The sequence below is a fragment of the Vibrio sp. S234-5 genome (assembly GCF_000960595.1).
Classification (GTDB): domain Bacteria; phylum Pseudomonadota; class Gammaproteobacteria; order Enterobacterales; family Vibrionaceae; genus Vibrio.
Genome location: NZ_JZAM01000126.1, coordinates 1 through 45,037, shown reverse-complemented (window position 1 = coordinate 45,037; position 45,037 = coordinate 1). Strand labels below are relative to the sequence as shown.

General features: G+C 46.3%; 40 protein-coding genes and 3 pseudogenes. 20 read left to right on the top strand and 23 right to left on the bottom strand.

The genetic code is table 11. From position 1 onward, the window contains the following. Positions 1-447 (bottom strand): transposase (locus UF06_RS28160; RefSeq protein ID WP_277914539.1); only part of this gene is annotated, 447 nt, incomplete at its 3' end. On the opposite strand from UF06_RS28160, the gene UF06_RS04770 reads away from it, so the two are divergent. Further along, positions 383-1,789 (top strand): IS66 family transposase, encoded by a 1,407-nt coding sequence (locus UF06_RS04770; RefSeq protein ID WP_045569422.1) that lies wholly within the window; start codon positions 383-385, stop codon positions 1,787-1,789. The genes UF06_RS28160 and UF06_RS04770 overlap by 65 nt on opposite strands. Positions 1,790-1,821: 32 nt before the next feature. On the opposite strand, the pseudogene UF06_RS23715 reads toward UF06_RS04770, so the two are convergent. Continuing rightward, positions 1,822-2,480, bottom strand: a pseudogene (locus UF06_RS23715) (DUF6444 domain-containing protein); the annotation flags it as partial. A 651-nt stretch (positions 2,481-3,131) separates the two neighbouring features. Here UF06_RS23715 and UF06_RS04755 point away from each other — a divergent pair. Further along, positions 3,132-4,238: a DNA-binding protein gene (locus tag UF06_RS04755; protein WP_045569419.1), complete on the top strand. Its 1,107-nt coding sequence runs from the start codon at positions 3,132-3,134 to the stop codon at positions 4,236-4,238. A 127-nt stretch (positions 4,239-4,365) separates the two neighbouring features. Continuing rightward, on the top strand, positions 4,366-4,668 hold the full coding sequence (locus UF06_RS04750; RefSeq protein ID WP_045569418.1) for a hypothetical protein: 303 nt from the start codon (positions 4,366-4,368) through the stop codon (positions 4,666-4,668). Between the two features lie 176 nt (positions 4,669-4,844). Here UF06_RS04750 and UF06_RS04745 read toward each other — a convergent pair whose 3' ends face one another. Next, positions 4,845-5,987: a GIY-YIG nuclease family protein gene (locus tag UF06_RS04745; protein WP_045569417.1), complete on the bottom strand. Its 1,143-nt coding sequence runs from the start codon at positions 5,985-5,987 to the stop codon at positions 4,845-4,847. A gap of 186 nt (positions 5,988-6,173) precedes the next feature. On the opposite strand from UF06_RS04745, the gene UF06_RS04740 reads away from it, so the two are divergent. From UF06_RS04740 to UF06_RS04670, 14 genes are all read left to right on the top strand, one after another. Then, positions 6,174-6,845 carry a site-specific integrase gene (locus tag UF06_RS04740; protein ID WP_045569416.1) on the top strand — a complete coding sequence of 224 codons (672 nt, stop codon included), beginning with the start codon at positions 6,174-6,176 and terminating at the stop codon, positions 6,843-6,845. 100 nt (positions 6,846-6,945) lie between these two features. Further along, the gene (locus UF06_RS04735) at positions 6,946-7,245 is read left to right on the top strand and encodes a type II toxin-antitoxin system HigB family toxin (RefSeq protein ID WP_006073957.1); all 300 of its coding nucleotides are present in this window, start codon (positions 6,946-6,948) and stop codon (positions 7,243-7,245) included. 12 nt (positions 7,246-7,257) lie between these two features. Next, entirely contained in the window at positions 7,258-7,626 is a 369-nt protein-coding gene (locus tag UF06_RS04730) for a hypothetical protein (RefSeq protein ID WP_006073958.1), read from the top strand. Between the two features lie 8 nt (positions 7,627-7,634). After that, positions 7,635-7,985, top strand: coding sequence for a hypothetical protein (locus tag UF06_RS04725; protein ID WP_045569415.1), 351 nt, complete (start codon positions 7,635-7,637; stop codon positions 7,983-7,985). Positions 7,986-8,314: 329 nt separating this feature from the next. Then, entirely contained in the window at positions 8,315-8,707 is a 393-nt protein-coding gene (locus UF06_RS04715; RefSeq protein WP_139046268.1) for a hypothetical protein, read from the top strand. A gap of 8 nt (positions 8,708-8,715) precedes the next feature. Beyond that, the gene (locus tag UF06_RS25680; protein ID WP_139046267.1) at positions 8,716-8,913 is read left to right on the top strand and encodes a hypothetical protein; all 198 of its coding nucleotides are present in this window, start codon (positions 8,716-8,718) and stop codon (positions 8,911-8,913) included. A gap of 207 nt (positions 8,914-9,120) precedes the next feature. Continuing rightward, positions 9,121-9,465, top strand: coding sequence for a hypothetical protein (locus UF06_RS04705; RefSeq protein ID WP_045569411.1), 345 nt, complete (start codon positions 9,121-9,123; stop codon positions 9,463-9,465). Between the two features lie 968 nt (positions 9,466-10,433). Next, entirely contained in the window at positions 10,434-10,937 is a 504-nt protein-coding gene (locus UF06_RS04695) for a hypothetical protein (RefSeq protein WP_045569409.1), read from the top strand. Positions 10,938-10,939: 2 nt separating this feature from the next. Then, entirely contained in the window at positions 10,940-11,248 is a 309-nt protein-coding gene (locus UF06_RS04690; RefSeq protein WP_045569408.1) for an ArdC family protein, read from the top strand. Positions 11,249-11,314: 66 nt separating this feature from the next. Then, on the top strand, positions 11,315-11,638 hold the full coding sequence (locus UF06_RS04685; protein WP_045569407.1) for a hypothetical protein: 324 nt from the start codon (positions 11,315-11,317) through the stop codon (positions 11,636-11,638). A gap of 233 nt (positions 11,639-11,871) precedes the next feature. Continuing rightward, positions 11,872-12,123, top strand: coding sequence for an addiction module antidote protein (locus UF06_RS23710; RefSeq protein WP_082069573.1), 252 nt, complete (start codon positions 11,872-11,874; stop codon positions 12,121-12,123). A 519-nt stretch (positions 12,124-12,642) separates the two neighbouring features. Then, a complete protein-coding gene (locus tag UF06_RS04680; RefSeq protein ID WP_052702520.1) occupies positions 12,643-14,025 on the top strand; it encodes a DUF3560 domain-containing protein in 1,383 nt (460 codons plus the stop codon). Positions 14,026-14,110: 85 nt separating this feature from the next. Continuing rightward, positions 14,111-14,557, top strand: coding sequence for a lytic transglycosylase domain-containing protein (locus UF06_RS04675; RefSeq protein ID WP_045569406.1), 447 nt, complete (start codon positions 14,111-14,113; stop codon positions 14,555-14,557). Positions 14,558-15,112: 555 nt separating this feature from the next. After that, complete coding sequence (locus tag UF06_RS04670; RefSeq protein ID WP_045569405.1) at positions 15,113-15,472, top strand: hypothetical protein; 360 nt, start codon at positions 15,113-15,115, stop codon at positions 15,470-15,472. Positions 15,473-15,489: 17 nt separating this feature from the next. Here UF06_RS04670 and traI read toward each other — a convergent pair whose 3' ends face one another. From traI to UF06_RS04570, 20 genes are all read right to left on the bottom strand, one after another. Beyond that, a complete protein-coding gene (gene traI, locus UF06_RS04665; protein WP_045569404.1) occupies positions 15,490-21,264 on the bottom strand; it encodes a conjugative transfer relaxase/helicase TraI in 5,775 nt (1,924 codons plus the stop codon). A gap of 119 nt (positions 21,265-21,383) precedes the next feature. Beyond that, entirely contained in the window at positions 21,384-23,483 is a 2,100-nt protein-coding gene (gene traD, locus UF06_RS04660) for a type IV conjugative transfer system coupling protein TraD (RefSeq protein ID WP_045569403.1), read from the bottom strand. 301 nt (positions 23,484-23,784) lie between these two features. Further along, entirely contained in the window at positions 23,785-24,318 is a 534-nt protein-coding gene (locus UF06_RS04655; RefSeq protein WP_045569402.1) for a hypothetical protein, read from the bottom strand. 82 nt (positions 24,319-24,400) lie between these two features. Beyond that, a complete protein-coding gene (gene traG / locus UF06_RS04650; protein WP_045569401.1) occupies positions 24,401-27,208 on the bottom strand; it encodes a conjugal transfer mating-pair stabilization protein TraG in 2,808 nt (935 codons plus the stop codon). Between the two features lie 3 nt (positions 27,209-27,211). Then, positions 27,212-28,618, bottom strand: a complete 1,407-nt coding sequence (locus UF06_RS04645; RefSeq protein ID WP_045569400.1) for a conjugal transfer protein TraH — start codon at positions 28,616-28,618, stop codon at positions 27,212-27,214. Continuing rightward, complete coding sequence (gene trbB, locus UF06_RS04640) at positions 28,615-29,028, bottom strand: type-F conjugative transfer system pilin assembly thiol-disulfide isomerase TrbB (protein ID WP_045569399.1); 414 nt, start codon at positions 29,026-29,028, stop codon at positions 28,615-28,617. Before trbB ends, UF06_RS04645 begins: the two co-directional genes overlap by 4 nt. 16 nt (positions 29,029-29,044) lie before the next feature. Then, positions 29,045-29,827, bottom strand: a complete 783-nt coding sequence (gene traF / locus UF06_RS04635; protein WP_171816697.1) for a type-F conjugative transfer system pilin assembly protein TraF — start codon at positions 29,825-29,827, stop codon at positions 29,045-29,047. Positions 29,828-29,868: 41 nt separating this feature from the next. Further along, positions 29,869-31,647, bottom strand: a complete 1,779-nt coding sequence (traN, locus tag UF06_RS04630; RefSeq protein ID WP_045569398.1) for a type-F conjugative transfer system mating-pair stabilization protein TraN — start codon at positions 31,645-31,647, stop codon at positions 29,869-29,871. A gap of 35 nt (positions 31,648-31,682) precedes the next feature. Beyond that, positions 31,683-32,396 carry a type-F conjugative transfer system pilin assembly protein TrbC gene (trbC, locus tag UF06_RS04625; RefSeq protein WP_045569397.1) on the bottom strand — a complete coding sequence of 238 codons (714 nt, stop codon included), beginning with the start codon at positions 32,394-32,396 and terminating at the stop codon, positions 31,683-31,685. Positions 32,397-32,653: 257 nt separating this feature from the next. Then, complete coding sequence (gene traU, locus UF06_RS04620; protein WP_045569396.1) at positions 32,654-33,664, bottom strand: conjugal transfer pilus assembly protein TraU; 1,011 nt, start codon at positions 33,662-33,664, stop codon at positions 32,654-32,656. Next, the gene (gene traW / locus UF06_RS04615) at positions 33,661-34,359 is read right to left on the bottom strand and encodes a type-F conjugative transfer system protein TraW (protein ID WP_045569425.1); all 699 of its coding nucleotides are present in this window, start codon (positions 34,357-34,359) and stop codon (positions 33,661-33,663) included. The genes traU and traW overlap by 4 nt, the downstream gene beginning before the upstream one ends. After that, positions 34,343-36,892 (bottom strand): type IV secretion system protein TraC, encoded by a 2,550-nt coding sequence (gene traC / locus UF06_RS04610; protein WP_045569395.1) that lies wholly within the window; start codon positions 36,890-36,892, stop codon positions 34,343-34,345. The genes traW and traC overlap by 17 nt, the downstream gene beginning before the upstream one ends. A 103-nt stretch (positions 36,893-36,995) precedes the next feature. Beyond that, complete coding sequence (traV, locus tag UF06_RS04605; protein ID WP_045569394.1) at positions 36,996-37,385, bottom strand: type IV conjugative transfer system lipoprotein TraV; 390 nt, start codon at positions 37,383-37,385, stop codon at positions 36,996-36,998. Between the two features lie 2 nt (positions 37,386-37,387). Continuing rightward, on the bottom strand, positions 37,388-38,920 hold the full coding sequence (locus tag UF06_RS04600) for a TrbI/VirB10 family protein (protein ID WP_045569393.1): 1,533 nt from the start codon (positions 38,918-38,920) through the stop codon (positions 37,388-37,390). Further along, complete coding sequence (gene traK / locus UF06_RS04595) at positions 38,910-39,695, bottom strand: type-F conjugative transfer system secretin TraK (protein WP_045569392.1); 786 nt, start codon at positions 39,693-39,695, stop codon at positions 38,910-38,912. The genes UF06_RS04600 and traK overlap by 11 nt, the downstream gene beginning before the upstream one ends. Then, positions 39,682-40,257, bottom strand: coding sequence for a type IV conjugative transfer system protein TraE (gene traE / locus UF06_RS04590; RefSeq protein ID WP_045569391.1), 576 nt, complete (start codon positions 40,255-40,257; stop codon positions 39,682-39,684). Before traE ends, traK begins: the two co-directional genes overlap by 14 nt. 14 nt (positions 40,258-40,271) lie before the next feature. After that, positions 40,272-40,574, bottom strand: a complete 303-nt coding sequence (gene traL / locus UF06_RS04585; RefSeq protein WP_045569390.1) for a type IV conjugative transfer system protein TraL — start codon at positions 40,572-40,574, stop codon at positions 40,272-40,274. A gap of 9 nt (positions 40,575-40,583) precedes the next feature. Beyond that, positions 40,584-40,871 carry a type IV conjugative transfer system pilin TraA gene (gene traA / locus UF06_RS04580; protein ID WP_045569389.1) on the bottom strand — a complete coding sequence of 96 codons (288 nt, stop codon included), beginning with the start codon at positions 40,869-40,871 and terminating at the stop codon, positions 40,584-40,586. 362 nt (positions 40,872-41,233) lie between these two features. Next, a complete protein-coding gene (locus tag UF06_RS04575) occupies positions 41,234-41,410 on the bottom strand; it encodes a TraY domain-containing protein (protein ID WP_045569424.1) in 177 nt (58 codons plus the stop codon). After that, on the bottom strand, positions 41,389-41,916 hold the full coding sequence (locus tag UF06_RS04570) for a hypothetical protein (protein ID WP_045569388.1): 528 nt from the start codon (positions 41,914-41,916) through the stop codon (positions 41,389-41,391). The genes UF06_RS04575 and UF06_RS04570 overlap by 22 nt, the downstream gene beginning before the upstream one ends. Before the next feature lie 384 nt (positions 41,917-42,300). Here UF06_RS04570 and UF06_RS04565 point away from each other — a divergent pair, with 384 nt between their 5' ends. The 3 genes and pseudogenes from UF06_RS04565 to UF06_RS04555 form a co-directional block, all read left to right on the top strand. Beyond that, positions 42,301-42,927 carry a LexA family transcriptional regulator gene (locus UF06_RS04565; protein ID WP_045569387.1) on the top strand — a complete coding sequence of 209 codons (627 nt, stop codon included), beginning with the start codon at positions 42,301-42,303 and terminating at the stop codon, positions 42,925-42,927. 633 nt (positions 42,928-43,560) lie between these two features. Next, positions 43,561-44,115, top strand: a pseudogene (locus UF06_RS04560) (hypothetical protein); the annotation flags it as partial. A 226-nt stretch (positions 44,116-44,341) separates the two neighbouring features. Then, a pseudogene (locus UF06_RS04555) lies at positions 44,342-44,576 on the top strand (transposase domain-containing protein); the annotation flags it as partial. Between the last annotated feature and the right edge of the window lie 461 nt (positions 44,577-45,037).

The following is a 45,037-nucleotide window of genomic DNA, read 5'->3' as shown; positions in this document are numbered from 1 at the left end:
TAGATTGCGAATGACATGCGCCCAACAGAGTTGGTGTCTGTCCGGAGAAAGCCAGTTGTAACCGCTATATTGGTCACTGACCACAATGCCACAATAGTCTGAGTCCAATACCGTTTTTGCTGAATGCGTTGAACGAGAGTAAAGGATTTTTTCATAGACTAAATCCTCGCTTGCCACTAGCCAGCACCAACGCAAACGCTTCTCATCATTTCTAGAGTGCGACGTTTCATCTACATGGACCAGTGGCGTAGATTGTATGTTGGTTTTGATAGCTTGATGGTAACTCTTCACCCGCGAGGCCTTGACAGCAAAGTTATGTGATGAGGTTAACTTGATCCCATATTCGACTTGAGTGATCTTTCTGGGCTGGTAATTTGGAGGTATGAATAAGAAAACATTACCTCCACCGCCAGATTTCGATTCGCCTGAAGAGGCGAAAGATATCATCCATTTTTTATGGAATAAGCTGGCCGAACTTGAAGACCGACTAAACCAAAATAGCCGTAACTCTTCTGTCCCCTCATCCCAACAGTCTTTGCATAATAAAGCCAAGAACACTTCGCCGAATCGGAAGAAATCCGGAAAAAAGCAAGGAGCTCAACCAGGTCATAAAGGCCATCGCCGACTGCTTCACCCCATTGAAGATAGTGCCTCGGTTGAGCAATACTTACCAAATAAAACATGCCACTGCGGTGGCTATGTTATTCCAAATAGAAAACCCTATAAACGACACCAAATCTTTGATTTGCCTGATATCTCTTACACTCTTGTAGAGCATCAGGTCTTCAAAGGTGAGTGCTCATGGTGTGGTGATAAGCATCAAGCAGAGCTTCCTGAGTATGTACCTGATGTTCAGATGGGGCCAAATCTACATAGCTTTATCGCAATCCAAGCGACACAACACCATCAAAGCATAGGCAAAATACAATCTATGCTGAAAGATGTGTTTCAGCTTAACTTCTCTACAGGTGCGATATCGGCCGCGCAAGGGCGAGTAACTGAATACTTAGCTGATACTCACACGCAACTCCATGAAACAGTCAAAGCCTCTCAACTGATTATGGCCGATGAAACCTCACATCAACGCAATAATGAGAAACGTTGGATGTGGGCAGCACTGAGTAATGATGTTGCCTTTTTCCAAATCAACAGTGGTCGAAACCAACATGCCGCTAAGCGATTGCTTGGCGAAGCGGTTTCACACCTTTTAGTGACTGACCAATACTCAGCCTACAAATACATTGATGAATCAAAACGCCAGTTGTGCTGGGCGCACATTTTAAGGAACGTCATCGCCATCGAGGAGAGCGTTTGCCCTGAAAATCAAAAAATCGGAGAAAAGCTTGCTTTGATCGCTCACAGTGTATTCAGGTGCCACCATCGATATATCGAAGAGAAGATCACCAAAACCCAATACTATCGTCGGCTCAGGCGGTTAAGAAAGAGCTGGCTTCATTGGCTTAAACTGGGCAGTTATCAATGTTCCAAACGTTATCGAGGCCGATGCCGAAATCTCATATCTGATGACGCTATGGTCTGGCGTTTTATGGATGATACCGAGTGCCCGTTAACAAACAATGCCGCAGAGCGGATCCTGCGCAACTATATATTGATGAGAAAGTGCTGCTACGTGACTCGCTCATATCGAGGAGATCTGTTTCGTGAGCGCATGTTCTCACTCATAGAGACCGCAAAGCTCCAGCAGCTCTCAGCCTATAGATGGTTACGTGAAATCGTCGAGCATCATATGCTAAGAGTAAATTATCAGGTTCCTGCATTCCTAGCGTAAACCGCCGTCAATAGCTCGCGGGTGAATAGTTACGCTTGATGCAGTGGCGTCAGCATAGAAGCAATACGGCTTTGCGCTTCACTTATGGCACCCACTGAGAAAGTGGTACAAAACTGCTCTTGCAGTAGTGAGCGTATTTTTCGAACACTGAGATGATATTGACCAGCCAGTATGGCGATTTGGCTCATTAGGTTTGGCCTCATTATCCCTTGAGGGATATCGCTAGGTTTCTGGGCTTTCACGGCCTCCCCACATTGCACGCATTTACCTGAATAGAGCCGATATTCGGTAATGTCGATATGTGGCGCTGGGATTTCATGAACTTGGTGGCGATAAAATGGTTTGTCACTCATTTTGAGGTCAGCGTCACCGCAGCAAGGGTATGTGCTTTCGGGGTAACAATCAACAACCGTATCGGATCCTTTTAGTTCTGAGAGTTGTCGTTTATGCCCTTCGTGACCCTGTTTAGCTCCTCTCGGATTGCGACCACTAGAGCTTTGAGCTTTTTTCGTTCAGCCCGCTCTTTGGGTCCATCGGATGATGGTGATTTAGAGGAATTAGCGCTGCTGGTTTTTAGCCTATCTTCGTAATGGCGCAACTGTTCCCATAACTCGGATATCAACGCATTCGCTTCGTTAATGTCCGAGGCAATAGGTGGTGAGGATGAGAATTTTGATTTTTTCTTAGTCATGCAGTCAGCATGAACGCTAGGAATGATCACTCAATAGGCAAAATGGGATCCAGTGCTAATGATGACACTTTTTTTGCTGTCAATGCGGTGCTGGTAAACGTTTACGCGGAATCTCGGGTAACTATTCAGCCGCGAGCTATTACGGCCTTTTACGCTAAGAATGAGGGCTCCTCAAGTGAGGGCAACATCGAGCCATTTTTTTTGTGATGATTAGATACAATATGTTAAATAGATAAATTTGCCCTTACTTTTGCCGCTTAGGGACTAGACCCAGCTTCAAAGTGGCGAAAGTAGGGGGTTTCCTCTCCAGTAATCCTCAAAATCATTCTGAAAGTTAATTACTGTTTTTGGCTAAATGTTAAACGATTGTGATGCATATTCATTTCACCTCGATCTCGTCCTCTAATCTCCAAAATGATCACCTCCCCCAAAATATTTATATTCCATCTTAAATCAATCGGTAGTCCATCAACTACCTTCGCTTCGCTCTGCCAACCTCACTCGGGCTCTATATGCAGGTATATAGCAACCAGTATAAATCTATGGTTGATTGTTTTTTACACTATTTGTTTGTGTGTTTGTTGGTTTGTTTGTATAATAACAAACATACAAACATACAAACAAACTTTAGAAGTGACTGGGGAATGGAACATGGCAAGAGAAAGAGCTTTTACAGATCAACAAGTCATTGAGGCTGCAAATGCACTCTTGGTTGAAGGCAAAAACATCAATGGCACCTCATTGCGTAATAAAGTGGGGAGCGGACGCCCCAGCGCGTTGATGCTCGCGTATACTGACTTGCAAGAGCGGGGAGAGATCAACGCCCCGACGCCCCCCAGTGTGAGTGAGCTCCCTCTCGCTCCCCAAGCGCTCCCGCCCGAGGTCAACGACATGTTGTCCATCCTGCAAGCGGATCTAGAACAGATGATACGGCGCATCAATGACCACGCTCATCACACGGTCGAACAACGGTTAAATCAGGCGATCACCGAAGCCAATCAACGTGCGAAGGACGCCGCATTACGTGAAGCCGAGTCGGTAGCAGAGCAAGAGCGTGCCTTTGAGCAGGTGGAAGACGCGCTAGAAGAAATCGCCGGATTGCACGACGAACGCGCCGAGCTCCAAAACGAACTGGCCTCGCTGACGGCATCCCTCAAAGTGGCCCAAAGTGAAACCCGATCGGCGTTAGAGCAGATCGCAGAGCGAGACCAAAGGCTTGTTGCGGCGGCGGCGCAGCTCACGCAGAGCCAAGCGGCACTCGGTGAAGCACAGACAGAGCGCGCCAAAGCTCAGGGACAAGCCGATGCCCTGTCTAAGCAACTCAGCAAAGAAGAAACGGCGCATGACGCTCTGCAAGAACGCTATCGAGAGCTCGATACGACACACAGCCAAACCCAATCTGAACTGACGTCCTTGCAGCAAACCCTAACGCAGAGCCAAGCCGAACTGATGCGGATGAAGGCGACTTTAAATGAGCGTGAAGAGGTGCTTAACTCGGCCAAAGAAAGCGTACTCAAACTCACGGAGCGAAACGCAACCCTCGCGGCAAAACTGGACGCACTGACCGCGGCAAAAGGGGAAGTGGATGAACGGGTGAGCGAACTCAAAAAGGCCAACACACGGCTGGAAACGCTGCGGGAGCGACAAGAGGACAAGTTAGCGGATCAAGATACCCTACTCACTCAACTGCAAGCCCAACTGCATGAAGCCCAAACGCAATTGGCCAGGTACGAAGAACGGACCACATCGAAAGGCTGAGGTGACGATCGGCCACCAAACCAAGCAAAATGTTGAATTTTAAAATCCATATCACACTCTTTGTGCTAGCTGTCGCAGTGAAATTGTCGGTAAGGTTGCTGAAACACATAACTCCATGAGAACCAACATGAAAAAGATTTTACTTACCTTAGTGTGTGCATTTATCGGAGCCCCTGCGATGGCGGCGAATACGAATGTTGAATACCAAAAAACCTATGATTGCGCCGTGGGGGGATGTCTCCTAATGTGTAAAAGCCTAGCGCAAACTGACCATACCGTTCGGGCGCGGGACATAGGCAAAGCCGATCTGCGGTTGCTCAAGTCAGGAACCATGCTGTTCACATTGAGCTTTCCTGGCAAAAACGCGAAAACAGAAGTGATTATCCCGTCAGGGACAGAATCGTGTGAGCTGCGAAATAGCACTCAGTAAGCCCAGTTGACCCGTCATAGACGGGTCTTTTTTGGTTCGCCTACCCGCTGGACACAGATCATCGGTAAACTTTTGGCAAAAACTTACCACCTATTAAGCGATAGTTTACCACCACAACATCTAGTGTTGTTTAAGCTGCTGTAGGGTACTACATATTGTGTAAAACCCGTTTCCCCTCATTTGTTCATGGCTGCTTTTACGCGCTTAACGGTTGAACGCCCTTTACCTGTAAACTCTGCGGTTTGGTTGATAGAGCGTCCACGTTCTAGACTGGTGACAATATCAGAGTGCTTTATCAGGAAGTCGTCAGTGCTGACCGTAGAGCCTTTTGGCCGACCAAACTTACCGCTTTCGCGTTGGGTTAGCTTGATGCCACGTTTGGAGGCTGCGAGGCGTTTTTCTTCATATTTCCAACGGCCTGTAACAATGAATCGCTCCGCTTTGTTGAAGGGTTCTAGGTTGTTGGTCAGCTTGGTAAATTCCGCTTTCAATCGCTTCAATGATTTGTCATCAAGTACCAGGTATTCTGTGTGCGACCCAATACTAGCTAAATGATTGTTGTAACGATGAAAAACATACTTTTCAACGTGACCACAATTCGCAACTTTGCGCAAAACAGTGCTTTTTATTACCGCTTTACCAGTGGCTTTTTCTAGATCGAGTACCGTTTCTTTCAAGCGTTCCTCTGGCTCTCTCGATGTTCTTCCAACCTTGTGAATAACGCTGTTATCCTCTAGTTGGTACTCAAACAGATACAGTGATGCTTTGAGAATGGCTTGCTGGCGGTGCGCCTCAATTTCGAGCCAAGCGCGATGCTTTGTGCCGTGTTCGATTGCTTCACGCAAGGTGTGAACGCGCATTTGTAATGTGTTACGCATCCACTGGCTAAACCCTAGTAGTGGTAAGCTGCCAAGGATGGTTCTCGCGGTATCGGTAAAGATGAGGTTATCTGTCCGGTCGTCACGGTTAAACAGTTCTTGTTTGGCTGTACGTGTAAAGCGATGTAATCCAGACTTCCAATGTTGAAACACGTTTGGCGACTTGCTATCCGCTTGATAGCCGTCCTTTAAGGCATCGATGATCTCTAATGGATAGTTGAGGTGAAAGTGATGCCATGCGGGTATCTGCGGGATCTCATTCATAGACTCGTTACAAGTCTCGCCGTCATGTCTAAAGTGAGCCGCTTTCGTTTTGCCTTTCACCGCGATTAATGGACACAGGCAGAAAGGGCAAGCTAAATCACCCTTGCCTGACTTCTGCGAGTCAATGTGATGAAAGTTGCCTTCTGTATCTTTGCCAAGGCTTAAATATACAGACATATATCACCATACTTTTTTGAACCTAGTTTGATTGTAGTTTATATGGGTTCAAATAAGTGTGCAAATTTTGGTCGCATTTCTAGCGGTCGCGTTTTCCCCTAAACCTCGATTCCATATAGTGCTATGCTAAACAACACGGTCAAATATCGTGATGTGTGTATTTTCGATAAATTCAAGGATATACACATGACCAAATCTAAAGCTAAGGCTCGTTCCCTTGCGGCATCTCAAATAAACAAAGTTCTCAAACGCTGTTTGTTAATGTCTAACCCAGAGTTAAAACGGGCGGCACTTGCTTTGTCATTTTCTACCCTTCGAGTGTCCGAACTCGCACAGATCACCATCTCTGACGTACTCACACCTACAGGCGAAATCAAAACCGAAATAGCGTTAAGAGCTGCTTTGTGTAAACGTCGTAAGCCTCGCGTTATCTGGTTAAGCACACAAGCCAAAATGCTATTACAAGAGTGGTTCGATTACCGTAAATCTAGGCAATGGGCGACCACCTTTTCTACTGAGTACCAAGGGCTAAATCCAAGGTCTAAGGTGCTGTTAAATCAGTCGGGGAGGTCTTACTCTATGAAGAGAAAAACGCGAATTAATAAGAATGGCGAGGCCGTAAGTTATTTGGCCTGTGATTCTCTAGAATTGCTTATCCGAAATGTCTATCAACGTAGTGGCTTGAAAGGCTGTAGCAGCCATACAGGACGAAGATCATATGCCTCTAGCATGAACATGAAGGGTGTGGAACTCAGTCTTATACAACGCGCTTTAGGACATTCTGAACCATCTATGACGATGGAATATATAGACATTACAACGACTCAGCTATCTCAAGCCGCACAACTAGCTTTGTAGCTATCATTCTGATTTAAAATAGATTCCCTTTTTGGGAAAATAGTTATTGACTATTAACTGTGAGTTTCCCATAATGGGAAATGTAGACGAAGGGGAATCAATGCGAGTTTTATCAAAATCAACACTGCGCAATTTTTGGGAACAGCCTAACTATGCTGACAGTGAACAACCATTAAGTGCATGGTATGACGAAGCGAAGGGGGCAAACTGGCAAACGCCACAAGATATTAAAAATCTATATCGCAATGCGTCTTTCGTTGGTAACAATCGCGTAGTGTTCAATATTGCGGGTAACAAATATCGACTGATCACCGCAATTAACTACAAATTTTCGATGGTCTATGTTCGCTTTGTTGGTACTCATGCTGAGTATGACAAGGTAGATGCAACAACCGTTTAGATAGAGGTCAATATGAATATTAAACCTATCAAAACTGAGGAAGATAACCGCGCTGCATTGGCGCGTATAGCTGAGATTTTCGATGCTGAACCAAACACACCAGAGGGTGATGAATTGGACGTACTGGCAACGTTAGTCGAGGCGTTTGAAGAAGCTCATTATCCAATCGCTCCACCTGATCCAATCGAAGCCATTAAGTTTCGCATGGAGCAGCAAGGTTTAGAAGATAAAGACCTTGTACCGTTCCTTGGTCAACGTAGCCGTGTTACGGAAATTCTGAGCCGTCAAAGACGTTTATCTATCTCGATGATTCGCAAGCTACACGAAGGGCTAAAAATCCCCTTGGATAGCCTTGTTAAAGAATATCAACTGGTTAAGTAAGGGAAAAGATGCCTAAGCCTCGCGGTGGTTTTGTCGGCCATAAGCAGTTTGCAGTCGATCCCAATTGGATTAAAAGCCAACAAGAGATTCGAGTTATCAAAGAGCGAAATCGTTTTGTTGAGTGGTCGAAAAAATGGATTACGATAACTCGACTTAAAACAGATCGATTGTGGACAGATTCAGCTATCAAGAAGTGGCTAGGTGAGCCAAAAACTCAAGCAAAATACAAAGTATTTGCTGTGGATGATGTTAGAAAAGCTGAACGGAAAAAAGCGTTTAAAGAGTGGTTAGCACCTCGACTAGATAAAAAGTTGGCAACTGATCCACACTTTAAAATCAAGAAAATTGGAACGGTCTAACGACCAAGGGAAAATTCGTATGTCAGAACTCGGAGCAATCTCAAGCATCTTAGCTTTAATCGTACTTTGGGTTTTCATTGTCTTTGGGACGCGAAAAAAATAAGGGAATATAGAATGCTTGAACAAATAAAGAAACTATTCATATCACCTAAATCCGAAGACGTATTGAGACACGCTAACTCAATTTCTGTTACACCGAATAGGAATGAAACAGTTGCGTTAATGCAATTGGATGAAAATGGAAACCTTCACATAAAAGGGTTGGCAAAATTTAATGGGCAATGGATTCAATTGACTCCCCAAAGCAAAAAACCAATTGAGTTTACTCATTGGGTATACTATTCGAAATTAATGAAGATTTAATAATTATTGGGGAAAATATGTGGTCAAAACTACTAACCAATGCTGCAATTATATGGTCGGTCTGGTTTATGGTATGCCTGATTATGGTTGGTAAAAACGAGTTTGCAAGTAGATCAATGGATTCAGCTATCGCTCTTCAAAAATATAAAGAAGAATGTGTTACTTTGGGTGGCAAGGTTCGACACGAGAATTCGTTTTTGTCTGGAAATGTTTATTGTCAGGCGGACAATGGAAATGAAAGTGTATTCTTTTATCAATCTTCATTTAGCGTGGTTGAGTTATCATTAGATCTTGTCCAGCAACTAACATTGGGACTATTTGATACTTCTAAATTGAAATCAGATCTAAGCAAAGATTAAGGGAATTTATGACTCAATGCAGCACACCAAATTGTGGCAATTTCGCTGTTACTGGCGGCAAGTGTCACGACTGTTTAGAAGATGCTAACGAGCCAGTAGCGTTTAAATGTAAGCGCTGCGGAACGCCTGTCATCGAGTACACGATCCCATACTGCCCGACTTGTAAAAGTCGCAGTGATTTCGAAGATACGCCAATCAAAGGTTAACCAGAGGGAAAAATGCGCAAGGCTAGAGAGGAAAAGCTCGTTACGTCCGACATGAAAGGGTGTAGGGTCCAAACTGATAATGGTGTGGCTGAGGTTATCAGAGTCATAACAAGCCAACAATGGCTGCATATTCGTTATCCTGACGGCTCTATAGGTTGGGTTAGTGTCGGTCAGTTTAAAATTACCGAGTAGATAGAGGGAAAGTAGATGCAGTATGAAACAGATCCAAAAGTGATGATGACAACGAAAGATATCAAAGAAATCGCTCAACAATTTGAGATGCAGCGCCTTCGCATTGTTCCCATTGAACACGAGAGTCGTTTAACAAGTCAGGGAAATCCCGCAATTTGGTATTGTCTACTTATTGATGTAAAAATAGGCAAAGAGCCCCAAGAAATTAGCTTGGCCACATCAAGAAAGACTCTGAAGAAATTTGCCAATATCGATAAGGCTTTGTCTTTCATAGAGAATGAGCTAGATAAACGTCAAAAGATTAAAGAGATTTGTATCGAGAGAAAAAGCTTAAACATTGCAGCAATGATTAAGGGCTGATAATTTGTTATTCATTGCTGCAATGATTAAGAAATTTACACACAATGAACCGTATCAGTAAAGTTCAAAAAGAAATCTTACTCAGATTGATCAACGGCGTTTTTAATGGAATTCAGAGAGTGAAGTCCACTCACCTCAACGCAGCTGTTAACCGAAAGTTGGGCAAAACCATACACCCCAATAATTTCCGAACCTCTTGCGAGACGCTAGCAGAGAGGGGTTTGATAGTTAGAACGAAAGAAGATTTCGACTGGCACATTAACTTAACGCCTGAAGGCTTTGATAAGGCTTCAGAGTGGCTAGAGCTTGTCGATTCGTCTTTGTAGATATTCGAAAAGTGAAGATATGAAAGCTGTTCGCTGAATCGACCAACGGACAGTGGAAAATGGATGCGTCTATCTAAATGTCGATCTATCTGCTTTACAATCGTGGCTGTAAAGATGCAAGGTCTTGACGCACTTGTAAATTGTTTACGTGATCTGCAATTGAGTTATGAGTCTAGTTTGCAACAAGCCATTCTATTTACCACCGCTACAGCTAATTCTAGCCAGTGCGTTACCGCTTTGCGGTCGGGCTTTTCGCTGCGCTCGTATCGCTAACCTGAGCCGCGATATCGAGCAAGCTCGATGCGTCTCTAGGTTCCAGATACCCAATCCCTAACGCCTCCGCTACTGCGTAGCTGCGCCTCGTCGTCCCTCCTCGTTGCGTTTAACTGATTTCAACTAAGTCCGAGTAAGGGCTTGGTTTTTTATGCGCGAATTTTCCTTTCGACTCGCATCACATTACGGGCTCGCAAGCTGTTAAACCGTCTCTCAACACAACCTGGTTTGCAAGGGAAGTAAACGCTGCATCCCTAAAGCAACAAGTTGCTAAGGGCTGCTAGCCCCTTGTCAAACCAGAACGATGTTAAGAGGCCGGACAGCTAAGCGGCTCCGAAAAGTGATACTCAAACAGAAAGGAAACTCCTCATGGCGCAACAAAACACAACCCCAACTCTCACTAACTTGAATTCAGCAACCAGCGTCTCGCCGCTGGACCGCGAAAGCTCACCAAAAAATGATATCTCTTGTGCTGTTTTGTTGAATGCTCGTCGCGCTATCAAACGAGCGCACGCTTTGCGCTTTGTCGTGAAGAAAGTACGCCTTGCCAAGGAGCGTTTGAGCCAAAAGAAAAAGCAAAAACGTATTGCTATCGCAGAACTCAAGCAATCAATGCTTTATCCGTGCATTCAAAAACTGATTGGTGAAAAGCGTTGTTTCACTTTTAAGGAAGTTGAGCAGTTATCTCTATCACTTCGCGAAAGTGGCCTTGATTGCTGGACAGTGGTGATGGTGGGGAGTTCGCTTTCTCATGGGGCGGTGGTGTTTGCTCACTATAAAAGTATCGCGCCAGCACTGGCATTTAGAATCACTGAAAACGGGTATCTATTAACGTCATTTCACTTCAATTATCTAGATAAAAAAGAGGCTTAATTATGAGCAATATGAATGCTGTCACTCAGTCTGTTTATTCCGCAAAAAACCAAGAACTTTTAGATGAACACAAGCAAAAATTTGCTCTTTCTTCCGATCTGTGGGCGGGCTTTCGTCAATGGGTTGAGGCTGGGCGAAAAGTGAAAAAGGGCGCGAAGGGCTGCGAGATATTTATGGTTTGCGAAAAGAAAGTGGAAAACGAAGGCAAGCAAGAGGGGGATGAAGACAAAAAACGCCAGGTTATTAAGTCTGTTTATGTGTTCAACAAAGATCACACCGAAGCGTTAGAGCAATCTAGTAAAGCGCATTAAAAAAGAAGCCTTAGCTTGGTGCAACAAGCTAAGGCGGTACTCACTACCCAAATAAAGGTAATAGCTATGTACAGCACCAATGTAATCGAAAATAAAGAAGAACGCTACTTTCCAGCGTCCATGGATTTTGATTTAGGCGAAATCGTCGTGAGTCAAGGCGTTATCAAGATGCTCGGCAATCTGCCGGTTGAACTATTGAAACCTTTCTTAGCTCGCCACAAAGGCGGTGATTGGGGGAATGTCTGTGTTCAAGATAAGCAGCAAAACGATCATGCGACACGTTACGGTGACCGCATTCTTTCTAGTTATAAATTCTGTGAGCAGTGTATTTGGATTATTACCGAAGCTGACCGCAGCGTAACCACTATTTTACTTCCTAGCGAATACTAACCAAGGAGCGGAGGGCGAAGCCCTCCGACAATGCATATGATCACTGTTAACTTCTGGAGCGAAAATGAACAAGCGTATTCTTGTGTTTGGGATGAGGGAGACAGAGTGATAAGCGGCTATCTAACGGAACTGCAACTAGAAGAGGAAAAAAGGTTAGGTGAAGATATTCAATGGGAGTGCAGCCCTTAACGCTCACGGTTAAACGGGCGGCGTTGCCGCCCTAAGTTGGTTGTATTGATACCCCTGAATCGATACAGGCGTATCTTGATGAAGCTGTAGCCTCTGGTGATGCAGCTTTCATCAGTCAATCTCTCGGTGTGATTGCTTGCGCTAAGGGGATGACAGAACTTGCGGAACAGACGGGATTATCCCGCGAAACGCCATATAGAACACTTAGTGCAAAGGGAAATCCTAAGCTTAAAGGATTTATGGCCATCATCATTTCTGCATTGGGCATCTCTTTGAAATTGAACGGCCATGCTTAAAAAGGAAGGCCGCTACCGCGACCTTTTTTATCGAATGAGCCGAGCAATCCCGTCCTTTAGGTCTTTAGGTCTTTAGGCCGGGGTGTTCGTTGTGCTAGCCAGTGCGTTACCGCTGCGCGGTCGGGCTTTTCGCTGCGCTCGTATCGCTAACCTGAGCCGCGATATCGAGCAAGCTCGATGCGTCTCTAGGTTCCAGATACACAATCCCTAACGCCTTCGCTACTGCGTAGCTGCGCCTCGTCGTCCCTCCTCGTTGCGTTTAACTGATTTCAACTAAGTTCGAGTAAGGGCTTGGTTTTTTATGCGCGAATTTTCCTTTCGACTCGCATCACATTACGGGCTCGCAAGCTGTTAAACCGTCTCTCAACACAACCTGGTTTGCAAGGGAAGTAAACGCTGCATCCCTAAAGCAACAAGTTGCTAAGGGCTGCTAGCCCCTTGTCAAACCAGAACGATGTTAAGAGGCCGGACAGCTAAGCGGCTCCGAAAAGTGATACTCAAACAGAAAGGAAACTCCTCATGGCGCAACAAAACACAACCCCAACTCTCACTAACTTGAATTCAGCAACCAGCGTCTCGCCGCTGGACCGCGAAAGCTCACCTAAAAATGATATCTCTTGTGCGGCTGATGGGATTAAGCAAAGTGAAAAGAATCTATTTCTAGCATCATTCAAGGCTGGCAAGCTTCGTAAAAATTCGAAGAAAGTCATTCAAAAGCTGCTTGATAGCTGTGACTCGTTGATCTTAAAAACGCAATCTATGGGGCTTGATGATTGTTGGAACGCAAACGAGCCTAAAGAGTATGACAAGGCCAAGTTTTGGGAGTGGTATGAGAACAACTATAGCGAAATGGTGATTTACTTAACTATTCGCGATGGCTTTCTGTCAAAGGTCGAGTTCTGCGATTGTATTTATCATTTTTCCGATGATCTTGTTATGTACTTTTCCATTGATCAAGAGAAGCCAGCAAAGCCAAGATTTTCATTTGCACAAGTTTGTGAGGCGCTTGGGCAAGGGTATATCTCACCCCTAAATCATGATGGTAAATATCCGTCACCCGATCCAGATAAAGATAACAGTGATGAATCTAGGCGCGTTGTAAGTCTTGGTGATTATCAAGCACGCGTTGAATCTAAAAAAGAACGATTTAGTGAATTATCTAATAAGGCTCATACTGAATCTGTGATTTTTTATCAAGCGTCGAAAGAGAGAGCGAGTTTGATACCATTCGGTCAACCAATTTTAGTTGGCCATCATTCAGAAAAACGAGCGAGAAAAGATGCGGAGCGTATTTGGCGTGATATGGGTAAATCCGTTCACGCTCAAGAAAAAGCCGACCATTACGAAAATAAAGCTAATAACGTTGGCTCGGCTGGTATTGCTTCTGATGATCCCGAAGCCGTTAGCAAACTAAAAGCAAAGCTAATTAGTTTGCAAAATAGTCAAGAGGCAATGAAATCAATCAATAAAGTGATTCGCTCTCATAACTTAACGGAGGATGATAAAATTGAATTTATGATTCAAACGCACAAATTTTCAGAATCGCAAGCTAAGAGCGTCTTGTTTCCTAAAACTGGATCGGCTGGCTTTCCTGATTACGCATTGAAAAACAACAATGCGAATATCAGAATGATAAAACAAAGAATTGAAGAGCTTGAAAGGCTACATAGTCAAAAACCTTTTGATCAAAATGGTGAAGTGGATGGTTCTAGTTATGTTCTTTATGAGGAAGACGGTCGCATAAAATTTCGATTTGATGAAATTCCTAGTGATTCAGTTCGAAATATTTTGAAGTCAAACGGTTTTAAGTGGTCACGATTTAGTGGTGCATGGGTTAGAAAAACAACGGCTAATGCGGTTTCATCTACTCAATACATCTTAAAAATGTTTACAACCCTTTGAACGTATGACGCCTCATTGATAATATGGGGCGTTGTTTCTATTCTGATATACTTCAATCTCAAATGGATTGGTTTGATGGTGGTTTATGAAAAAAGTGACACTGTTGCCATTGTTGATCATTTCTCATTCTGTCAGTGCTTTTTGTTTTGATGAGGCAGGAAAATATTACAATGTTGATCCTAAGTTATTAGAGGCGATCGCTACCGTTGAAAGTAGTCTTAATCCTTCTGCTTATAACGAAAATAAAAATGCTGCTGGTAAGGTCCTCAGTCGCGATTTTGGTTTAATGCAAATTAACTCAAGTTGGTTCGACAAGCTTTCAGATTTTAATGTGAATGAGCAAAATGTCTATGAGCCTTGTTTTAATGTGTCTTTAGGGGCTTGGGTACTCAGTGCTAACTTTGCCAGTCATGGATATAACTGGAACAGTGTCGGTGCGTATAATGCGGGTTTTTCCAAGCGCACAGAGGACGCCAGAAAAATATACATTCAAAAAGTTAAATCTGCTTATTATTCCCAAAAAGTTAAATAACGCATTGTGCACTAAAATGGTGCATTGCTGATCCTCTCCCTGTCTTCTTTGTTCCAACTGCGAACCCTCCAGTTAACTCTATTCAGTCGCCATAGTGCGGCTTTTTCGCGTTGGCCTGGTCAACCTTTTCCTAGTCCATACAGTTTAAGGCGATGAAGTCATCCTGACCTTTTGCTTTCTCTGAAAGCGACCACACACCACGGCGCATTGTAAACAATGCGAATGGTTGTCTGTGAAATCATTAAGTGCATTTAAAACAATAGCTTAAGTTATATATTTTCGGTGAATTGCTCATTGAAAAATTTTTAAAATCTCAACTAATTAGCCGTTTAAATCGTATTTGAAAATGTGGATGCTGTATTTAATTTCCATTTAGACTATGTGTAGTAAGGGATTTGGGCGATTTGAGTTGATTGTTACTGTTATTGTATTTGATTTCAATTTAGACCTTTTGCGAATTGGTCTGTGGCTATTTTAAATGTTATGATAATATGGATTTGTATTTGATTTTGCATTGAATCGTATTGACGAGATTTGAGATAGGAAAATCTAAAAATGACAAGAAGCACGGTGTTACAGGCAACGATTAAGGGGCAGCTAGAGCAGGATTTTCGTAAGTTTCAAAGGCGAGAGCGATTGACCGACGCCGACGCGGTGCGTCAGCTTTTGACACTGGCGTTACGTATCAAGTTGAACGACAGTGACGATGATAGACCGTCGAACCGTGAGCTCATGGAGGAGATTTACCGAGTGGTAAGGCAGAGCTCTGCGATTGGTGAGGTTATTCACGGGCAAACCTTTGATGGTGAAAAATTATATCGAGAGCAGAAAGAGTCAAAGCCCGTAAGGCAGCAGATTAAAGCCGATATCGATAACAAAGTGGATGCCTATCTTTCAGGCGAAAAAAAAGGGTAGCCGTCGCTACCCTTTTATTACCGTTCTAACTCTCTGTCGATTTCTCTGTCCTCCCAATCACTTTCTTTCTCTTGGTGTGCAAAGTCCATCTCTTGCTGAGGTGAATATTCTTTGGGCTCAAAGTGTTCAAGTGATTGACTGTCGATTTCTTTTTTCTCATCAAAATTCGATGTGTCTAATTCGCTTTCTTGATGAGGTGAGTGTGTTTCGCTTAATTCAATTTCGTGTACACTGTTATCCCTCTCTAGTTTTTCGATGCACGCCTTAATGTCTTCTTTGAGATTATCATCTGACATGAACTGAATGTCTCGTCCATTGAAGTTCTCGATGATTTTCTCAATGTTGTTTGGATTTAAATCGTGATTACCTTGGTTTAATACAATAATGATGTTCTGTCTCAGTTCATCGATATTGATGTTTTGAATGTCGTTCTTGTGATTGACATTAATAATGTCAATCTGTCCTTGAGTTTGCTCTCGAATTAAAAATGAATTTTCAATCGAGGTGCTGATGATGGTCGTTTTTAAATTCTCTCCTTGGTGGAAGCTTGTTAACTGTTTGGATTTGGTGCCTAGCGTTCGTGGATTAATGTCTAGTGTGTTGTCTCTATTTCCTTGTGAGTCTAAATAGGTGACTTCAATCGCTTTGGTTTCACCTTGTTTGTTGTGGATATTAGTTAACATGGCAGGGTGGAAAGTTTTATCTTCGGACGAGTACACCGCAGGGTGAAATTTTACATTGTCGTTTTCAATGTTGTTGATACCCAGATTGTTTAAGTACGTTTGAGCCAGTGTGCCATTGATCGGCTGGCTTTGATTTATGTACTCCTTGGCTCTTTCTTCAAACCGAGCAATATGCTTTGGTGTGGTGCTCAGTAATTTTTCGTGTTTGCTGTTTTCCTCCAGTTGGTATTTTTCTGGCTCATTAATCATTTGATGCGCTTCATTCATCGCCTCTTTATAGCTGATGTCTTTATGGCTCATCATTAGGTTGATGAGTGAGCCCTTTTCGCCCGTTGTGTAGTCTTTAAAATAGCCACGGTACTCGCCTGTTAAGGAAACTTTAATGGCGGATTTTCCACTGCCAAAAGTTAAGTAATCACGGTCTGATTTGGATTGATTTGGCTTGCCTAATAACTGAATGGCAAGACTTTCGGTGTATTTTGGTAGCTGTGTATTGATGTGCTCCCTAAATTTATGGTAGCCAAAGTCACCGCTTTTATTTTGGAACCGGACGTCTTCGTGAGGAAGTGCGTTGCGGTTAAAGTAAGTGGTGTCTTTGGGTGGGATTTGGTTAATGGTTTCTATTGCGCTGGCTTTATGGCTTTCTTTGGATAACCAACTTCTGACCAGTTGCGTGGTGTTATCAGTATAGAGTCGGATGTGCTGACTGGCACGGGTGACATCGATACCGGCGCGTCTTAGGTTGGTCAGTGCCCCTTTGCTCTGAATGGCGGTAATGACATGGGGATAGGTGGCCCCTTGCGCCATGTCGGCGGTTCGACTATACGCATAGTCCCAATGCCCGTCTTTGAGCTCACTGGGGTTGATGGTTAGCGTCTCTCCTGTTTTCGATTGCGCAATGATGCCGTCTGAGCTTGCTTGCGTGATGCGGTATTCCACGTTGGCTTTAATGTCGCGGCTTTTATCGGTAAAGCGCGTCACGATCTTATCGCCTGTTGAAAGCGGCTTTTCTGACACGTTAAACAGTGTGGTGAAGGTATGGTCTCGATTGCGGGGTAAGAAGGAATTGGTTTTACCTTTCGCGTCTTCGAGTGTTACCACACCATGCTCTGAATCCACGTGGGTTATGGTGGCGTATTCCCCAGGTTTGGTACTCAGTACTAAGCCTTTTTGGTAGGGCATCATGGTGGACAGCTCTTCCCCTGTCGCCCCGACAGAACGCAGCCTGGTTGTGATGATGTTTTCTTTGCCAATCTCTTGGGTTTTCATTAATCCGACGCGGATGTATTCGGTGATGGTGTCACGCTCCTTGTTGGTGTAAGCGATGATAAGCGTATTCTCTCGCGTCTCTGGGGTGCGCTCTAGATAATCTTTGGCCACGACAAAAGGCAGCTTTTCAGTGGCTTCTAGCTGCGCTTTGCGTTGGTCTTTATGGTGCTCATCCAACGTGGATATGACATGGTGGCCGTTACCTTGGTTGTCAGGGTCTTGCTGTTTGAGCTTATCCAGGGCGCTTTGCGGTTGCTTATCAATGGTGTTTTGTGCCGCATTCAGCAAGGTGTCGTTTTGCTGACGAATGATGTCGGTCATGTACGCGGTATCGATATCACCTTTGCTTATGGCCAGTTCAAACGGTTTACCGGCGCTAAGGGACAATAGCTGCTCTTTATCACCTAAAAGTACCGCTTTGGACTGACTGGCATTCACCAGTTCGGTAAACTCCTTAGCTTGCTTGTTGCTGACCATCGAGCTTTCATCAAGAAAGAATAGGGTATGTTGATAGTCGCTGGCGTCTCGATTGCCTTGCCTGATATCGGTCAGCAAACTTTCCAACGTTTGTGCTTTTACCCCTTTGCTTTCAAGCTCAGACACGGCGGCGTGAGTGGGTGCAAGCCCAATCACGTTTTGCTCGGGCAACTGGCTGGCTTCTTTGACTAGTTGGATAAGCTCAATGTTCGATTCGAGCATGGTGGATTTACCCGTACCGGCTAAACCTTGAATCGCCACAAAGCTGTCTGGGGTGGTCGAGGTCAGCGTGATGGCGTCTTTTTGTCCTTGGGTTAAGCGAGGTTTGGTATCGAGAAAGGTTTGCACCTGCTTAGGGGTAGCAAAAGGCTGATGTCGGTCTTTGCCATCGATGATGTTTTGCAAGATGCGCTTTTCCGTCTCCAGCGCTGCTTGTGTCGTCCAGCGTGTCCCGTCGCTGTATTCCGCTGAGAGTGTGTCGCTGCGTTTGGCCAGCTCGGTTTCAATTTGATCTTTGGTTATCGAGCTGCCGGCTTCTTCAAAGGCGTAACGAACCGCCTCGACCACTAACGCTTTTTGGCTAAACGCCGCCTCTCGCTCTGAAAGGTGGTTAAGGGCAAAGCTGACCGCTTTCTCGATGAGGGGCGCGTTTTGCGCTTTCGCCAGTGCCGATAACGCCTGACTGACATCTTGTTTTAACAAAGCTTGGGTGGTGTCGTTTAGGTAACGGTCGTTGACGTTTTGTGTCTGCAATACGCGCTCAATCGCTGACGGGGAAACTTGCTCTTTTTCCAGTGCGCTTTGGGCTTTATCGGGTTTATCGGTGAAGATATCAAGACGCTGCGTTTTTTCGGTCAGGTCATTGATGAGTGGCTTAGAAAGGGTAAACGCTTTGGCTGAGAGTAAGGTATGCGCCTTTTTCTCGATATGGCTGGCACCTCGAACGTAATCATATTGCAAAGGTGCGTCTTTTAAGTGCTCAAAGCTGAGGTATTGCGTTTTGCCTTGGCTTTCGAGTGTGACGCCGGTCTTATTGATATCGGTGACAAGGTAACTTTGATTGGCATCCAAACCGGAGGGGGAGTGTTTTCCTAACGTGCTAAGCCGTTCGCCTTTGGCTATGTTCAAACTTTGCGGTTTACTGATTTGCATCTTCATGGCTTTAAAAGCCCGAGTGGATGGGTCGAACGTGTGTGACTGTCCGTCGTGTTTGCTGAGTGTTGTCATGGTATTGCTCTCTTTATCGATACTGGCAATAACAAAGCTTTGAGGTTTGCCTTTGTCCCAATGAGTGAGCGTCATGCCTGGCTTGTAGTGTTGAACGAGCGGTTGCTGCGCTTTAGAGAGGTAGTGGGGGACTTGAGTGAACAGAGTGGTTTCATGGCGAGAAAGCGTGCCGGTGTTTTTGAGTCTATCCCGAATGGCTTCGGTTAATCGCCGTTGCTCGACGCTGGATGTTGCTATCACTTGAGTGTTGGCTTTATCGGGGAGGTCAGCGTAAACGCGCGCTATCCTATCGGTATCACTCTCATGCAGTTTTACGTCTGTTTCGATGGGTTTACTACTCACCCAAGTATGGCTCTCCACATTGCCTTTTTGATACAGCGAGATAGCGTTATTGGCTTTAAAACCTTGACGGCTAGAAACACGGTTTAACATCACCACTTTGCTGTTCGATTGCTTGGCTTTATCGGTCAGCGCTAACAGTTCATTGGCGCTCATCTTGTTGGCGTCATCGATGAGCAAGACGTCTTTATTGGTGAGCGGGACATCGCTTTGCAGTAAGCTATGGGTGGTGTGTCGCTGCTCTGGGGAAAAAGCATTGGCTATCCATGCCCCAAGGGTTTGGCTTTTGCGCTGTACGTTCTCCATCCCTTCGGCTTTGGTTTTGGCGCTTTGTGAGACAAACTGAACCCGTTTACCACTGTGATTACCCACGTTAAGCAGCTGCTGCGCGATACCTTGCGATGAGCCATGCACATTCACCACATGGAACTGTTTGGTGGAGTGGTATAATTCGGTAAGAAGACGCTGCTGACTTTCAGGGATAGCCAGTTTATTGAGCATCTTGGGTTCAACGTGAGTGCGCATATGGTGCGCTCGTCCTTGAGTGCTGTCGATAAGCGCCTTCTCGTTGTCAATTAAGCCTTTGGTGGTGTATTGCCCTTTTTGGCTGAGTCCTATCAACTCTCCTGTTTTTATCATCTCATCGGCGGCTTTTTTGATATCAAGCGCGTTTAATTGCACGGCCCCTTTGGTGAATTCTGAGGCGGTGAGTTCGATGATTTTTTCTAGATGTAAAGCGGTGCTGTATTGACCTAAGTGGTCGATGGCTCTGCTGATGGCGGCTTTCGTTTCATCGAGCGAGGGTATCGTTTGTTGCTCCTTCGCTTTCTGCGCGAGACCAACGAGTTGAGAGGGCTCATACCCTTGTTCTCTGACGGTGTTTTGCCACTGTTTATTGAGGCTGTCATTGCTTTGGTAGGTTTTGCCTTTGCGTGTATCAAGGTTGGCCACATCGCGAGCGGCGCGAGACTCAAATCCCAAATCGAGCGTGCGCTGGTCAATTTGTTGTTTGCGAGTTGAGGAAGCGTCAATAATGGATTGAGGGACACCACTGACTTCGAACTGGCCGTTCCCGACGCCTCGCGTTGCATAGCCTAATTCTTGTGCGTCTTTCGCGAGGTGGCTCTGATATAAAATCCCGTAGTATTTTTGGAAGTTGTAGATGCGCTCGCCAGTGCCGTTAATGACGCCCCCTTTTTGTTTGATGCTAGACGCCAGCGTGCGAAGTTGCCCTTCTTGATCACGTGTCATATTGGCCGCCAGAGCGTGTGAGTGGATTTGCATATCATTTTCACGACTGGTTTTATGGCGCACGACTGCAAATATCATGGAGTCCGTGTTATGGAACTCACGCTCTCCCTCTTTGTTGATGGTGGTGATTTGCGCCACGTCTTTCTCAAGCTCTGTGAGAGCGAATTTAACCGCGTTGTTGTGGGCTTCAATAAGGCGGGTATCTCCGCCAGTAAGCGCAAGAATGCTGATGGATTTAGGTGCGGAAAAGGTGAGATCAAACCCTGATTTATGATCGTCTCGCTTCCCCTTGATGGTTTCATCACCAAGTTTGCCTGATAGCACGGACTCTAATGTGGTTTGGTCCACGGCTTTGCCAGCCAGTCCCGCTTCGATAGCAAGCTTGCCGTGCCAGAAGGTGTTTTCTCCCTGGTCTTTTTCTTTGAGGTAGTAGTTGTCACCGGCATCTTTCTCTAAAGAGACATCTGGCAGATCTTTGGGGTTTTCTTCGCTTAGGTAGTATTTGGCCGCGCCAGAGGCAGATTTTAATGGGCTGATAGAAAGCATTGAGATTTTCCTTATGCAACGCAAATTGCCGCTGGCAGCAACGCTGAGCGGTGTATCGTGGTTAAAAGGGGGAAGTGAGGTGGAATTAAAAAGCCTTGCGGTCGCAAGGCTTTTTGTATTCAATCATAGGCGTCAGTGATTTCGCTATCTTGGGAGATAGCGGCTTCTTCCAGCTCTCGTTGAGCTCGATCTTGATAGTCACCATCGGATTTGAGTTTTTCAGCATCCTCGCTGGCCAGTTCCTTGACCGTATCACTTCGCTGTGCCTTTCTGATTTGGTCTGTTTCCAGCTTCATCTCTTCGGGCGTTTCAAACTGCTTGGCTTGGATTTCTGTGAGTGCATTGCGGTCTTCGTCATTGAGGAAAATGCCAGGCGCGACACACTCGCAATAAATCGCTTCTTCATACGCTTTGGTCATCGCCGGTGATGGGGTGTAATCGCGTTTGATAAAGGCGGCGCTGACATCTCGCATCTTATCGAAGTGCAAATCCAGTTGAGTGATAAAACTGCTTCCTGGTACGCGAAGGTAGCATTGCAAATCGTCCATGGCTTGGATTTCACTGCTCGATACGACAGGACGGGTGATCGTTTGGTGGCCAATCGATACCCCATCACGTAACGTATTCGCACCGTAAGAGATGTTTTCTCTTGATACATCGACTTCTTGCTCGCCCAAATCTTTAGAGGAGATTTGCGCCATCTGCGCCGAAGGCGCGCGGAAGTAAAAGCGAGAGTTGAGCAAATCAAAAATCACATCGGCGGTGTTCTTGCCGTAGGTTTTCACCAGCTGCGCATACGACTGGAGACCAATCACATAACAGCCACCAAACTTGCGTACCTCAGCAATGATGCTATCGAGTTCTGGCAGTTTATGCAGACTGGGCATTTCATCCATAATCACCCAGATCCGTCGGTCATCATCCGGATCAAGTCCTAAGATGGCGTTAGACGCAATCGCGAGCCAAGTTGAAATCAATGGTCTCAAGGAAGCGTGTTGCTGGGCATTACTGGATAAGAACAAAAAACCTCGTTGCTTATCATCGAGTACCCAATCGGTGATGGAAAACGGCTGGCGTTTGAGCTTGCCTTGATCGTCTTTTTCATCCAGTCCGTCCAAAAAGCGTAGGCTCTTAATGTAGGTGGCCAGAACGGATTTAATCGAGATGGCGGTTTTTTTGATGTCTTTAGAGACAAGGGAAGCCGATTCTGTGCCTTGTAAAAAGTTACCGAGGGTTTCGAGCTCTGAGGTGAGGATCAGACTGAGCAGTCTTGCGGTCGAGCAAGGCTTATTGTCTTGGCTCATGCGATACGCGGTACTGGAGAAAATGGTACGAGCGGAATCCACCCAGAACGGATCGCCTTCACCGTGCTGCGGAATAAGGGCGTTGGCAATGTTTTCAAAGTCAGGGGCATCGATGGCATCGCACCACACATCCCAATTAGCGCAGCGCTCATCAAATGGGTTGAGCAAGATATCTTGGCTAGGGTCAAAAAACTTACTGGTGAAGGTGCAGCCCTTATCATAAACAATGGCTTTGTCGCCTCGTTTGCGTATCCAGCGCAGTAGTTTGCGCAGCATGACGGATTTACCTGCTCCGGTCGTACCATCGATGAGTATGTGCTGTACTTCAAACTCATGTTTAAACAAGGCAAGGCCATCGACTTTAAAATCAGAAATCTTTCCGTTGCCTACACCTTGTTTTTTCAGCGTTTTGGCACGCTGCTTTAAATCCTGAGTGAGCCTTTTCGGCTCTGCAAGTTGAAACCCACGCACGTGAAGATCTTCACTTTGCTTTTCGCCTTGTCGTTTGAAAAAGCTCATCGCGCCCATCAAGATAGCTAACGCAATGGCGAGGGCAATTAAGAAATTGATTTGTGCTTGGCGTATGACATTGTCGTAAAGGGTAATGAGCTGTGTGTTTTCGAGCTGTGAGGCAAGGGTGCCGACGTAACGCTTTCCATTCCAGAAGGTCGTCACTTCACTGCTTAAATCGTGGCCAAGGTTGGCATAAAGCTGGTTGCGCCAGTAGTAGAATACAGACCAAAAGGCATTATCGGGGGCGCGCAGCCACGTGAGAAATCCGGTTAAGGCAATGACCGCCCAAATAGAGGCGTAGACCAAGGTATTGTTGACTTGAAAGAACATTCGAATCGAGTGGAAGGTGATTTGTCCACCACGGGTAAAATGATTGCCTTTGGAGCGTGAAGGTCTAGACATGGCAGTCTCCACTAAATAAAAGGTTGAAACGTTGTAAAGGCTCAATCAGGGAAACAAAAGCGTCCCGTTTGTTTGAGCATTTGCGTTAAACCCCTCTTTGAGGGGTTTTTGGGATAGAAATAGAAAACGCCTCTTTGTCGTTGGAAATGACAAGGAGGCGTTTTATTGGGTTGGCTATGAGTGTTGAGTAGGGGCTGGCATTCATCGAGATAGAGGATGTTGTCTTTTGCCGGCACACGCACTCTCGAATGGCATTTGCCTGAATGAAAACGCTCTATCTATGGCGGTCTATGTGCTGAGATTAGTATTTCCAGCTAGGAAGTTGTAAGTCCTTTGGAATAGGGTCGTAGCAAGGGTATTCGGTTTGTAATCCGTATTCGATGATGTAGTCGATAGATACACCAAATGAACCAGCATAGTTCGCTCGTCTAAACTTTTGAGGGTCATTCTTGGCGGTTTTCTCTAATACCGTCCAAATCATCTTTTTAATAAACTCAGGGTGGCGTTTGGGATCGAGCGCCATGGTATCACGCATACAGAACCAGTGATTGCCGCCTAAGTCTTGTTGACGATTTGCACTGCCAAAGTACGCAGATTGCAAACCTTGTAGATAGGCATTGAGGCGTATTGATTCGACGGTGTCCGTTTCATCAATGTGCTGCAAAAAGTAAGGCAGCTTGGTGAGGTCTGCCATGTCTTTTTTATCAATGCTCATGAGAGTTGGGCTATTGTATTGCTCGTGTATCTCGCTCAGCAGTTGAGTGAGCTCAGGAGAATGCGTTTGCGCTTGTGCACTTGCGCAGGTAAGCAGCAGTAAAGGTAGGACTTTTTTCATAATAACGCTCCTTTTAGATACCTGATCATAATACCAGTATTTAGACGGTGCATAAAGTCCTTTTTATGCACCTTGATCAGTATTATTTTTTGGGTTTTGGGGTGTATCTTGGCACCGCAGGGTAGGTTTGATCGGCGGTGACGTATTCCGTCCTTTCGGGTCTTATCACCTCAGCCTCTACCTCTGGTTTGATGGTCATCTCAATCACGGGCTCTGGTTTGGTGATCGACTGCTGCGTCTGATTTTGTTGCTGCTGAACATCCTCCGTAACCCCATCGAAGCGTTCTTGGTTAAACAGTCCACCGGTTGCTTTGTTGTGCATCACGGCGGTGCGGGTGGCGTCTACGGCACCTTGTGTTTTCTCCCATTCTTTCTCCATGGTTTTGCTTTGCTCTGGGGTGAGCGAAGGCGGCGTTGTCGGTGTGGTGGCTTGATGGTCTTGGTTCATCTTGGCCACAATGCGTGCGCTGTCGCCATCGAGTCCCGCCATGGTGGAAAATTGCTCAGTGCGCGTGAATTTCTGCCAGCGCTCTTTCGCTTCCGCAATGTCTTCCGGTTGGTAAGCGGTCATGAGACGTTGGACTTCTTTTGCTTTTAGCCCTACATCTTGCTCCAAGTAGTTCTGGAAGCCTTGGATTGCATTGGTTGTAAAGCTGGCCCCGCCCGATTCCAAACGGGTTTGAGTGTTGGATAGGGCGTTCAAATCCGCTTGGCTTTGCATCACGCTGGCTCCTAGAGACTTGGTGTTGCTGGCGTTAATCGCAAAGTCATGCGCAAACTGCTCAACTGACGTGCGCGTGTCTTTGTTGTCCACTTGGGTGCCGGCACTGGTGACGGCGTTGGCTCCTTCAGTGTATTGTTTGGTGGCTTGTTCAAGCTGCTGCCTTTGCTCGCTGGTCATGTTGCTGTAGGCGGTGCGCTCTTCGTCTGACCACTTCACCCCAGCGCTGGCGCTGGCGCTCAGGGGACCAAGCCTGCCTCCCGCACCCACTTCCACACCGGCATAAGCGCTTTGCAAGTACGCTTGAGATTTCTCTTTGCTCCATCCCGTTTGCTTGCTGACGTTGTCAATGGCGCTTTGCATGTTGCTCATGCCCTGACTGACTTGGGTATTAAAGCCAGTGCTGCTGCCTTCGCCATAGCTTAAGTTTTTACCCACGCTGTCATGCCAGCGGTCATTCAATGCCGCGCCAGCTTGGATGGTCTGCCCTAGTTGGGTGCTAGTCTGTTCCAGATTTTGCTGGGTATTGCTGCGCGCATTGGCGACACTCTCTTGCAGCATCGAGGAGGTGTTGGCACTGACGTTACCGCGACTGGTTGTTTGCGTACTGTCGTAGGTGGTGCGTCCATCGCCATGTTGGGTCGTCACCGAGCCATCCTGGTTTTGGGTGTAACTGTGTCCTTGGTTGGTGAGTGTGTTGGTATCAAACTTGTTGGCATGGGTGTTGTTCATGCTGTGGTTATCAATTTGCATACTGCCAAAGTCCAGATTACCGGTCGATGCAGCCGCGCTCGCTCTGGCATTGGTGGAATTAATCATACTCGATAGTTGGTAGTTCATGCTCGATACGACCGATTGTCCCCCTTTGAGGATGCCCCCTGCGATTGCCGGCACGCCTATCATCAAGATTCCGGTCATCCAGGCAAAGCGGCTGTGAAGCTCATCGGCCGCATTGGCATTGGAGAGGACGAGGCCACCAAATGTACCAGAGACATCGGTGGATAATGATTCCAGTCCCCATAACTGGATGCCATTGATGATAGCAAAGAGCACTGGCCACGTAGCCAAAAAGGCAAACGTGCCAAGGTAGTTTTTCAGTACCATCAGGGTTAAACCTGGAATGACCGCCGCACCGGCGACAAAAAAGGCCAAGCAAGCAAAGAGCATAAACAACATGGTATGGAGCATGGGTAAATACTCCCTTGCCATTAAACCGAGAGAAGCCCACATCGAAGTGGTTTGCAGTTTGTTGGTTGTGTAGGCGTAATTGAGCGCGGCTTGGGTGGGGTCAAGGCTATCTAGGTTGTAGCGAAGTTCATTCATCAGCATGTTTTGCTTAATGGTGTTGGAAGCGCTGGTGCTGATGGAAAAGAATTTGTTGTAGCTGCGTTGGATCGATTGCACGATTTGCGGTTTGTAGCGATTGGCTTCTTTGCCGAGTAAATGATGCGCTAACAAGGTGACATTTTCATTCGAAGCCGCATCAAAGCGCTGTTTTACAATGGGGTAAGCTTCTTCACACAGTTTATAGCTGATTTTTCCGCCGCCCTCATCAAGGTAGAGCGCGCGCAGTGGGCTTTGTTTGATGCCATCGAGAAAGGTAAAAATATTCGTGGCGGCAAAGAGTTCATCCCAAGTGTACTTGTGGTTAATTCTCACATCGCCAATCATGCAATTTTGAAAATAATCACTCCACAGCTTTTTGAGTCCTATTTCGCGCACGCTAGATTGCCTTGAGAGCTGATAGAGCTCAGAGGCAAACAGCATGCCTGTTCGCCCATAACGCTCATCATCTGAGGTCGTGAAGATGGCTTCCACCCCTTCGGTCATCCCCACCATGATAGAAGAGAAAAAGTAAGTCGGCACGGCGACGAGGTAGGGAACGTTATCGACTTTGTAGGCTTTTCCTGGTTGGGTTTTGTCAATGATGAGCATGTCTGCTTTCATGTTGATAAGAAACAATGGCACCGCAAAGAAAACCACCATCCATTTGATAATGTCTTTGGGGTTACGAGAGAGCATGAAGATAAACAAACTGGTGATAAGGCCCAGCATCATGCACATCTGTAAGTAATCGCCAAAGGTATTAGTTTTAAAAAAGGTGGCCAACGCGTTAAAGGCTTTGTTGACCACCTCGCCAGAGGTGTAGGTGTAATACTCAAGTATCATAGGTTAGTTCCCATAAGCCGGTGTTGGTTTGGTGGTTGTGCCGATGTCCTTTTGACTTTGCTGCGCCGTTTTTCGTTGTGACTCGATAAGCTGGTTGCGCTGGTTAAGCGCCTCAATGGCTTTGTCGGCAAGTCCTGTCGTAAATCGTTTGGCGTTATCGATATCGCGCGTGATGAGGGCGATATCCTCGACACTGTTATTGGTACTGGCCAGTGATTGGCTGGCGATACTCAACATATTGGTGAGGTATTGATTAAGAAGCTCTACCGCTATCATGCGTGAGTAACTGCCGATCTCGGGTGTTTGATTGGCTGACAGATCATCCATAAAAAATTTGAGTACCGGTGTCTGGGTCAGCTCTAGAAAGCTCTTTTGTTTATCCGTGAGTTTTTGGTCAGTCGCGATGTGGCGTAGTATCGATTCCAGTTGTTTGCGTATCTGGCTTTGAATACCGTTGGCCTGACTGATGGATAAGTTGTTGGCCTTGGTGATGGTAATACACTCTTTCGCTCCGGTGTTTCTGCACTGGTAAATGTCGGCTTTACCTCCTTCTAAGAGCACGTTGACCAAGTTGTTATTATTGGTCAACAAGCTAGGGTAGTAGCGAGGGTCGCCGTTGGCATCGTAAACGTAGGTCCCTGATAGGCTCATCATAAATTGCGCGAGGTGTACATCTGCCGACAAAAACGCATTATTAATAATTGCCGACCACACCACATTATGATTGGTTTTGGTGATGTCTTTCAGGGCTGAGTCGTTTTTTGCGTTGGCCAGTTGACCGGCGGCTTTACCTCCCGCCCCACATTCATGCTGAGCTTGTACCCAGTCTGAGAAGGCATTGTTTTGTGTGCCGAGCGTGGCACAAACATGCTTTTTGGTGGCGGGTGCCGCAAAGGCCGCCAATCCACCGATGGCGGCTTGTGCGGCTTCACAAGAATTCACGGATTGGTTTAGGTATTTGTCAGCAATGGCTTGCAGATTATCGAGGTTTTGTTTGAGCTGCGGTGCCCAAGTCTGCAAGGCCAAGTTGACAAGAAAAGGGGGGGCGTTGTGGATAATGGCTTTACCCAGTTTCACCAGTTGGTCCGAATTGACATGAGAGAACCCCCCCATAAACATGTCAATTCCCGAGCAACCCGCACTGATAGAGGGCACGGTGACACTGACCAATTGCGCGTCCACGATGGGGGTGCGTACAAACAAGCTGCCTCCGGTGTAATAGTTGGCAGATTGGCCTTGGTAAGCGCTAGGGTTGGATACGTTGGCGTTATAGCCTGAGCTATCAAAAAAGCGTGCTAGGGCGTTGTTGGCGTCGGCGTGACTCATTGCGGGTAAAGCGATGAGCAATAAGGGAATTATGTTCTTATGCACCGAAATGGTGGATAAGTGGTGAGTAAAATAGCGCCTCATTGCAATGCCTCCTGCACTCGTGGATCATTGAGCGCGTTTTGAATGCTCTGAGCTAACGTGCTTTCTGGCACATCGCCGATGCTCAAGCGGGAAAACTTGCGGCTGTTTACGTTCATCAAGAAGAGGGCCGGCATGATCGCTTTCGCATTTTCAGGGAAAAAGGTGCGGCCAATTTCAGGGGTGACCGGAATGGGAACTTCAAAACCTGGGATGCCTGTAGCATCAACAGAAAAAGCATAGACGGGCAGTTGGAAGCGCTCGCTAAGGCGAGTGACTTTAGGCGATGCCTGATGGCAGTACGAGCAAGTGCTTTGAAAAAAGAAGACTAAGGCGTATTGGTTTTGCATGGCGGCGTGCGCGCTGCCAGCGAATAGCGAAAAACTCAGCAAAAGGATACTTAGATATGGCATGACGCCTCCTTAATGTTTAAAAATCGGATTGTTCAAAGTTGGTTGCGACGTTGTAAAAACGCCCAAGTAGCTCATTTTGGCTTATCCAGCCATACGCCAGTGGCTTCATCTCTCCAGTGCTTGGGTGCACTAAAATCAATGCGGGGGTAAACGGCACTGAAACCTTGCCTTGGTTGTGGCGGTTTTCTTTGATGTTAGTGATGAAGGTTTCATCATTACTGATCCCAAGGAGCTCAAAATGGTATTGGTCAGCAAAGGCTTGAATGGATGGGGCGAGTTGCTGACTGAGCGTGTCTTTGCCGTCATAGACAAAGAAAAAACCCCAGCCTTCTTGCTTCATTTTCTCCACGGCCTCGGTTTTCTTTTTGGTTTCAAGCTCCAAATATACCTGCCTTGCGGCTTGCTCTGTCGGGTGGTCTTTGGTGTAAGAGAGCTCGGGTTTTTCCAGTAGTAAAGCCTTAAAGGTCATGCCTAACTGGTCGGTTTGGTCGGTAATAAATCGATTAAGCGCTAGGAACCTGGCCAGTTTTTCCTTATCTTTGGGGTGGATAACCGCATCGTTTTGCGCCTCCTTATGCATGGTGTGGAACCACGCCATTTGTTCGGTTGCTGACAAGGTTTTCGGGCTTGATATGGTGGTTTGGGTGTTGCTTGGTAGTGACTCGGGTTTGGGCGATTGGGGGGCTGGTTTGGGTTCGTTGTACCATCGCCACCCTGGCGGTGTTTCATTAGCCAAGGTGGGAAGTTGAACAAGCAGCCCTAGGGTAATGACGTAAAGCAGTCGTTTTTTCATCATCATAGACCTTGATTGAGTGAAGCAAAGTGATTAAGAAGGATGCTTTAATTGCCCGTTGCACTTTGAAGCCGTTCCTTGATTTCATCAAAGTTAGGGAGCTGGGCGTTGGCGTGCATCTCAGGGTAAAACTCTTTAAAGTCGATGTACTCAAAGTTGATTTGACCCAACTCTTCGGGCGTGATGGGGGCGCAGGTAGGGCTTTTCGCACTGCCAAGTCCCTTGCCTAATTGCCCGATAGCGCCTTGCTCTTGAATGATTTTGGCAAGCTTGCTGTCATAAACGCAGTAGCTACGCTTTTTACGAGTGCAAACGCCTAAGACTTTTTTGGCGCAATATTCACCGACATAGAGGGTTAATCCTTTCTCTTTAGCTTTGCCTAGTGCCTCTTCTGCTTCGCTGCATTTTGCGCCAACATCTTGTCCCCAGCCCGAGTCTTTGCAGCAGTCGTTAAAACCGGCGAGTTTTTTGTCACACATCATGGGTTTACCGGTAAAGATTTGTGGCGGGTCGCCAATGTCTTTGACCGCTTCGGAAAGGCCAGCTAATGCCGCGACAGATTTATCAAAGTTGCCATTAAGTTTGGGCTCCTCCGCATAGCAATCGCCATCAAGGCAAAAGGATTGTTCACCGCACTGCATTTGGGTGGCGCGGCATGACTTATCAGGACAGCTTTTCTCAATCTCTTCTTCGACGCAAACCCCATTTTGTTTGAGTGAACAAGAACGAGATTGTTCGTTGCAGTCGTTGGGTAAGCTGGCGCATGAGTCTGCTAGTTCACAAAGGTGATCAACCTGGTATTTCCAACAACTGAGATAAGTGCTTATGCCATTAATGATGCGAGTCTCTGCACCTTCGACGCAGGTGCGTTGTGTTTGTTTACATTCAGGCAATAACGTTGAGCAACTGGATTGCCACTTCATTACGTTTGCCCCTTTTTTGTAATCAATAGTGAATGTACCGTTGAACAATCCAGCATCTTTAAGAATATCAATCGTGATGTCACTTGATGTTCCTAACGCGGTTGCCTGATAGAAAGACGGGTACTTTTGGAGGCAGATATAACCAAATCCCCCTTTTGTACAGAGGCTTCGTTCCGCTTCGGTTGTGTTAGAGCCATCCCTGTAGGGTTTGGAGTGGATCACGTTGTTGTTGATAAGGAATTTAACCCCATTATTAATGGCCGGAAGACAGCTTAATCCTTGGCATGTGAGTACCGTAGGGAAGCGGATCCCTGTGATTTCTGTTACGCCTTCTGGCAGCGAATAATGAATAGGAGTAAAACCATTATAATCAAATGAAACACTGCCAGTTTCTATACTTTGCTCAGACACATAAGGCGTTTCAAAGCAAGAGACAGGGTTGTTCGTTGGTGAGGTGCAGATACGTGTATTATTTTCAATCAAGCACTGCGTTCCAGTCTCACAGTCCACATAGGCGTTAGAAATGCCATGGGTCACTTCAAAGGCATGTTCTTGACCGAGTAAAGCAAAGCGCATCGCAGGGTCGCTCTTTATATCAGGCTTACCCTTGTTGAAGTTATTCTGTATTGCTTGGGCGGTCTCATCTTCAGCGAAAGCAAGGTTTTTTTGGCTATTGATGTCACTGTCAGACAGTCTCGATTCTTTGGGCGCGCGGATATCTCGGCGGCAGGTTTCATCGGCGCAATACTCATCGATATTAAGCGGTAACGCATTGGGTGTGAGTGCTTGACTCGCGGTTTGCTTTGCCCAATTGGCGCTGTCGGTAAAAGTTTGTTGGTCGTCGGCGAACGCCAAAGTGCAAAACAGGCTGAGCGCGAGCGCAGCCCAAGAATACAGGCGCATAGGGAACACCTCACTAAACGTAATGGCAAGAATAACTATTGTGAATATAAGGTGCGCAGTAGGGGCTGAACATTTTGCTGCGCGTCCCCTAGTGCGAGGTAATCCAGTGCTTGATAAAGCGAGATATTACCGTAAAGAATGTCGTAGTCCGTGGTGGAGCAAGGCTGCTCAGGCAGGCAGCGACCTGGTTTTACTGAGACAAAGGCGGGCACCTTGGTGATGCCAAATTGCTTAAACCAATCCGGGCTGATAGAAAATCCGCTCTGAATGGGGGCTTTGTTGGGTGAACGTATCAATGACTCGATGCGCTTGGCGGTCGCAGGAAAGCCTTCAGGTAAAACGCCACGTATGACAAGAGGGACACCGAGATGTTCACTTTGCATTAAGAGCTGTTTAAGTGCGGTCTCTGGCATGATCAACGACACAAAGACCATCACCCCTTTGGGCGCTTGTTCTGGATTACGTGTCGGTTTTTGAATGCCTAATAGTGGAGAGAGACTTTCTTCTTTCACCAGTTCTTGGATTTTTCGGCTAGCCTCAAGCGCTTCCTGCTGATAGGCACGGGCTTGATTTTGTACCTGGTCAATGCGAAACGGATTTGTCGCGCTGGTTTGCTGGCTGAGCTCTTGCTCAAGCTTGGCAAAAGCTTTGAGCTCTTCTTCTGTATAAGCGTGGCTTGGGAGTGAGACAATCAAGCTCAGAAAAAGGAGAGAGCGCCCAAGGGCGCTCTCAAACGATAGTGTGGTCATGCTAACCTCTTCGCTATGGACGTTTGAAGGGGGGATAGAGAGTGTGGGCGTCTTGAAAACTGATTGAACACACATTGCGAGCGTTAAGTACTTTGTAAAATGAGAACGGAAAACTCATCAAAGGAAAACTGCAATAGATGTGCTTGTGATTAGCGATATCTGTCTTTAAAAAGTCTTCGACAGAGCTTAAGTTGCTGGCAATAAAAAGATCTGACTCGCCTTGTCTTGTTGACTGTGAAAACGTCATGATTTCCCCCTTACAAAAATACACAGTTGCGTTTTCGCCACTGAACAAAACCAAAGTTATCTCCGGTGACGGGGTTGTCGTGCCCCGCTTCCCACAAGGTGGTGGTGGTCGTATAAGGATGGCACCATGCTGCATCAGGGATGGGAGACGACATTTGATAGCGGTAGCGGGATTTGGGCAAAATGGGGTCTGGATATTGATAACAAATCGCCCCATCCTCACCGCGCGTCTCCCATACGATACCTTGTCTGTGAAGCTTGTAGTTCAGCTTTTCCATCAACAGCGTCGCCGCTTGAATGGGGGTATCGCGGTAGTTCGTTGTGCCAGTCAGTGGATACGCACTGCCCTGTGAACCCAAGCACCAAAAGAGCGCATCAATAGGTAAGACAACGTTCGTTGAGGTGATCATGGCTTCAGGAACACAAGCAAGTTGTGCAATCAAGTTACCAAAAAGCAAGGCTTCTGGGTTAAGAATAAGCGACAGTTCGTCATCATCCCAAAGTGGATCAATTTCGGTCATGTAAGCGACGTCAAAATTGTCGGTGGCCATACAAGCGGCGGATTGCATCAGCTGCAACCAGTAAATAACGGGGTATTTGTACCAGTGCGCATGATAAAAGCCGCCGTCACTGCTGTCGCTGTCGCGAGCGGTCACTCGCCCACCCACTCGCTGACTGTTTGCCCCTGACATTTGCGTGCCCATGTTAACCATGCAATAAGGAACGCGGGTAATGTCCGTTAACGCGTAGGGCTCCCAATAACCAATGTTGACCCCAATTTGCACAAAGACCGGTGGCGGCTTTGGGCAATAAGAAATCGGTGAGACAGGATTATGGGTATCGGGGTATTTTGAGGGCATGACGGTGGCCGAGCCGATGGTCATAGGGAATAAGCAATCCCAACAGATGTCTGTGATGGGGTTGATAAAGCGGCTTTTGCACGCCGCGCCGGCTGCTAGGGTTGATGGTGCTATAAAAACCAATACGCAGCACAGTAGTAAAGGAAAATATCGCGGTGTCATGGCTCGATCTCCAACGGTGGTAAACCAGATACATCCACTTCATCGATGCGCCAGCGCGTACCTTCTTGATAAGCAATAGCAGGTACGTGAGTGATGCTGAGCCTTTCGGTTAAAAAGCCGTCTTGTGCAAAGTATATTCTGGCATCGAGTAAGGTTGCCATTTGGTTTGGGCTACCTCCGGTCAGTATCCACTTTATCGGCTTGGTGTTTTGATACTCGCTGGCAAAGCGCCTTTGCTGCGCGTCTCTTGCATCAATAAAGATCAGTACCTTGCTGAGTTCAAATTGAGGTAAAACGTCTTTTCCATCGACCTTTGGCCAAGTTCGGCTGTCAAAGGGATTGACTTTAGTACCCGCTTTGGCAATGACTTGACCGGTGGCGGGGATAATGATGTCTTTCGGGATGGTGATGCTTGGGTCAACGTAAAAGGTGCGAGGGTTGGTTGTGGTCATTAATCCTTCAACCGGCGGCGGGTTTTCAATGCTTTTTTTAACTCGCTCGGTAAATTCCTCTTGCATGTCAGCCAGCTTACCGTTTGCTTCAAATTGTCTCAGCCTGTGGTCAATCCATTCAAGCATGTCAATTTCACCGATTGGAAAGACGGGGGCGACTTGCCCCAACTCTTTTCCGTAAGCGCTAAAAGTGGCCATACCCGCTGCCAGGATGAACGGAAGCGAGCTAACTGCTCGCTCCAATTGCTTGATTAAAGGCTTCGATTTCTTTGCCATAGAAGTGCATGGAAGTCTGTTCAATGGCGTCTTCCAGTGCCATGCCTTGTTTGTAAAGATTTTCACAGTATTCAAACTCCTTGGGCTCGGTTGAGAACATGGCCCGTTTGACGGGGGAGGCAAAAAAGCGGTGATAGGTCACGTGCCCACCGGCTTTGATGCGTGCGCAGCTGTATCCTGCGGTGGAGGACTTATCAAAGCTTTTGATGATGCGCTGCTCATAAGGGCTAAACGCAGATGGGTTTTGTGACAGGTATTTATCAAACCCTTCCCCTTGGCGCAGAATGATGTGGATATCGGAGTTGTTGTAACAAGCTTTCGCCTCCTCACTGCTAAAGAAGTCTTCAATCCCTTGGGTTACCGTACAGAAAGCACCTCCGAACTTACGAGCGGTGCGATAGCCGGTGTTGATGAACTCACGGGCTTGCTCGTTCGCCCCAGACAGTAAGCTCCACGCTTCTTCAATGATGCACAGCTTCGGTGTTGAACGAGAGCCTGATAGGTACATTTGCTGATTGATCGACACCATCAGGGCGAAAATCACCGGACGAAGCACCGCTGGCGGGAAGCCATCCAACTCTAGGGTGGTGATTTCCACTTTAGGATCGAGCATCGACGGTTTGTTAAACACTTCTTTGTACATTCCGTCACTACAAAACTTTTTCAGTTGCACCGCGATGTCTTTAATGCGCCGGTCGGAATCGATGCCGGCAATCTCAATCAAGGCGTCTCTGACATCATCCACTATCGCTTGATTACCTTTTCGCTCCCAAGCGGTGACGATGGCGTCACCCAGCACGCTTTGTTGAAACGCCGTTAATGGGGCGTAAGGGGACGCGATGGTGGCAAAGAGTGCGGTGATGTTGTCGAGCGCTTCCAGCATCGGGTCAATGGCGTGTCCGTCATCATCAACAAACTCAAACTCTGCATTTTGTATCGAGCCTAAATGCGTGAAGGGGTTTAAAAAGATATTGGCGTGCGTCATGTAGGTGCCGCCGAGGCTTAACGTCAGCTTTTTGTAGCTGGAGCCTTTATCGAGTATCCACACTTTACCGCCCATAGCGTAGATGACTTCTGCCATTTCCTGAACAAAAAAGCTTTTTCCTGCCCCAGAGCCACCGGTGAGTGCGATGTTTTGGTTGTCACTGCCACAGGTAAAGGGATTGAAAAATGAGATTTGCTGGCGCATTGTGGGAAGAAGTACCCCCCCTTTGAGTTGGCAGAAGTCCATGATGAGCGGCAAGAAATTCACCAGATTGGAACTTTTTAATGTGCGCACACGACCTGCCTTTTTACAATCTTGCCACAACCCTTCACTCATCATAAAAGGCAGTGTGGAGAGCAGGGACTGTGGCTGATTCATTTTTAGCGGGATGATATCGAGTCCTGCATTACTGAACGACTCTTTCGCCGCTTGTGTGTCTTTCTTTTGGTTGTCCTTGTCGGTAAAGAGGGTGACGGTCAGTACCATTGACGCAATCGTAAACTCTTTTGAGAGCAAACCTTTCTGTATGCCTTTGCGCTCTTTGAGTTCGTCTTCTGCTGTCGGTGCGAGCAGCGCCATTTGACTGTTCACGGTTTTGTTGAGGTCTTTAATTTTGTTGTCGTTATCGGCGTTTTGTTTGCCTGTCGGTTCATTGCGAAAATTCAGTGTGACGCGATACGGACACGTAATGTTGCGTGACACGTTGCGAATGGAGGAAAACGCCTCTGGTAGCGCATAAAGTCGATAATCCCCTGGCAGTCGAGACAGGCCCATGTTCACGATCTCGGTTTGAACTTCTTTTCCTTGGTCGTTGGTATGTCGAGTGGCAATGTGACCGCGATAGGTGAGGGCTTCTGTATCGGGTGATAACGCCTGTTGGTTTAAAGGCTCTAGGGGGTTGTAGCTTTTTTCCTTTGGGCGGTCTTGCCGCTTATCAAAGTTCAAAATATCGCCCACACTGGTGAGCAACATTTCTGGGGTGACGGGCAGCAAATCAAACCCAAGTTGCGCCAGTCCTGTTTCGAGGGTGAGACGCGCATCGAGAAGCTCTTGTGGGTCTTTCTCACAGGTGGAAACAAAAAAGAACGCATCGTGATCGCGTAAGTCGAAACGATTGTTTTTTTGTCGGTGCAAAAAGCCGTGCTGCGCGGCATAGTGAGCGTAAATGGCATCGTCATTGGCCATCTTTTGGCAAATGCCCCCGCGCTGACTGAGTTGGGCTTGATTACCCTCTAAGTAGTGCGCGACGCGGTTATGGCCAAATAGTTGTACTTGATAATCCCATTTGTCACCTTGGGGTAAATCACCAATAAGGTGGCTAAGCGATTGAATAAGATCGTCATTAGCACCGCCTAGAACGCTGAGTTTGAAGCCAAACCCACGAGAGTGTGTGTTTTCAAAGACGCGTTCAATTGGGTCATAGTCTCGATAGGGCAATTCATGGTGGAGGTGGTTTTGGGCGCGTTTCGCCTCTTGGAATAAGGCGGACAGGCCACTGCTAGCACGTGAAAGCATAATGGCTCCTTTTTTCTTTTACCAATACAAAGACAGTGGCCAACTGGCACTCGCCATGGCCTCGTCAGAACGTTGGATGATTTGTTTCATTGAGAGTCGCTGATTAATCTTGCCAAATAGCGCGCGCTGGTCGCCCTGACCAGTGCCCTTCATCTAAGATGAAGTAAACATCCATGGTATCGATGTAATGGTTATCTTTATCGATGAACGGGAAGATGGTGAGTTTTTTTACCTCTTCTTGGCTTCGCTGTGGCTCCCCATCTCGGCTGCGTCTTGGCAATAGGGTGAACGCGGAAGGTGGGGCGAGTTGCGTTTGACTGGATAGGGTATCTTGGTCTCCAGTGTAAGCGTACAAGTTGTCTCTCACCTCGTTCATCGTGACACAACCTGAAACGCCACCGACTTTGTCACAGCTGTAATCGCTGTCAAAGCCGGCGCTACAGCCGGTTAAACCGAAGAGTAGTGAAAGAGAAAACAAAAATTGCAGTTTCATGATTATTCCTCACGCCCAAAGCCCACGCTGTTTAGCCCTTGTTGGGTGAGCTTTTGCGCTAATGGGTTGTTGATGGGAGCAGCTTGGTTAACTTGGGATAGCGCTGGCGAATTAGTGATGACATCGAGGATCTGATTGGTGCTGGAGACTTGTTCACGCTGTGCTTGAATGCGCGTCTCGTATTCCTCGGCTAGGAGCGGATCGAGCGGAAACCCTTCTAAAAAGACAATGTTCACTACCGAGCCTGGATTGACTTCCACAATCGGATGATAAAGTTCAGCGAGCTTGATGTAGTAGTCAGCGAGCTTACTGCCAACGCTTTCTGTTGCGCCGCCAAGCAAGCTTAATCCGATCTTATCGCTATCCACACTTTGGCTTGGCCCTAGAGCGGTTGGTGTGGTGGTTTGTGCCAACGCCTTGCCAGCATCCCCCAAGCCTTGCAAGATACCTGCAATACCTGCCATTTGAACGATTTTGCCGTTTTTCAAAATAGTGGTGCCGCGGATACCGTTACGGCCAAAGTTAAACACGGTGGCATTGACGGGGATGTCTAAGATATCACCGTTGTCTTGAATACAGCTCATGCGGTTTGTTCGTGCGATACCGCGGCTGGATGAAATTTCGCCGTAAATGGCCCCTGTAATGGTACAGTTGTTCAGCTTGGACTTTTTACCATTGGGTAGGATGCCCTGATTGACGGTTTGAAAAACAATGGGTGAGGTATCCCCTTGGCCTGATACGCCCGCATTGGCATCAGCGCCGCCTGTAACCACGGCGGTGACAAAGGTGCCGGTCGGGACATAATTATCCGTTGTTCGGCGGGATTTTTTCTCATCAACGCTGGCTTGCCAATGAAATTCAAAGCTATCAAACGCGTCACCGCTAAAGGCAATGTCATCTTGTCTTCGGTAGGTGAACTCATTGATATTGCTCGTATCCACATTGTCATCGATGGCCGCCCTTGGTGGCAGACGATATTGTCCAAATGTATTGCCCTGGGCGGTGTTTGCGGTGCTTTGGCTTTCCGCGTTGAGACTTTCGGTCAGTTGTGTCTCAAGCTGGGCTTTGAGCGCCTCAATTTCATCGATCTTTTGCTGCATCTGCTGCTCTAGTCCTGCTAACTGCGATTCTTGATTGCGGTTAGTGGTGGTTTTGATGTTCTCCAGTTCGGACTCTAAGCTGTCACCAAAACGACTGAGCATGCCTTCAAATTTGGTCAGGCTTTGCTCAAGTTGATTGATTTTATCTTGTTGAAAGGTCAGGGCTGATTGGTTGTCTTTGTCGGTGAAGTCATCGGTCACGATAGCCCCAAAGCCGACCGTTTCATGTTGGGTTTCTTGAGGATCAGCCGGTAAGGTGAGCCGCCAAACCGCAAAGGCAATCACGCTAACGACCGTTAGAACAACAAAGGTGATACTGCGGTTACGCTTTTGTGTTGCCGCATTCACCTCTCCCCCTTCTTCAAAGTCGCCATCCGTGTCTTTGAAAAACCGTTTCTTAAGCCCGTCCAAGCTGTGTCTTTGTTTATCGAACATGGGCGGCACCTCCTCCGGTGATGAGATAGAGCGTCGTGGTTTGTCCAGGTTTTAAGTGGTAGGCATCGAGCGCGGCTGAACGAGCCGAATAGCTGTAGAACTGCGCTGTGGTGAGGGGGATATCTTGAGTGTCTTGGTTTTTGAGCTGGTAAATGACGCCGGAGTAATCGGCACCAACAAAGACCGTTTGAGGAATGATGGCCAGTTTGGCGTCATCCTTTGGCAGCGTTTTGGGATCGACATCGTGGCGTTTAAAGCCAGCAATGGGTGATCCATCATGAACAAAGCGCATCATCGATTTAGTGAGTGCTGTCATGGCTGCGGGATAATCTGCTGCAAGCGTGATGGGGCTTTTCTGCTCTTTGTAACTCTCGGACCAGACAAACTCGGTGACTAACGCTGGAGTGGACTTTGGGGTGATAAACAACGCAAATAAGCGTCCTTTTTCCGTGGTAAGGTGTGCGGTAAACGGTAAGGCGATGTTGATTTTTAATGTGATAGAGCCAGAGGCGTCTTTTTGGTTGCCTGATGAGGTACAAAACCCTTTGGGGCAGACAATCGAAAGGATGCGGTCATTTTTAACCACTAATCGGTTGATATTAATTGAAGAAAGTGCCAAGGGTATGGTGTCACCTTCATTAAACTCATAGCTGACTTTACCCACGTTCTGCGCCATGGCAAAGGGAGCGATACAAAACGCCAATACCAAGGTGATTGAAACGAGGTGGCCGCGCCATCTTTGCTGTGGTGTTAATGATTGCTTATAGAGATTCATCGTTCTTGACCTCGACTTCTTCAATGGAAAGTAAGCCTAGTGAGCCTTGCTCATAGCTAAAGCTCACTTGATACCATTTCATTTCAGGCTCTAAAGCGCGTCGCCCTACGTACTTTTGCAGTTTGCCGTAGAGCTGCACTTGGAGGGTGTCGAGCGAAATGCGAATGGAATCGACAGAAAATTGGCTGCTTATGTTGTCTTTCTTAATGACGGTGGCCTCACGAAGCAGTTTGGGTTGTACACTGTTCCAGCTTTGTGCATCGACATACTCAATGAGTTGTCCAAACTGGCGTGAGACGTTTGCAGGGGTGACGTTGAGTTTTAAGTAGAGTAGATAATCGGCCATCTGCTCAAGGTAAGGCTCATCGACTGCGCCGTCCGAAACCGTAAAGGCTTTTGAAACCGTTGGGGGAATAAGAGTTCGGCTTTGATGGGTTAGGGCTTGATAACTGGTGTAACCCAATACGAGGTTGGTGATAAGCATAGCAAGAAAGCCTGCCACTAATAAGAAGTTGAGCAGGCTTTTGATGGCTAACCTATCCCGCTTAATATACGGGTCCATAACGGTTAGGCTCCTTAAAAAATCCAATACCTCCGACAAGCGGAGGGGGTGCGTTTAAAGAAAGTGGGACTGACAAAGGAAGCGCCCCACCAATAAAGTGACAAGATGATGATGTTGTCACCGTATTGCGCTTTGATGTAGCGTAACCCCCCGAACCAGCCTAGAGATAAAGCCAGTCCTATCATTTCGTGTTTAAGCCAAAATGAGAGCCCGAAGACAACCAAAGCGGGTGCGATTTCATCGGCTGGAAAGCCCAGAAATCGGCGTCCTTTGTTCATGTGTTTAGGGATTGAGAAAAACTGATGAGGGTCTTCCATAGCGATTCCTTACGCAAGCCCAACAAGCGGAGCACCAACGTTCCACAAAATAGAGCCGCCAGCAAAACCGCCCAGAGCAGCAAACCAGTTTCGAGTCATTAATCCGGTGACAACCGCACCAAATAATCCAGTGCCGAGCATGGCGGTTTCGACTGTCGAGCCTTTGCCGGCGGTTTCTTTCATGGCTTGTTTACCCGTTGCAAAAAGATCAGCGGCTAACGCTGGCTGCGTCACCAGAAGTGCAGAGACGGCCAAGCCAAGAGTGAAAGCTAAGGTGCGTTGAGTACGTGTGTTCATAATGTATTTCCTTCGTTGATTAAATAGTTGATTGATAAAGTGGCAAGGGTGCATAAAAGGATCGCCAGTCCTACCAGTACCTAGCTGTTGGCATAGGAGTCGTCGCGAAGAGAAATCGCGGTAGCGAAATTGACTACGGATTGGTTTAAGGGGGTAACCGCAATTTGAAAGAGGTTGCGAAAGCAGCGTCTTTTAAACTGCCTCTCTGCCTTGAGAAGGGTGTGAGTTCAATCCGTTGATGCGGTACGTTTTTGCGTTGACAAGAGGCGTTGCCTACGGATGCCTAGATTAGGCAAGCGGTATATAAAATTTGAAACAAATCCTGATGCTGGATCTTTTTTTATAAAAAAAAGCGTGGGATCTTAATTTGATGATCGGGCTTTCATATGTTCGTCAAACTTAGCAAGATGATCTCTAAGGCGAAAGCTTGCCTCTTGTCGTTTTGTTCTCTTGTTTTCTTTGGCAGAAGCTTCAAGTCGCTGGTTGGTTTCTTTGTCCATTTCAAACCAAATGCCAGTCATATCGTCTTTACTTGGCATTGTCTCTCCTTTCTCTTGGGGTCATTCCAAATGCTGTACGGCGTGGGTTGTTGATTGTGTGCGAGAAAAAAAGAGTTTTTGCATGTTGGCATAAACATACATTCAACTTCACTTAATGCAGCTTTTCGGTTGACGTGCTGTCGCCAGTTTTTCTCTGTGAGTGTGAGGTTGCGCTGCTTACGATAAATACGGCTGCATTTTTGTAGCTGTTTAATCAGTTCATTGTCGAGGTTGTACCGATGATACTTTTTTCGAGAAAGAGCTGGGCCCGTCATCAAACTGGTATTCACTGTTCTTTTCTTGTTGGGGATACAAGTCTGTATCCAGTGAACGCCAGTGACAGTGGGATTAACCAATGAACAGGTTAGCGCGGCAAATACTGCTTTCTCAGCTACGTGGCCAATGGTTTTAATCTTTAAAATGGAGGTGTTTTGAACAAGATGTTCGAAGAGTATTGCTTTATGTCGGTCTTCACAGAAACCGTACACGATATGCAGGTTAGTCATGTGAGTCTCCTTCTATTGAACGTACATAGGTTTGCTTAGGTGAGCAAACCTATGTGCTTTCGCAAAAGAGTTTTTCAGTGCGTGAAATTGGCTGGTACTCCCAGTCGCCTCAGTGAGGACTTGGTCACCGCCCCAGCTCGACGCAGGCGGCAGTAGGTGATTTAAAGTTGGAGTTCTATGCCCTCCGCGCCCCTCGGCGCTCTATGCATAAACCGGATGCATTACTGTTTGAATGATCAGTTGTAGGTGAATGATAAAGCATCAGAAACAGTATGTAAATTGAAACTTTAAATATAAACCTAAAATTAATTATTTAAATTAAAGATTTGTCCACAAAAGAGGACAATTGAAGTAAGGCTATGAAAATGTAAGTAGGATAGAGAAATGTCGTTAGGCGGCAGGATCAAAAAACTAAGAGAAGAGTCGCTACATATATCGAAAAAAGAGCTTAGCACTATGTTAGGAGTAAGCCAGTCTGCTGTTAACCAATGGGAAAATGGTGTCAATTACCCGTCTCAGAAGAGGTTGATAGAGTTGTCGAGAGTTTTAAAAACAACTTATGAATGGTTAGTAAACGGCACCACGAGTTCACATAATGACGGTTCAGAGTATGAAATCCCATTCTATGAGTATGTTAACTGTAGCGCAGGGGCTGGTTTTATAAATGATAGCGAGGAATCTATATTAGTCAGTGCCCATTTTATTCCTCTACTGGGCGAAATGTCGTTGGATAAAGTGATCGCTCTCAGGGTTCATGGTGATTCAATGGAACCAGCGATTTCTGACAAAGGTATTGTTTTTGTTGATACTTCCGATAAGAAAATTATTGACGGTAAGGTTTATGTTTATCAACAAGAAGATGTTTTAAGGGTCAAGCGCCTTGAATATAGTGTGAATGGTTTAATGATAAAGAGCTATAACGATAAGTATTCAGATGAAAAAATTAGCAAAAGAGAATTTGATCGCTTCTGCATAATAGGCAGAGTGTTGTATAGTATAAATAGATTTTAAACTAAAACTTTTTTGAAAACACTGAATCAGTCTTATCATATAATCAGGTTTTTGAAGTAAAAAGTGCATTACATAGCACGCTACTACATAGTCTTCTATGTAGTGTAATTTTCAAAAACTAGAATGTGTTAGGGGTGAGATCCTAACTGATAGCATTCGCAAAGTAGCTGTTCTCCCGTAAGTGAACGGCTTTTTTGTGCCTGAAATTTAAGCATTTGATTTTTTTTGCTGATTTTGTGTAAATTTAAAGCCCATTGTTTGGACCCGTCATTCCGCACCTAATTATCTAATAAATCATGTGACTTTCATCACACAACGATTGATTGGGTCATCCAATGGTGGCTACCCAAGTCGGTTTCTGATAACAATATTCGGTTAAACTATCTCTCATTACTATCAGGAGGTTAAACGTGACTCGTCATCAAAAATCACATGCCTCTCTGCGAGTGCCTCAAAGGCAGCAAGTTTTCGCAATTGTTACGAACGTGTCGGCATCTTCGGCGAAATAAATTCTAAAAATAGCTGCGGAATCTCGGTTGGACTCTCAATCCAAGCAACCCTCAGACTCAAAATTCTCGTAATAACCGCATCAATATCAGGTGAATACACTCTCACGTGTTGGGTGGTGATGCTGTGGGTGAGTCGAATGTTCAGCACTACCCTACCCTAGCTAAATCGCAATACGATAAAGAATATCGGGCGAAGCGCAAAGCACGCAAGCGTGAGTTGATTGAACTTCATCATGAGGTCGTCTCTCGTGAGCAAAAATCCAATCCGAATTTTACTTTTGGCTTTTCTAAACGCAGTTTGTTACGTTCAGGTGAATGGGTCGATCTTCCACATGAGTATGCCTATACCTTAAAAGGCTGCGAGGAATACATTACTCATCCTCAACGCTTTCCTAGCCTTTTGGCATGGGGCGGTGGTGCTGCCGTCAAGAATATTCAGTGTAGAGAACTGATAGCAAAAGCTCTTGCGTGTATTTTACCTAATACGGATTTGATTGGTGGCCGCATTGGTCTACCAACCGAAGCTGGACTAAAAACTATCAGTTATGACCAACTTCAAGAAGATTACGCTTTGCGTTGGGGAGCGTTCATCTCGCCTAAGTCATTTGCTAAAGTCATGAAGTGCCTCAAACGTGCCTCTTACGTTTACACAGAACGGATCAATGTGTGTGTGGACGATGGCATGGAAAGCCATCACCTACATGCTTAATCAGTGGTCTAACCTCATTCCGCATCCAATTATCTAATAAATTACGTGACTCGTCATCAAAAATCACATGCCTCTCTGCTAGTGACTCAAAGGCAGCAAGATTTCGCAATTGTCACGAACGTGTCGGCATCTTCGGTGAAATAAATTCTAAAAATAGCTGCGGAATCTCGGGTCTAAGCTTACTGTCTACTGCACCGATGGCGAACTGCGCATCAGCAATATCCTTGCCGAGAATGCAATTCGCCCTTTCTTGGTTGGGAGGTGGTCATGGTTGTTCGCAGGGAGCGAAAGCCTACAGCATCGTCGAAACCGCAAAGCTGAATGGGTTAGAGCCATACGAATATCTTCACACCCTTCTGACTAAACTGCCGTATGCCGAAACGGTAGAGCAGTTCGAATCTCTTCTTCCGTGGAATATCGCCAGATACTAATATTTCTGGCTGCTCACTTCAATACTGCTGGGTATTAACCGCTTACACTTGACTCTAAGTAGCCGCGATTCGTGGATGCTCATTCGGCGATGGCTTAAACCGATCTCAGGTTCATTAGATAATAAAGCCCACTTTTATGATTACTTATGAATCACAACCTTTCACTTTTAAAAATTGAAAGATTTCGAAATCATTTCGTAAGTAAGTTGAGAACAATATCAAAGTAATTTTCTCATCAATAAGTAAAATAATTATAAGAAAAATAAATAAAACAAGTTGTTAACTCCTAAGTATGTTTAAGAGCTAACGTAGAAACGGAATAAAAGTCATTCTGGATAATCCTTGCCCAACGGGCGAAGTCAACCGTGTCGTGCAAGGCGTGATCATCCACCAATTTGAATCATAACTGAGGGTTTCAATACTATGTCAGCGAATATTGTATGGTGCCGAATAGACGAGCG

Bases quoted from the DNA above. Each gene is read 5' to 3' on its own strand.
- traE (WP_045569391.1), bottom strand. From the start codon at position 40,257: ATGGACCCGTATATTAAGCGGGATAGGTTAGCCATCAAAAGCCTGCTC.
- UF06_RS04600 (WP_045569393.1), bottom strand. From the start codon at position 38,920: ATGTTCGATAAACAAAGACACAGCTTGGACGGGCTTAAGAAACGGTTT.
- UF06_RS04770 (WP_045569422.1), top strand. From the start codon at position 383: ATGAATAAGAAAACATTACCTCCACCGCCAGATTTCGATTCGCCTGAA.
- traN (WP_045569398.1), bottom strand. From the start codon at position 31,647: ATGCGCCTGTATTCTTGGGCTGCGCTCGCGCTCAGCCTGTTTTGCACT.
- UF06_RS04575 (WP_045569424.1), bottom strand. From the start codon at position 41,410: ATGCCAAGTAAAGACGATATGACTGGCATTTGGTTTGAAATGGACAAA.
- UF06_RS25680 (WP_139046267.1), top strand. From the start codon at position 8,716: ATGACTCAATGCAGCACACCAAATTGTGGCAATTTCGCTGTTACTGGC.
- traV (WP_045569394.1), bottom strand. From the start codon at position 37,385: ATGAAACTGCAATTTTTGTTTTCTCTTTCACTACTCTTCGGTTTAACC.
- UF06_RS04745 (WP_045569417.1), bottom strand. From the start codon at position 5,987: ATGTCTGTATATTTAAGCCTTGGCAAAGATACAGAAGGCAACTTTCAT.
- UF06_RS04740 (WP_045569416.1), top strand. From the start codon at position 6,174: ATGACCAAATCTAAAGCTAAGGCTCGTTCCCTTGCGGCATCTCAAATA.
- trbB (WP_045569399.1), bottom strand. From the start codon at position 29,028: ATGCCATATCTAAGTATCCTTTTGCTGAGTTTTTCGCTATTCGCTGGC.
- traG (WP_045569401.1), bottom strand. From the start codon at position 27,208: ATGATACTTGAGTATTACACCTACACCTCTGGCGAGGTGGTCAACAAA.
- UF06_RS04735 (WP_006073957.1), top strand. From the start codon at position 6,946: ATGCGAGTTTTATCAAAATCAACACTGCGCAATTTTTGGGAACAGCCT.
- UF06_RS04570 (WP_045569388.1), bottom strand. From the start codon at position 41,916: ATGACTAACCTGCATATCGTGTACGGTTTCTGTGAAGACCGACATAAA.
- traA (WP_045569389.1), bottom strand. From the start codon at position 40,871: ATGAACACACGTACTCAACGCACCTTAGCTTTCACTCTTGGCTTGGCC.
- traU (WP_045569396.1), bottom strand. From the start codon at position 33,664: ATGACACCGCGATATTTTCCTTTACTACTGTGCTGCGTATTGGTTTTT.
- UF06_RS04695 (WP_045569409.1), top strand. From the start codon at position 10,434: ATGGCGCAACAAAACACAACCCCAACTCTCACTAACTTGAATTCAGCA.
- trbC (WP_045569397.1), bottom strand. From the start codon at position 32,396: ATGACCACACTATCGTTTGAGAGCGCCCTTGGGCGCTCTCTCCTTTTT.
- UF06_RS04565 (WP_045569387.1), top strand. From the start codon at position 42,301: ATGTCGTTAGGCGGCAGGATCAAAAAACTAAGAGAAGAGTCGCTACAT.
- UF06_RS04675 (WP_045569406.1), top strand. From the start codon at position 14,111: ATGAAAAAAGTGACACTGTTGCCATTGTTGATCATTTCTCATTCTGTC.
- traK (WP_045569392.1), bottom strand. From the start codon at position 39,695: ATGAATCTCTATAAGCAATCATTAACACCACAGCAAAGATGGCGCGGC.
- UF06_RS04680 (WP_052702520.1), top strand. From the start codon at position 12,643: ATGGCGCAACAAAACACAACCCCAACTCTCACTAACTTGAATTCAGCA.
- traC (WP_045569395.1), bottom strand. From the start codon at position 36,892: ATGCTTTCACGTGCTAGCAGTGGCCTGTCCGCCTTATTCCAAGAGGCG.
- traL (WP_045569390.1), bottom strand. From the start codon at position 40,574: ATGGAAGACCCTCATCAGTTTTTCTCAATCCCTAAACACATGAACAAA.
- UF06_RS04670 (WP_045569405.1), top strand. From the start codon at position 15,113: ATGACAAGAAGCACGGTGTTACAGGCAACGATTAAGGGGCAGCTAGAG.
- UF06_RS04730 (WP_006073958.1), top strand. From the start codon at position 7,258: ATGAATATTAAACCTATCAAAACTGAGGAAGATAACCGCGCTGCATTG.
- UF06_RS04755 (WP_045569419.1), top strand. From the start codon at position 3,132: ATGGCAAGAGAAAGAGCTTTTACAGATCAACAAGTCATTGAGGCTGCA.
- UF06_RS04655 (WP_045569402.1), bottom strand. From the start codon at position 24,318: ATGAAAAAAGTCCTACCTTTACTGCTGCTTACCTGCGCAAGTGCACAA.
- UF06_RS04705 (WP_045569411.1), top strand. From the start codon at position 9,121: ATGCAGTATGAAACAGATCCAAAAGTGATGATGACAACGAAAGATATC.
- UF06_RS04690 (WP_045569408.1), top strand. From the start codon at position 10,940: ATGAGCAATATGAATGCTGTCACTCAGTCTGTTTATTCCGCAAAAAAC.
- UF06_RS04685 (WP_045569407.1), top strand. From the start codon at position 11,315: ATGTACAGCACCAATGTAATCGAAAATAAAGAAGAACGCTACTTTCCA.
- UF06_RS04750 (WP_045569418.1), top strand. From the start codon at position 4,366: ATGAAAAAGATTTTACTTACCTTAGTGTGTGCATTTATCGGAGCCCCT.
- UF06_RS04725 (WP_045569415.1), top strand. From the start codon at position 7,635: ATGCCTAAGCCTCGCGGTGGTTTTGTCGGCCATAAGCAGTTTGCAGTC.
- traI (WP_045569404.1), bottom strand. From the start codon at position 21,264: ATGCTTTCTATCAGCCCATTAAAATCTGCCTCTGGCGCGGCCAAATAC.
- UF06_RS04645 (WP_045569400.1), bottom strand. From the start codon at position 28,618: ATGAGGCGCTATTTTACTCACCACTTATCCACCATTTCGGTGCATAAG.
- traD (WP_045569403.1), bottom strand. From the start codon at position 23,483: ATGTCTAGACCTTCACGCTCCAAAGGCAATCATTTTACCCGTGGTGGA.
- traF (WP_171816697.1), bottom strand. From the start codon at position 29,827: ATGATGATGAAAAAACGACTGCTTTACGTCATTACCCTAGGGCTGCTT.